Here is a 55599-nt window from a genome sequence, read left to right on the forward strand (position 1 = left end):
GATCACCATGCCGAGAGCAATCGTGACGGGCGCGACGTCGGGGATCGGAGAGGCCATCGCCCGCCGTCTGGCCGCCGAGGGGCTGACCGTGGTCCTGGTCGGGCGGGACGCGGGCCGTCTCGACGGGGCGCGCGGCCGGATCGAGGCGGCGGTCCCGGGCGCGGACCTGCTCGCGGAGCGGGCCGACCTGTCGCTGCTCGCCGAGGTGCGCGACCTCGCCGCGCGGCTGATCGCGCAGCCTGCGCCCGACGTCGTGGTGAGCAACGCCGCGGTGATCGCGCCGGTCGGTGACCGCACTCCGGAGGGGCTGCAGCTCACGCTGGCGACCAACCACCTGGCGCCCTACCTGCTCCTGCGTTCGCTGGCCGAGGTGCCGAACCCGAGCCCGGCCCGGTACGTCATCGTCGGCGCGGACCCGGGCGGGCTGGCGCGCGTGCCGGTCAACCTGGACGACCTCACCGACAGCCGCGGCGGCCCGCTGCGCGACTTCGCCACCTATGCCCGCACCAAGAACATGAACGCGATGTTCGGGTACGCCCTGGCGCGGCGCCTGGCCGGCACCGGCATCACCGTCAACGGCGCGCACCCCGGGATCATCAAGGAGACCCACCTCGGCCTGGAGGCCGGCTGGGCGGTCCGCCTGCTGGGCAGGGCGTTCCGCCCGGTCTCCGGCCGCCCGGACGACGGCGCGGACAACCCCGCCTGGCTGGCCACCGCCCCGGACGTCGCGGGCGTGACCGGCCGGTACTACGTGCGGCGCCGCGCGGTGGCGACCGCCCCGCATACCACCGACGTCGCCCGCTGCGACCGGCTCTGGGACCTCAGCGCGGACCTGGTGGGGCTGGACCGCCGTCCGGCCCGGCCCGTGCGGGGCTGACGCGAGTATCGGAGACCCCGAACCGGACGACCCCGGACGACGAACGACTCCCGAACGACGAACAGCCCTCGGCCGGCATCTCCGCCGACCGAGAGCCGTCCGCTCTACGACGTGCGCTCAGAAGGTCCAGCGCTGCTCCGCCGCGCCCGAGCAGGTGCGGATCTCGAGTCGCTGGCCGTCGTGCAGGGGCAGGCCCCCGACCGCGGTCAGGCACTTGCCCGACTGCGGGTTGACCAGGGCCTGGTTGCCGGACTGGTAGGTCCAGTTCTGCGCACCGGTCCCGTTGCAGGTCCAGAGCTGTACGACGGCGCCGTCGGCGGTGCTGCCGCCCGACACGTCCATGCACCGGCCCAGCGCGCTGAGCGTGGACCCGGACCGCGTCCAGGTCTGGGCAGTGTTGCCGCTGCAGTTCACGATCTGGAGCGGGTTGCCGTCGTACGAGTCGGCCCACGGGACGTCCACGCACATGCCGTTGGCCGCGTGCACGGCGCCCGTGCCCGACGGGAGTGGGCCCGTGCCGCCACCGCCGTCGGACCCGGCGATGGGCGTCGCGGTGCCGGAGAACGGGTCGAGCTGGATGTAGGCAGCGCTCGGGTTGCCGTCGTGCACCAGCGACTCCTGCGCCAGCACGTCGTCGAACGCGAAGCCGTAGGCCTTGCCGTTCGCCATCTGCTGGTGGATGTACTTGGAGTAGTAGTCGGTCACCGACGCCTCGTAGAACCCGGACGTGCTGGTACCCGGCTGGGTGGTGCGGGTTAGCAGCGTCGAGCGGTGGAAGCCCGCGCACAGGGTGCGGGCGATGGCGCCGATGTCGTTGTTGGGCGCGGCGAGGTCGTTGTAGCAGCCGAAGATCGAGTCGCTCGACGGCTTGCGGAACTCGGTCACGTACGCGCCAGAGGCGTTGGTGAACCGCATGACGCCGTTCTGCACTCGGCCGTGGAACACCGCGGCGGGGTCGTAGGAGTAGGGCGCGACGGTCAGGGTCTCGTTCGTGTACTTGGCCCACACCTGGTCCACGTAGGACGACAGGATGTTCGGGTCGAGCTGTCCGGTGCCGATGGCGTGGCTCGGCGCCAGGACGCGGAGCAGCGACCCATCCGGGGCGCGCTGCTCGAGGTTGTTCCACCCGGGCGTGGCCTCGAGGGCGTTGACCACGTTCTGGTAGCCGTTCGGCTTGAGCATGCCGGTGCTGATCACCGTGCCGTCGCCCTTGCGCAGCCCGGTCTGGTAGGGGGCCGAGAGGAAGTCGACCTGGGTGCTGTTGATCCACAGGCCCGCGTCGTTGAGCGTGAACTCGGTCCAGGCGAACAGCTTGTTGCGGTTCGGGTCGCTCGGGTTCTGCACGGCCGGCTGGACCAGGCGGCCGTCGTTGACCACCTTGAACGCCAGCTTGCTGCCGTACGAGAAGTACACGCGGCCGGACATCTTGGGGAGCTGGATGGTCCGCGACTGCCCGTCGGCCGGGCCGGCGATCGAGGCGTCGGGCGCATCGACGGGCGTGCCGCCCACGGTGGGCCAGGGGTGGAAGGTGCCGGACGCGTCCGCCCAGCCCAGCCGGCCCGTGCCCGGGTCGCCGAGCACGTAGACGAACACCTGGTCGCCGCGTCCGGAGTCGTTGGTGATGGTCAGGGGGATCGTCGCCGGGACCGCCCTGGCGGCCGACGGCTGCGCGACGACGAGCGCCGTCGCGGTGAGGGCGAGTACGCCGAACGCGGCGACGGCGTTCAGCAGGGTGCGGAACCTGGACCTTCGAGTTCGTGACATGGGGAGAACTCCTCTTTTCCGTCGAGCACGCCGTTGTGCTTACTGGACTGTCAGTCAGCGAGACGGATATTAGTGAGGAATCCTGCCAATGTCACGAGTCGGGCGGTGGCGCTTTGTGGCGCCACCGCCGGGATCAGCCGCGGAGCAGGGGGACCAGCTCACGTCCCTGGCGCTCGATCTCGGGGAGGTATGGCGTGTCCGAGAGCACGAAGTGGGTCACGCCGAGCCCCTCGTACTTCCGCAGCGCCGCCGCGACCTCCTGCGCCGTCCCGACCAGCCACGTCGTCGCGGCGCCGCCGCCTCCGGCGCGCCCGGGCGCGGTGTACAGGATGTCGTCCAGCACGTCGCCCCGCTCCGCCAGGTCGAGCAGCCGCCGCTGCCCGACGGCGGAGCGCCTGCCCCAGCGCCGGCCGCCCGGCTGCTCGTGGTCGGCCCGTGCGGCGAGCTGCTCGACCTTCGCCTCGGCGTCGGCCCAGGCCTGCTCGGTCGTGTCCCGCACCAACGTCGTGATGCGCAGGCCGAACTCCAGGGGCGGATGCTCGCGCCCGAGCTCGGCCTCCAGGGTGCGCAGGCGGTCGATCCGCTCGGCGATGCCGTCCAGCGGCTCGCCCCAGAAGAGCTGGACGTCCGCCTCCGTGGCGGCGACGCGCTCGGCGGCCGCCGACGCGCCGCCGAAGTAGAGCCGGGGGTGGGGCCGGCCCGGCCGGGCGGCCGGCCGCAGGTCGAGCGTCGAGTCGGTGACCTGAAAGTGCTCGCCGGTGTAGGTGACCGACTCCTGGGTCCACAGCCGGCGCACGATCTGGAGGAACTCCTTGGTGCGGGCGTACCGGTGCGCCTGGTCGCCCTCGGCGTCCCCGTACGCGGCCAGGTCGTCCTGCCCCGAGACGATGTTGATCCGCACGCGCCCGCCCGACAGGTGGTCGAGCGTGGCGGCGGCCGACGCCAGGTGCGCGGGCCGCCAGTACCCCGGCCGGACCGCGATGAGCGGCTCGAACGTCGTGGTGCGCGCGGCCAGCGCCGTGGCGACGGTGAACGTGTCCGGCCGGCCCCAGCTCGTGCCGAGCAGGGCGCCGTCCCAGCCGTGCCGTTCGAGCCGGGTGGCGTGCTCGGTCAGGGTGCCGAGGCTGTTGTGCCCCGCGACGGCGTCGTCGCCGCGGTGGCCGGGGTGGGTCTGGTTGGGGATGTACCAGAGGAGGTCGTCGGCCATGTCAGGCTCCCTTCGGGGTCATGGTGTACCGGAGCTGTCCGGGGCGGTGGGTCATGGGGTGGTGTCCTTCCGGTCCAGGCCGAGCGCGTTCAGCAGCTCGGCACGCAGCGTGCGGTGCGGGTCCCGTCCGACGGCGTCCTGCGCCGCGCCGTCCGGGGTGCGGCGCTCGAGCACGATGTGCCCGGCGTCCAGGACGACGACGCGGTCGGCGAGCACTATCGCCTCGTCCACGTCGTGGGTCACCATGAGGACGGTCGGGTGGTGCCGCCGCAGCAGGTCGCGCAGCAGCTCGTGCATACGCAGCCGGGTCAGGGCGTCGAGCGCGCCGAACGGCTCGTCGGCCAGCAGCAGCTCGGGGCTGCGGGCGAGCGAGCGGGCCAGCGACACGCGCTGCTGCTCGCCGCCCGAGAGCTCGTTCGGCCACGCGCGCTCGCGCCCGGCGAGCCCGACCTCGGCCAGCGCCGCGCGCCCGGCCGCGCGGGCCTCGGCCGGGGACGCCTCGTGGCCCAGCACGACGTTGTCCAGCACGCGCGCCCACGGCAGCAGCCGCGAGTCCTGGAAGACCACGGACACGTTGCGCGGCACCTGGACCCGTCCTGACCCCGTCACGTCGTGGTCCAGGCCGGCGAGCGCCCGCAGCAGCGTGCTCTTGCCGGACCCGGACCGCCCGAGGATGGCGACGAACTCGCCGTCGGCGATCTCCAGGTCGAGGCCGTCGAGCACCCCGGCCGGCGTCCCGTAGGTCCGCACGAGGTCCCGGACGACGACGGCCGGGCGCGCGCCTGCGCCGTCGTCCCGCGGCCCGCCGTGGTCCCGCCGCCGGGCGGCGGTCTCGGTCAGTCCTCCAGCGTGCGGCGCCATGCCAGTGCCTTCCTCTGCAGCAGGCGGACGGACCAGTCGGCGGTGAAGCCGAGGACGCCGTAGACGACGAGGCCCACGAGGATGACCTCGGTCTGCCCGTAGGTGCGCGCGAGCTCCATCATGTAGCCGATCCCCGCGGTGCCGTTGACCTGCTCGACGACGACGAGCGCGAGCAGCGAGCCGGTCACCGCGAAGCGCAGGCCGAGCAGGAACCCGGGCAGGGCGCCCGGCAGCACCACGCGGGTGACGAACTGGCGGCGGCTCAGGCGCAGGGTCTCGGCGAGCTCGACGTACCGCTTGTCGATGGAGCGCAGCCCGTTGTGCGTGTGGATGTAGATCGGGATGAAGACGCCCAGCGCGATGGTGATGACCTTCATCTCCTCGCCGATGCCGAACCACAGGATGAGCAGCGGCAGGAGCGCCAGGTTGGGGATGGCGCGCTTGACCTGGATCGGCCCGTCCAGCAGCGCGTCGCCGAGCCGGCTCAGGCCGGAGGCCAGCGCGAGGGCCAGCCCCGCCGCGACGCCGAAGGCGAGCCCGAGGGCCGCGCGGGTCAGCGAGACCCTGAGGTGGTCCACGAGCTTGCCGTCCACCGCGAGCTCGACGCCGGTGGTCAGCACGGTCCACGGTGCGGTCAGGACGCGCGGGTCGATCAGCCCGGTGGCCGACCCGGCGGCCCAGACCGCCACGAGCAGGCCGATGCCGAGGCCGGCGGCCAGGGGTAGCGGCCTGCGCAGGCCGAGGCGGCGGACCGTCGGGCGTACGTCCGGGGTGTCCGCGGCCCGCTCCGGACGGACGGTGATGCCCACGGCCTGGGCGATCGCGGTCACGAGGCGCTCCAGGCCCGCTCGGCCGCCTCGCCGGCGACCGGGCCGAACCGCTCGTCGAAGAGGTCGGCGGCCCGCAGCGCCGGCCGGTCGAGCTCGGCGGCGAGCAGGTCGATGGTCTCCTGGGTGCGCTCGATCCCGTCGGTCAGGTCCGCGGGGACCTCCGGCCGGGCGGCCGTGTCGATGAGGTACTGCGCGTCCTGCTCGGTCAGCCCCTGGTCCTCGATGTAGTACTTCTCCTTCCAGAGCTCGGGGTGCTCGTAGATCCACACCCGGGCCTGGGCCCACGCGGCGACGTACTGGCGCAGCGCTGCCGCCTTGGCGGGGTCGCGCACCACGTCGGTCGGGCCGTAGAGGTGGCTGGGGTCGTCCCGCAGGCCGTGCCGAATGGACGTCGCGCCGTCGGCCGCGTACTTGTCGAGGTAGCGCAGCAGCGTGGTGCCGCCCACGGGGGCGACGTCGACCTCGCCGGCGGCGAGCGCCGTCGGGTACACGTCGCCGGTGGAGGGCAGCTCGACCAGCTCGACGTCGTCCTGGGTGAGCCCGGCTGCGCGCAGGGACTTCAGGACGAGCGCGCCCTGGGCCTGGCCGGGGCTGAACGCGATCTTCTTGCCGCGCAGGTCGGTCAGGTCGTCCAGCTCGGCGCCGGGGGCGCCCGCGAGCTCGTAGACCGGGTGCTCCTGCCAGTCCTGCCGGTACTGGGAGGCGTAGATCTGCACGTCGAGGCCGGTCCAGGAGGCGTGGATGGGCGGTATCTCGGCCACGGCGCCGAGGTCCAGCACTCCGGCGTTGAAGGCCTCGATGGTCTGCGGGCCGCCGGAGACGTTGGCCCACTCGATCTCGAAGTCGAAGTCCGTGTCGATCTCGTCGCCGGCCAGCTCGAAGGCCTTCTGCGTGGTCGGGTCGCCGACCACCAGGGTCGTGCCGGCCGGGACCTCGGTGGGCAGGGCGGCGTCGAGGGCGAGGCCGCCGTCGTCGTCGGCCCGGGCGCCGGCGGCGCAGCCGGAGGCGAGCAGCGCGACGGCGGCAGCGGCCGCCAGGGCCCTGGTTGTGTGGTGGTGGGTGATGGCGCGGGCCGCGCCGGTGGGTGTTCTGCGGGGCATGGGTCGTCCGATCGTCGGGATCCGGGTACGGCGAGTCAGCCCTGCCCGGTCGGTCCGACGGTCAGGGCTGCCTGTGAGGGGGAGCCGTGCCGGGGAATGTAGGTGCCGCCTTGAGGCCTGGCGAGAGTTTCCCCGAACTTCTCACGATCTGAGACGGGTGGTGCTCGGGACCCCAGCAATGGCCTCGCTGGTCCGGGATGCGAGACGTTTCACCGGACCGTTGACACGTCGGAGACGGCTACGTACGGTCCACTCATCGGGAAATCCGATCAAACTGGTCGGGAATTTCGATCTGTCGAGCCGAAGGGCAGCACAGTGCCAGCTTTCCTCTCCCACCCGCCGACCTTCCGCCCGCTCCACCTCGGCGTCGACCTGACCGGCACCGGGGCCGCGCCCGCGATCGTGGGCGGCCCCCACCGGCGGGCCGCCCGCGCGTTCGACGCGGCGCGCACCGCCGACCTGGTCGCGGCCGCCGAACGCGGGCTCCTCGACCTCGTGACCCTCGACGACGCGTTCGCCGTGCGGCCGACCGGGCGCGAGCTGCGCGGCCACCTGGACTCCGCGGTGATCGCCTCCCGGCTTGCGCGGACCACCTCGCGGCTGGGCGTCGTCGCGTCCCTCGACCCGCTGCGCGTGCCCCACGACCACGTGGTGACCGCGCTGTCCCGCCTCGCGCGGACCAGCGAGAGCCGGATCGGCTGGCAGGTCGAGCCCCCGGGCGCCGTCGCGCCGGAACGGACGCCGGGCACCGCCTCCGTCCCCGACGCGGTCGGCGCCGTGCTCGACGCGCTGCCCGCACAGCAGGCGCCGCCCGTCGTCGTGCGGGCCACCGCGCCCGCCCACCTCGCCGTCGCGGCCCGGCGGGCGGACGTCGTCCGCGTGCGCGCCGCCGACCTCCAGGAGGCCGCCGCGATGCGGCGCCTGGTCGGCGTGCTCGCCGCGGAGGCGGGCCGCGACCCCGGCCGGATCCGCGTGCTGGCCGAGGTCCGGGTGGTGCTCGGCGCCAACGAGGCCACCGCCCGCATGCGCGCGGACCTGGCGGGCGTTGCACCCGGCGCGCTCACCCACGTGGGCACGGCCCACGGCCTGGCCGCGCTCGCCGCCGAGGCCGCCCTCGACGGGCTGGTCGACGGCTTCCACGTGCTGCCGGTGGTCCCGGACACCGACCTCACGGTGCTCGTGCGCCAGGTGGTGCCGATGCTGCGCCGAGCCGGCCTCTTCCGCACCGCCTACCCCGGCACCACCCTGCGCGACACGCTCGGCCTGTCGCGCCACGACCCCACGCCGTCGGCCAGGCCTCCGTCCCGTGCCAGGGCGCGCCGCGCCGAGGGCTCCGTCACCCGGCCCCCGTTGCAGGAGCCCCAGCTGGAGGAGGCACGACCATGACCGCACCGGAACAGACCGCACCCGAACACACGGCCGTCGTCAGCGGCAACCCGCGGCCCGGGTCCCGCACCCTCGCCGCGGCACAGGACGCGGGGCGCAGGCTGGCGGCGCTCGCGGGTACCGACCGGACCGGGGTGCCGGCCGTCATCGACCTCGCGGCCTACGGGCCACGGGTCCTGGAGCACGGCGACCGGGAGGTCGGCGCCGCACGCGACGTCCTCGCCACCGCGCGGGCCGCCGTCGTGGCCACCCCCGTCTACAAGGCGTCCTACACCGGCCTGCTCAAGGCGTTCCTGGACGGGTACGGCCCCGACGCGCTCGCCGGGGTCGTCGTGCTCCCGCTCGTCGTCACGGGCTCGGCCGCGCACGCGCTGGCCGGCGAGGTGCACCTGCGGCCGGTGCTCGCCGAGCTGGGCGCGGTCGTCCCCGCCCCGGCCGTCGTCGTCACCGAGGCGGAGCTGCCGCACCTCGACCGGGTGCTGGACGCCTGGTTCGACCGGTGGGGGCCGGCGCTCGCGGCCGCCGTGGTCCGGCCCCGGGCGGTGGGTGGCCTGCCGGCGACCCGGGCGGTCGCCGCCACCCGAGCGGCGGACGGCCCGTCCGCCACCCGGGCGACGGACGCGACCGACCACCGCCAGCCGGTGGGGGAGGCCGCACGGTGACGGCGGAGCTGGCCGGCCCCGGCCTCGCCGGCGCGCGAGCCGAGCTCACGTCCGACGAGTTCCGCGGGATCTTCCGCAACCACCCCGCCGCCGTCACCGTCGTCGCGCTGCTCGACGGCGGCCGCCCGGTCGGGTTCACGGCCACCTCGGTGATCTCCGTCGCGGCCGCGCCCCCGACGCTGGCCTTCTCGCTGCCGACGTCGTCCTCCTCGTGGGCCGCGCTGTCGCGCGCGGACACCGTGGCGATCAGCTTTCTCGCCGACGACCAGGCCCATGTGTCCGCCCGCTTCGCGACGAGCGGCATCGACCGGTTCGCCGACGGCGGCTGGTCGGTGCTGCCCACCGGTGAGCCGGTGATCGACGGCGCGACGGCCTGGGTGCAGGGACCCGTCACGCAGCGGGTGGCGGTCGGGGAGAGCCGCCTCGTGATCGTCCGGGTGCGCGCCTCCGCCGTCCGGGACGACGCGCGGCCGCTCGTCTACCACGACCGGCGCTACCGCCGGCTCGGCCTCGGCGCGTGAGCGCGGCCGGCCCACCGGCCGCGCCTGCGTCGGCCTACCAGCCGAGCTCGCCGTCGTCCTCCTGGAAGGTGCCCGTGGGCCCGTCGGGGCCGAGGTCGGCCAGCCGGACGATGTTCCGGGCGCTGACCTCGACCGGGCGGCCGTGCGGGTTGTCCTGCCCGCCGAGCCTGGTCGCGGTGTAGCCGGGCTCCACCGCGTTGAACTTCACCTCGGGGACGGCGCGCGCGTACTGCACGGTGAGCATCGACACGGCCGCCTTGCTCGCCCCGTAGACGATCGCGGAGACCTGGGACGCCGGGCGGCTGGGCTCGTGGTTGGCCCAGAACGAGCCGAGCGCGCTGGAGACGTTCACGACCACGGGGTTCGCCGACCGCCGCAGCAGCGGGAGCGCGGCCTCGGTGACCCGGACGACGCCCACCGCGTTGGTGTCGAACACCGCCAGGGCGTCGGGGCCGTTGAGCGCGAGCATGGCGATGCCGGCGTTGTTGACGAGCACGTCGAGCCCGCCGTCGGCCTCGAGCCGGGCGAACGCCGTGGCGACCGAGGCGTCGTCGGTGACGTCGAGCTGCACGAAGCGGGCGCCGAGCTCCGCGGCGACGGCGCGGCCGCTCGTCTCGTCGCGGGCGCCGACGTAGAGCGTGTGCCCGGCGGCGACGAGCTGGCGGGCTGCTTCCTTGCCGAGGCCTCTGGTGGCCCCGGTGATGAGGGTTGTTGTCATGCCTCGACCTTCGGACGCCGGCGGCCGGTCAGGCAGTCGTCCGGTTGTCGTAGGACCGGCAGGGCCACGACAACCGCCGCGCCCCCGGCCAGACTGGGAGCGTGGACACGTGGGAGTTCGGCCGGATGGTGCGGCGCAGGCGCGACGCCGTCGCGCCAGAGGCGGTCGGCGTGCCCAGGGGACCGCGCCGCCGGGCCGTCGGGCTGCGCCGCGAGGAGCTCGCCGGGCTCGCCGGCATCTCGGCCGACTACCTGACCCGGCTGGAGCAGGGCCGCGCCACCTCGCCGTCGGCGCAGGTGGTGGAGGCGCTCGCCCGCGCGCTGCGGCTGCCCTACGGCGACCGCGACCTCCTGTTCCGGCTGGCCGGCCACGCCGCCCCGGGGCTCGACGTCGTCCCGAGGCACATCCCGCCGAGCGTGCAGCGGCTGCTCGACCGGCTCGCGGGGACACCCGTCGCGGTCTACGACGCGACCCAGACGCTCATCGTGGCCAACGCGCCGTACGACGCCCTGATGGGCGCCACGTCCGGCTGGCGCGGCATCGAGCGCACCGCCCTCTGGCGGCACCTGGTCGGCCCGGGCAGCCGGGTGGTCCACACGCCCCGGGAGGAGGACGAGCTCGTGACGCGGCTGGTCGCCGACCTGCGCCTGACCGCGGCCCGGTACCCGGGCGACCCGGCGGTCGACCGGCTCGTGCGCGAGCTGGGCGCGCAGAGCCCGCGGTTCGTCGAGCTCTGGGCGGCCGAGGCCGCCGACCTGCCCCGCGACACGTCCCGGCACAAGACCGTCGAGCACCCGGAGGTCGGCCGGATCACCCTCGACTGCGACGTGCTCGTCGTCGCGGCGGACGACCTGCGCGTCATGGTCTACACCGCCGAGCCCGGCACCGAGGACGCCGAGCGGCTCGCGCTCGCGACGGTCCTCGGCACGCAGACGCTCGTCGACCGGGCCTGACCGCCGTCGGCGGGCCGGGGCGGTGCCCCTGCTGTCGCGCATTCCCGGACCGCGGGCGAAACTGAAAAATGTGGCCACCGAGGACGTGCTCGTCAGGCTGGGCCGACACCTCCGCCGCGGGGAGGTGTCCGAGGATCTGCGCCGGCTCTACCTGGAGGGCGGACGGGCCGGGGACTCGTTCTACCGGGACCGGTGGTCGCACGACAAGGTGGTGCGGTCGACTCACGGTGTGAACTGCACGGGCTCGTGCTCGTGGAAGGTGTACGTCAAGGACGGCATCATCACGTGGGAGACCCAGCAGACCGACTACCCGTCGGTGGGCCCCGACTCACCCGAGTACGAGCCGCGCGGCTGCCCGCGGGGCGCCGCGTTCAGCTGGTACACCTACTCGCCCACGCGGGTGCGCTACCCGTACGTGCGCGGCGTGCTGCTGGAGGCCTACCGCGCGGCGCGGCGCCGGGGGAGCGACCCCGTGGCGGCCTGGGCCGAGCTCACCGCCGACCCCCGTACCGCCGCCGCGTACAAGCAGGCCAGGGGCAAGGGCGGCCTGGTCCGCGCCACCTGGGAGGAGGCCGCGGAGATCGTCGCCGCCGCCCACGTGCACACGATCGCGCGGTACGGCCCCGACCGGATCGCCGGGTTCTCGCCCATCCCCGCGATGTCGATGGTCTCCCACGGGGTCGGCGCGCGGTTCGTGCAGCTGCTGGGCGGCACGATGCTCAGCTTCTACGACTGGTACGCCGACCTGCCCGTGGCCTCCCCGCAGGTGTTCGGCGACCAGACCGACGTGCCGGAGTCCGCCGACTGGTGGAACGCCGCCTACCTGATCATGTGGGGCTCGAACATCCCGGTCACGCGCACGCCGGACGCGCACTTCATGGCCGAGGCCCGCTACCGCGGCCAGAAGGTGGTGGTGGTCTCCCCGGACTACGCCGACAACACGAAGTTCGCCGACGCCTGGCTCGCCCCTCACCCCGGCACGGATGGTGCGCTCGCCCTGGCGATGGGCCACGTCATCCTGCGCGAGTACCTCGTGGACCGCCGCACCGAACGCTTCGCGCGGTACCTCAAGCAGTACAGCGACTCCCCGTTCCTGGTGCGCCTCGAGCCCGCGCCCGACGGCGCCCCGGTCGCCCCCGGCACGTACGTCCCCGGCAAGTTCCTCACGGCGGCGGACCTGTCCGACGACGTCCTGCCCGGGGCCAGTGCCGAGGCGAACCCGCACTTCAAACCCGTGCTCCTGGACGCGGACGGGCGGCCGGTGGTGCCCAACGGGACCCTGGGCCACCGGTACGGCGAGGCCGACGAGGGGCGCTGGAACCTCGACCTGGGCGACGTGGACCCGGCGCTGAGCATCGCCGACCTGGCCCCGGGCGGCCCCGCGGCCGCCCGCCAGGCCGGCTCGCCGGACGCCCGCGGCCCGGCCCGGCCCGACGGGGCCGCCGCCGTCGCCCTGCCGAGGTTCGACGTCGTGCCCGGGGCCTCGACGGGCTCGACCGGGGGAGGCCCGGGCGGTCCGGACGGCGGCGTGGCCGACAGTGGCATGGCCGGCGACCCGCACACCGGCGGCAAGGGCGTCGTCGTCCGCGGCGTGCCCGTCCGCCGTGTCGGCGGGCACCTGGTAACCACGGTGTTCGACCTGATGCTCGCCCAGTACGGCGTGTCCCGCCCCGGCCTGCCCGGCACCTGGCCCACGGGCTACGACGACCCCGCGCCGGGCACCCCGGCCTGGCAGGAGGAGATCACGGGCGTGCCCGCGGCGGCGGCCGCCAGGATCGGGCGGGAGTTCGCGCAGAACGCCGTCGACTCCGGCGGCCGCTCGATGATCGTCATGGGTGCGGGCACCAACCACTGGTTCCACTCGGACACCATCTACCGCGCGTTCCTCGCGCTGACCACCATGACCGGCTGCCAGGGCGTGAACGGCGGCGGCTGGGCGCACTACGTGGGCCAGGAGAAGTGCCGCCCCGTGACCGGGTGGGCCCAGTACGCGGGCGGGCTGGACTGGCTGCGCCCTCCGCGGCAGATGATCGGCACGGCCTTCTGGTACCTGGCCACCGACCAGTGGCGGTACGACGGCCTGCCCGCCGACACCCTCGCCTCCCCGCTGGCCCCCGGCACGTTCGCGGGCCGCACCACCGCCGACACCCTGGTCGAGTCGGCACAGCGCGGCTGGATGCCCAGCTACCCCACGTTCGACCGCAACCCGCTCGACCTCGCCGACGAGGCGCGCGCCGCGGGCAAGGAGCCCGCCCAGCACGTGGTGGACGAGCTCAAGGCCGGGCGCCTGCGGTTCGCCGCCGAGGACCCGGACGACCCCGCCAACTTCCCCCGCGTGCTCACCGTCTGGCGGGCCAACATCCTCGGGTCGAGCGGCAAGGGCAACGAGTACTTCCTGCGGCACCTGCTGGGCACGGACGCGGCGGTGTTCGCGCAGGAGTCCGCACCGGACCGGCGCCCACGCACCATGACCTGGCACGACGAGGCCCCCCGCGGCAAGCTCGACCTGCTGGTCACCCTGGACTTCCGGATGACCAGCACCACGCTGTTCTCCGACGTCGTGCTGCCGGCCGCCACCTGGTACGAGAAGTACGACCTGTCCTCCACGGACATGCACCCGTTCGTGCACGCGTTCAACCCCGCCATCGACCCGCCCTGGCAGACCAAGACCGACTTCGCGGCGTTCCACGCCATCGCCCGCAAGATCTCGGCGCTCGCGGTGGACCACCTGGGCGTGCGGCACGACGTCGTCGCCGCGCCGCTGGCGCACGACACGCCCGACGAGCTGGCCGTGCCGCACGGCACGCTGACCGACGCGGACGTTCCGTTCCGCGAGCGCGACCTGGTGCCGGGCCGGACGATGCCCAAGCTCACCGAGGTGGAGCGTGACTACCCGGCCTTCGCGGCCCGGATGGCCGCGCTCGGCCCCCTGACCGACGGCGCGGGCATGGCCACCAAGGGCGTCGCGTTCTCGCCCGACGCCGAGGTGCGCCGGCTCGGGGAGCTCAACGGGCTCGTGCCCGACGGCCCGGTGGCCGGGCGTCCGCGGCTGGACAAGGACACGCACGTCTGCGAGGCGATCCTCGCGCTGAGCGGCACTACCAACGGCCGCCTGGCGGTCCAGGGGTTCGAGCGCCTGGAACGCCGCACGGGCACGCCGCTGGCCGACCTCGCGCGCGAGGAGGAGGGCCGGCGGGTCACCTTCGCCGACGTGCAGGCGCGGCCGACGCCCGTCATCACGTCGCCCGAGTGGTCCGGCAGCGAGCACGGCGGACGCCGGTACAGCGCGTTCGTCGTCAACGTGGAGCGGCTCAAGCCGTGGCACACCCTGACCGGGCGGCAGCACTTCTACCTGGACCACGACTGGCTCGTGGAGCTGGGCGAGCAGCTCCCGGTGTACCGGCCGCCGCTGGACCTGCACCGCCTGTTCCCGGACTCGCCGGCGCTGTCCGGGCCGCGCCCGCCGGGGGCGGCGACCCGGTCCAGGTCCCGCCCGGCGCGCCCGCCGGAGCCCGAGGCCGAGGTCGTGGTCCGCTACCTCACGCCGCACTCGAAGTGGTCCATCCACTCCGAGTACCAGGACAACCTGTTCATGCTGTCGCTCTCGCGCGGCGGCCCGAACCTCTGGATGTCCCCTGACGACGCCGAGCGCATCGGGGTGGCCGACAACGAGTGGGTCGAGGCCGTGAACCGCAACGGCGTGGTCGTGGCGCGGGCCGTGGTGAGTCACCGCATGCCGCGCGGCACGGTGTACGTGCACCACGCCACCGACCGCACCGTGGACGTGCCGATCGCCGAGGCGTCGGGGCTGCGCGGCGGCATCCACAACTCCCTGACCAGGATCCTGCTCAAGCCGTCGCACCTGGCGGGCGGCTACGGCCAGTTCTCCTACGCCTTCAACTACCTCGGCCCCACGGGCAACCAGCGCGACGAGGTGACCGTGGTCCGCCGTCGGTCCCAGGAGGTGCGCTACCGATGAAGGTCATGGCCCAGATGTCGATGGTGATGAACCTCGACAAGTGCATCGGATGCCACACGTGCTCCGTGACGTGCAAGCAGGCCTGGACCAACCGGTCCGGCACCGAGTACGTGTGGTTCAACAACGTGGAGACCCGGCCCGGCCTCGGCTACCCACGCACCTACCAGGACCAGGACTGGTGGCACGGCGGCTGGGTCCGCACCCGGCGCGGCCGGCTCCGGCTGCGCGCCGGGGGGCGGCTCAAGAAGCTCGCGACCATCTTCGCCAACCCCAAGCTGCCCTCCATCCACGACTACTACGAGCCGTGGACCTACGAGTACGACCTCCTGCTCTCGTCCCCGCAGGGCGCGCACACCCCCGTCGCCCGGCCGAAGTCCCTGCTCACCGGCAAGGACATGGCCATCCAGTGGTCGGCCAACTGGGACGACTCCCTCGCCGGGTCCACCGCCACCATGCAGGACGACCCCGTGCTCAAACACATGAGCGAGCACGTGGCGACCGAGCTCGAACAGACCTTCATGTTCTACCTGCCGCGCATCTGCGAGCACTGCCTCAACCCCTCGTGCGTGGCCTCCTGCCCGTCGGGCGCGATGTACAAGCGCGCCGAGGACGGCATAGTGCTCGTGGACCAGGAGGCCTGCCGCGGCTGGCGCATGTGCGTCACCGGCTGCCCGTACAAGAAGGTCTACTTCAACCACAAGACGGGCAAGGCGGAGAAGTGCACGCTCTGCTACCCGCGCATCGAGGTGGGCCTGCCCACGGTCTGCTCGGAGACCTGCGTGGGCCGCCTGCGCTACCTCGGCCTCGTGCTGTACGACGCCGACCGGGTCACCGAGGCCGCCGCCGTCGAGGACGAGCACGACCTGCTGGCCGCCCAGCGGTCCGTGTTCCTCGACCCGCACGATCCCGAGGTGGTGGCCGCCGCCCGCCGCGACGGCATCGCGGAGGACTGGATCGAGGCCGCGCAGGCCTCCCCGATCTGGCGGCTGATCAGCGACTACGAGGTGGCGCTCCCGCTGCACCCCGAGTACCGCACGCTGCCCATGGTCTGGTACATCCCGCCGCTGTCACCCGTTGTCGACGTCGTGGCGAGCTCCGGGAACGACGGCGAGGACCCGCGCACCCTGTTCGCGGCCATCTCCAAGCTGCGCATCCCGCTGGAGTACCTCGCCGGACTGTTCACCGCGGGCGACACCCGGCCCGTCGAGCGCGTGCTGCGCCGGCTCGCGGCGATGCGGTCCTACATGCGCGACGTCAACCTCGGCAACGAGCGGAACGAGGAGACGGCGAGCGCCGTCGGCATGACCGGGCCCCAGGTCGAGGAGATGTACCGCCTGCTCGCCGTCGCCAAGTACGACGACCGGTACGTCATCCCGACGGCGCACGCCGAGCTGGCCCGCGACCTGGACGAGCTCGCCTGCTCCCTGGACTACGAGGGCGGTCCGGGCATGGGCGGCGCGGGGCCGCTGGGGGAGTCGTCGGGTCCGCCCGTGCCGGTGGCCGTGGAGAACTTCCACGCGCTGGCGTCGCGGCAGACCGCCGACTCGCCGTACGGGCCCTCGACGCCCGGCCGGGTGAACCTCCTGAACTGGGACGGGAACGGGCGGCCAGCGGGGCTGTTCCCGCCGTCGGGCGGCCGGGGCTCCGGACGACCGGACGCGGCGGACGGGGGTGTGCCGTGACCCTCTCCTTTCTGCCCTGGCCAGGGCTGCGTGCCCGGCGGTCCGCCGAACCGCTCCCACCCCTCGCCCCGGTCTCCCTGTCCGACGGCGACCGCCGGCTCGCCCACATGGCCGCGTCCCTCCTGCTCGCCTACCCCGACCCGGAGACGGTGACGGCCGCGCGCGAGGTGCGCTCCGCCGTCGGACGGCTGCCGGAGCCCGTGGCGCGCCGGCTCACCGGCCTCGCCACCGCCCTGACCGACGGCGACCTACCCGGTCTCCAGGCCGCCTACGTCGCCACGTTCGACCTCAAGCGGCGCTGCACGCTCTACCTGTCGTACTACGCGGCCGGCGACACGCGCCGTCGCGGCGCCGCCCTGCTGCGGTTCGCCGAGGCCTACCGCGCCGCCGGCTGGGAGCTCACCGGCGGCGAGCTGCCCGACCACCTGGCGAGCCTGCTGGAGCTGTCCGCGCGGGCCGACGGCGACGGCGCGCGCATCGCCGGCGCGCTCCTGGCCGCGCACCGCGACGGCATCGAGGTGCTGCGCACGGCCATGGCTGCGGAGGGCTCGCCGTGGCTCGCGGCCGTCGAGGCGGTCTGCCTCACGCTCCCGCGCATCGACGCGCGGACGCTCCGGCGCGTGGCCGCGCTCGTTGCGGAGGGGCCGCCCGCGGAACTGGTCGGCTTGTCGGGCCTGCCTCGTCTCCCGGGCTTCGGGGACGACGGCGGAGGGGGCGACCCGCGATGGACGTGATGCTCTGGGTGGTGCTGCCGTACGTGACCTTCGCCGTGCTGGTGGTGGGGTCGGTGTGGCGGTACCGGTACGACCGGTTCGGCTGGACCACCCGGTCCTCGCAGCTGTACGAGAAGCGGCTGCTGCGCCTCGGGTCGCCGCTGTTCCACCTGGGGCTGCTCGTGGTGATCCTCGGGCACGTCGCGGGGCTCGTGGTCCCGGCGACGTGGACCGCGGCCATCGGCATCCCCGAGGAGGTGTACCACCTGGTCGCGGCCCTGGCCGGGGCGGCGGCGTCGGCCGTGCTGGTGCTGGGGCTGCTCATCCTGATCTACCGCCGCCGGGTCACGAGCGCCGTGTTCCTGGCGACCACCGTGATGGACAAGGTCATGTACGCGATGCTCGCGGTGTCGGTGCTGTCCGGGGCGTGGGCCACCGCGGCCACGCAGCTCGTGACCGCTGACGGGTACGACTACCGGCAGACCATCTCGCCCTGGTTCCGGTCGCTGTGGTACCTGCAGCCGCAGCCCGAGCTGATGGCCGGCGTGCCGCTCGCGTTCCAGGTGCACGTGGTCGCGGCCATGCTGCTGTTCGCGCTGTGGCCGTTCACGCGGCTCGTGCACGCGTTCTCCGCGCCGGTGGGCTACCTGTTCCGGCCGTACATCGTCTACCGGTCGCGGGACGAGGCCCGGTCGGGCGCCGCACCCGGCGGGTCGGGCGCGCACCGCCCGCGGCCCGGCTGGGAGCCGTCCACGGGACCCCGGGAGAGGGGCTGACATGACACAGGCACCACCGACCAGGGCAGCCCGGCGGGCCGCGGCGAGCGGGACGTCGTCGGGCGTGCAGCTTGCGCTGGCGACCGTGGGCTTCGCCGCGAACTTCTGGGCCTGGGCGCTGATCAGCCCGCTGGGCGGGGCCTACGGGATCGACTACGACCTGTCGGCGGTCGAGCAGTCGGTGCTCGTGGCGGTGCCGGTGATCGTCGGGTCCGTCGGCCGCATCCCCGTGGGCGCGCTCACCGACCGGCTCGGGGCGCGGGTGATGTTCCCGCTGGTGAGCGCGCTGACGATCATCCCGGTGCTGTTCGTGGGGCTCGTCGCCGACTCGTACGCCGCGCTGATCGTGGGCGGGTTCCTGCTGGGGCTCGGCGGTACGGCCTTCGCGGTGGGCGTCCCCTTCGTCAACGCCTGGTTCGCGCCCGAGCGGCGCGGCACGGCGCTGGGCATCTTCGGGGTCGGCATGGGCGGCACGGCAGTCTCGTCGTTCACCACGGTCCCGCTCGCCGACGCCGTCGGACGCTGGGCGCCGTTCGTGCTGGTCGCGGCGGTCCTCGCGGTCTTCGCCGTCGTCTCGTGGTTCCTGCTGCGGGACGCGCCCGGGTGGACGGCGGGCGCCGCCGGCGGGATGTGGGCGCGCACCTGGTCCATCCTCAAGCTGCCCGCGACCCTGCAGCTCTCCTGGCTGTACGCGGTCGGGTTCGGCGGGTTCGTGGCCTTCAGCGTGTACCTGCCGACGTTCCTGGCCAACGCCTACGACCTCACCGCCACCGACGCCGCCGCCCGCACCGCCGGGTTCGTGGTGCTCGCCGTGGTGATGCGCCCGGTGGGCGGCACGCTGTCCGACCGGCTCGGGGCCGTGAACGTGTCCCTCTGGTGCTTCGCCGTCGTGACGCTGCTGGCCGCCGTCGTCGCGTTCAAGCCGGGGCTCGTGCCGGTGGGCACCATCGCGTTCCTCGGTCTCGCGGCCGCGCTCGGGGCGTCGTCGGGGGCCACGTTCGCGCTGGTGGCCAAGGTCGCGCCCGCCGACAAGGTCGGTGCCGTGACCGGGGTCGTGGGCGCGGCCGGTGGGCTCGGCGGGTTCGTGCCGCCGCTCATCATGGGCGCGGTGTACCAGCTCAACGGCGACTACGGCATCGGGTTCGCGCTGCTCGCCGCGACCGGGCTGGCGACGCTGCTGTTCACGCTGGGGCCGGTGCGGCGGAGTGCGCGGGGGTAGCGGGTCCGCTCAGCGGTGTGACGTGCGGGTCCCGTCGTCGCGGTGCGCGAGGGTGGCGAGCGCGTCCTTCCAGTGGCCTTCCGCAGCGGCGGCGTGCTGGTCGGTGTCGATGTTCTCCTGGACCACGGTGACGCGCGTGCCGCCGTCGTCGGGCTCCAGCATGATGCGGATCTCGTGGTAGTTCTCGGGGACGTCCCGCTGGCCGTTCAGCGGCGCGAAGTGCGTGAAGTGCAGCAGCCGCGGCCGCTCGACGGCGATGACGACGCCCTTGTCGGCGAACGTGCGGCCGAAGAAGTGGCCCTCGAACGTGATCGGGCTGCCCGGCTGGAAGTCGGTCTCGATGTTGGCCCCCAGCACCCACCGCGCCCCCGGGTGCATGAGCTCGGCCCAGACCCGCTCGGGCGGCTCGGCGATGTGCGTGGTCGCGGTGGCGGTATGGCGCGGGGTGTCGGTGCTCATCGCTGCCCTCCGTGGTGCTCTCGCACACGACCGTACCGCGCCGGCCGCGGATAGGCAGGGCATGCAAAAGCCCCCTGATCGGTGTTTTCGCCGATCAGGGGGCCTTGTCTCGCGGGTGGGCGATACTGGGTTCGAACCAGTGACCTCTTCGGTGTGAACGAAGCGCGCTACCACTGCGCCAATCGCCCGCGGCATCCGTCCCGGTCAGAACCGGTCCGGTGTGCGTGGACGATGCTAGTACGAACTCGGCCGGTTGTGAAAACCGAAACGCGCGGTGAACGTCACACGGGTCAGGTCAGGGATCGACCCGCTCGCGCATGAACCGCTCGAACACGTCGTGCGCCGCGCTGGAGAGCTCACCGACCGGCAGGTCCACGCCGTCCAGCCACACCGTCGGCTGCACGTTCCGCACCGACCCGGTCAGCAGCATCCGGGCCTCACCGGCGGACACCTGGTCGAGCACCGAGAACGGCAGCTCGCCGTCCTTCGCCTCGCGGACCGGCAGCCCCTCCTCTGCGCCCCACTCGAGCAGCAGCTCGCGCGTGATCCCGGCGAGGCAGCCCGAGCTGAGCGGGGGAGTGACCAGTTCCCCGCCGATCTCGATGAACACGTTCGAGCCGGTGCCCTCGCACAGGTCGCCCTGTGTGTTCGCGAACACCGACTCGTCGGCGCCCTTCCTGATCGCGTCCGCGAGGGCTACGACGTTCTCCGCGTAGGACGTCGTCTTCAGCCCGGCCACGGCGCTGTTCTCGTTGCGGGTCCAGGGGGAGCGGGCGGCGCGCCCGGTCGGCACGATGGCGGCCTCGGACGCCGCGACGATCACCGTCTGGGGGCCGTCCGAGCGCCCGGACGCCAGCGGCCCGACGCCGTCGGTCACGGTGATCCGCAGGCGTCCGGCGTCGGGGGCGGCGGCGAGGACGGCGGCCACGCCGTCGCGCACCTTCTGCAGGTCGGGGGCCGCCATGCCCATGCCGGACGCCGAGCGCCCGAGCCGCGCGAGGTGCCGGGTCAGGGCGAACGCCTGCCCGTCGAGGACGGCGCAGGTCTCGAAGACGCCGTCGCCTACCGTGATGCCGTGGTCGACCGCGCTGAGCGCGGCCTCGCCGGGCGCGACCATGCGCCCCTCTGTCCAGATGACCGTCATGGCGCCCAGTGTGTCACCGGCGCAGGGTGATGTGGGTGACCTCCGGTGTGTGCCGTACGGAGGTGGAGGAGAACTCGATGGGCGGGACGCCGTCGAACACGCGGGTGCCCGAGCCGAGCGTGAAGGGCACGACGTGCAGGCGCAGCTCGTCGACGTATCCGGCGGCGAGGTACTCGTTGAGCGTCGTGGCCCCGCCGGTGATGGAGATGTCGCCGTCGCCGGCGGCCGCCTTGGCCTGCTTCATCGCGCTCTCCAGGCCGTCGGTGACGAAGTGGAACGTGGTGCCGCCCTCCATCGGGATGGGCTCGCGCGCGTAGTGCGTGAGGACGAAGACGGGCCCGTGGTACGGCGGGTTGTCGCCCCACCAGCCCTTCCAGTCCGGGTCCAACGGCCCGCGGCCGGCGGTGAACATGTTGCGGCCCATGATGTACGCGCCGGCGCCCACGATGGCGTCCACCTCGGCCTTGTGCGCGTCCCCGTGCTCGAACATCCAGGTGTGCAGGCGCTCGCCCGCGAGCGGCCCGAACGGGTACTCGAGGCTCTGGTCGTGCCCGGCGGAGTAGCCGTCGAGCGAAACTGCCATGTCTGCTTTGACGATTCCCATGCCTCGGTGGACGGCGGCAGGCGGTGGAACTCATCGGCGCCGGTCAGATGGCCCGGCGATCAGCTCTCGCCCCGGTAGCTCCCGAAGCTCCACAGGTTGCCCTCGGGGTCGCGCACCACGCAGGACCGGCCGCCGTAGTCCTCGTCGGCGGGCTCCCTGAGGCTGGACGCCCCTGCGGCGAGAGCGGCCGCGTAGGTGCCGTCGACGTCGTCGGTCACCGCGTAGGCCGAGCCCGTCCCGGCCTGGTCGGGCCATCCGGGTCGTGGCCGGTGCGTGCCGAGCATGACGCCGCCGCCGTCCGGCCAGCTCAGCTCGGCGTGGTGGACGACGGCGGGGTCGGCGTCGTCCCGGTAGACGGCGCGCTCGGTGAAGCCGACGGCCTTCAGCCAGGCCAGGCCGGCGTCGGCGTCGTGGTAGCTCAGGGTCACCCACAGTCCGGTGCTCATCGTGCTCCTCCTCGGTCGGGTGTCTCCCACGATGCCGGGGCCGGGTCGGCGATGTCTTGAACGAACGGGAGCTCCTCGCGGATCCAGGTGGTCGGCGTGCACCCGCCCAGGGTCACCCACTCGCGGGTCATGTGGGCGTGGTCGGCGTATCCCGCGGACGCCGCGACGTCGGCCAGGCCGACGCGTCCCGACCGGGCGGCCACCACGAGCGCGCGGCGCGCGCGGGCGAGGCGGGCCACGCGCCGCAGGTCGCGGGCCGTGAGCCCGCACTCGGCGCGGACGAGGTCCTGCAGATGGCGACGGCTCCAGCCCTGCTCGGCCGCGACCTCGCGGACCTGACCGCCGCCCGCGATACGGGCCAGTGCCCGCCCGACGTCGGCCCGCGGTCGGGGCTCCCCGGCCCGGGCGAGCCGTTCCACCAGGGCGCGCATGACCGTCGCGCCGTCGGGCGACTCGTAGAGCATCTCGGGCAGGTGCGCGAGGTGCGGCGCGACCTCCGGCAGGCTCAGCAGCTCGCCGGAGAGCTCGCCCGCCGGCACGCCGAGCAGCACCCGGGCGCCGCGCAGCGTGAGGGAGATGCTGACGCCGCGCTGCCGGCCGCCGTGGTGGATCGCGGCGGGCCGCGTGTGCAGCCCGGACACGCACGACCAGGCCCGGCGCCGGGAGCCGTCCTGGCCGGCCCACGAGACGTCGATCGGCTCGCCGAGCGGCAGCTCGAACGTCAGCCCGGTGCTCGGCATGCCTCGGTGCACGCCGGGTGCCCCCACGTCGACGTCGTACGGCACGACGGCGGTGACATAGGGGGCGAGGACCTCCGGGACCCCGGAGACCGGGCGGCGATTCACGTGTCCACGGTAGTCCCCGGCTCTGACACGCGGCCGGGCGGGGCGGTCCATGGCGCTTGTCCGGGGCGGGGCGGCCCGTGGTGTTCAGCCGGGTGCCGGGCCCTGCCCGGCTGGCGTTCCGGACGCTAGCGCCACCAGCCGCTCCGCCTTGAGCTCGGTCTCGTGCCATTCGGCGGTCGGGTCGGAGCCCCAGGTGATGCCGGCTCCGGTGCCGAACCGCAGCACGCCGTCGGCCCACCAGAAGGTGCGGATGCCGACGGCGAGCGACGCGCGGCCGCCGTCGACCCAGCCGACGGCCCCGCAGTACGGGCCGCGGGGTGCGGTCTCCAGCTCGGCGATGATGCGCAGCGCGCTCGACTTCGGGGCGCCCGAGACCGAGCCGGGCGGGAAGGTCCCGGCGAGCAGGCGGCGCCACAGCTCGCCGGAGCGGACGACGTCGTCGGACAGGACGCCGCGCACGCGCGAGACGAGGTGCACCAGGCCGGGGTGCTCCTCGACCTCCAGCAGCGCGGTGACCTCGACCGTGCCGGGGCGGCAGACGGTCTGCAGGTCGTTGCGCACGAGGTCGGTGATCATCACGTTCTCGGCGCGGTCCTTCTCGGTGAGGCCGTCGGGCGTGCGGGCGGTGCCCTTGATGGGGCCGGACTCCACGACCGGTCCGGCCGCTCCGGGTTGGTCGGTGAGGGAGAGGTACAGCTCGGGTGACGCGCTCACCACCCAGACCGGGTCCAGGCCGGTCGCGGCGGGGACGTGGACGGCGGCCGCGTGGGGGGCAGGGTTGCCGGCGGCCAGGCGGGCGGCTAGGGCGCGGGCGTTGGGTTCGGTGGTGGGGGGCGCGGTGAGCGGCGCCGACAGGACCCGGCAGATGTTGGCCTGATAGACCTCGCCGTCGCGCACGTAGGCGCGCACGCGCTCGACGGCGGCCTCGTAGGTGGCCTGGTCCATCGAGGAGGTCCATGAGTCGGGTGCAGGTCCGTGCCAGGCGGGCGGCGCTCCGGCGTCGGACACCTGGGACGCGGCTTGCACCCGGGCGAACCGCCAGGCGCGGGCCCGGCCCTCGAAGTCGGCGACCAGGAACCACGTGCCCGTGGCGAGCCGTTCCGGCTCGGCCAGGACGTCGATGCACTCGACCGCGCCGGTCGCGACACGCCCGGCGAAACTTGTCCAGCCGGTGTCTCCCGTCACGTCCGACGGCGTGGTGGAAGCGCCGCGCCGGGAGGGAACCGGTGGGATCGTGTGGGTTGCGGGCGGATGGTCCAGGCTGGGTGACACGGGACAACCGTACGGCGGCGTGTGCGATTGGACGGTTCGCCGCCCGTTCGACTAATGTTCAGAACGCCGGAACACCGGGGGAGACCCCCAGGATGCCCGGCTTCGCGGATGTAGCTCAGTGGTAGAGCATCACCTTGCCAAGGTGAGGGTCGCGGGTTCAAGTCCCGTCATCCGCTCGGAACGTCGCTCTCGTGATCCCTTCGGCTGAAGAGAGCACCCAGGGTTGTTGGTTGGCCGAGCGGTGGGTTGGCCGAGAGGCGAGGCAGCGGCCTGCAAAGCCGTACACACGGGTTCGAATCCCGTACCCACCTCGCAGTAACGAGGGCGATTGGCGCAGCGGTAGCGCGCTTCCCTGACACGGAAGAGGTCACTGGTTCGATCCCAGTATCGCCCACCGGAAGCAAGACCCTCTGATCGCGGAGACGCGGATCAGGGGGTCTTTTGCGTGTCTGGTGCTGGTCGACAGGCTCCGCGATTCATCTGACACGGCCTAGTGTTCGGTCTCATGGGTGGCAGGAGGACCTCACGCGAGGTCGAGGGGCACGAGGTCCCGGGTATGACGCGACTTGCGTTTATCAAGAACGGCGGGACGTACTTCCTGACTGAGCTGGTGATCTACGCGGACGGAATGGTCGACTGCTGGGACCTGGTCGACCTCGACGAGTTCGAGCAAAGGGTTCGCTCGGGTCGGGTTGCTACGTCGTTCGAGGACGGCGCACAGGCGTCTGCCCACCATCTCGCAGCCTGGAGGATGTCATCGTCGCAGCCGTGGGTGAGCGCTGACGAGTTGATCGGCGAGGTGCGGGACACTGCCGACAATCTCGCAGGCCGCCCGGACTCGACGGAGCGGTGCCTTGGCGCTCTCGGGTCGTTTCTCGACAATCCGACGGAGGTGAACCGGCGAGCGTTGCTCGATGCGTACCTAGCCGTCCCCGGCCACCTACGGACCTACATGCTCGGTGACATGGATCACCGCGACTGGCCGGTTCAAGTCGTTGCCGCTGGAGTCGGAGGCAACCGTTCAGACGGTATGAAGGTTTCCAGGGAGATGCATTCACACGCGCTTGAGTACTTCGCGAAGCGGCGTGCGTCGCAGCCAGGATGGCCCCAGATGAAGCGTCGTCCCCGCGATGGCGCGGTCCGTCCCGCGGTCCGCGTGCCACAAGCCGTGTACCCGCATGGTGTGGAGACGGCTCCACCGATCCACGGGCTGCGCAACTCCTACCCGTGCAGACTCGATGTGTTTGATTCGGAGTTCCCAGACGTCGAAACCGCCTGGCATGCAATGTCCGTCCAGGACGACGATCTGCGCGCGACGATCGCCGCTGCGCCGCGCCCATACGACGCGATGAAGCTGGCCGAGGATGCGCCGAAGCGGCCAGGATGGGACGCCTTGCGAGAGTCGATCATGCTGACGCTGTTACGGGCGAAGTACAGCCAGAACCCTCTACTCGCCGAGGTGCTGCTGGGAACGGGTGACCTGGAGATCCACTACGACGAGTTCACCAGCAGCCACTGGGGTACGAGGGGCCGCAACTGGATGGGGCGCCTCCTTGAGCTTGTCCGGTCCGAGCTCCACGCCGACGGGGCCGGGTTGGCCCACGACTGGCCGACGCACTAGGCGTGAACAAAGCCGTCGCTCTCGAAGCAGTGCGTGTCCACCGGAAGGCGCTCGCGGACCCAAGCCAGCAGGTGCCACTGTGAGCCGGTGAGCCAAACCGTTGTACGTTCCGCAGTCCTCGACGACGCCGAGGCGATTGCTGTCGTGCACCACACCGCATGGGTGCAGACGTACTCTGACTTGCTCCCAGCGGGGCACTGGGAGAACGACACCGTTGAGCGGAGGACGCGGCGATGGCGCGACCGGCTGTCCGAGGATGTTTCTGGGCGCCCGATGGTCGCTGTCGTCGACGAGCGGGTTGTGGGCCTCGCTAAGGCCGCAGCCGCCCGGGCCAAGAACGGCATCCCGCCGGTCCGGTCCGATGAGCTGTGGTCGCTCTATGTTCTCCGCGAGAATCACGGGACCGGGATCGGTGCCCTCTTGCTCGACGCCGTCCTGCCCTCCGTACGGCCCGCGGAGCTCTGGGTGGCGGACGCCAACCCGCGTGCTCGCAGGTTCTACGAGAAGCACGGGTTCAGGCCGGACGGCGCGCGCCTCACTGACGATCTCAACTTCGTTCTGATCCGCATGGTTCGCTGACCGGCAAGCGATCCATAGGAAGGCGACGCCTTCGGCACCGACCCTTCACGTGGAGCGCACGTCGAGGAAGTAGGGACTTGAGGCCGTGCGGGTCGACGGCAACACGCCAGTGGCCTTGCCACTCGACCGGCAACGGCGAATCACACCATGTCCCCATGACGGGACCGAAACGGCTGGCTATGCTCACCAGCATGACTCTCCGGCGATGCTGGTGGTGGCTGCCCACGCAGCCGTGACCCGACGCGCCCACCGCCGTCCCGAGCTGCCTGCCGCAGCCCGGGACGTCTTGGTTTCCAGAGTCTTGGGCAGTGGCAGGCCGAACCCCATCAAGGAGCCGCCATGACTACGCCCACCGCCATCACCGAGACCCCCTCGGACGACCGCGTGTACTCCACCGAGTCGGTCCGCATCGCCCAGCAACGCTCCACCATCCTGGAGCAGCAGATCACCACCGACCCCTCGCGGTTCCGCGTCCTGACGGGAGAGCGGCCCACGGGTGCTCTGCACCTGGGTCATCTGATCGGCACCCTCGACAACCGCGTGCGTCTCCAGGGACAGGGCGTCGAGATCTTCCTGATCATCGCCGACTACCAGGTCATCACCGACCGTGACGTCGCGGGCGACCTGCCCGCCGTCGTCCGTGGGGTGGTCCTGGACTATCTCGCCGCGGGGATCGACCCGGAGGCCACGACGATCTTCACGCACTCCGCCGTGCCGGCCCTGAACCAGTTACTCCTGCCGTTCCTCTCCCTGGTCACCGTGGCCGAGCTGGAGCGCAACCCCACGGTCAAGGCCGAGACCGTCGCGGCGGAGAGGCGTGGGCGACGCGGCATGTCCGGGCTGATGTTCACCTACCCCGTGCATCAGGCCGCCGACATCTTGTTCTGCCACGCCAACCTCGTTCCGGTCGGCCAGGACCAGCTACCGCACCTGGAGATCTCGCGGACGATCGCGCGCCGGTTCAACAGCCGCTATGCGGCCGACCGACCCTACTTCCCCGAGCCGGATGCACTGATTGTCCCCACCCCAACCGTCCTGGGGAACGACGGCGCGAAGATGTCCAAGTCTGCGGGCAACGCCCTGGAGATCCGGGCGAGCGAGGACGCCACGGTCGGGTTCGTGAAGAAGGCGAAGACCGACTCCGAGCGGCACATCACGTACGAGCCCGACCGTCGTCCCGAGATCGCCAACCTCCTGACCATCGGCGCGCATTTCGCCGGGACGACGCCGGAGGCGTTAGCCGAAGAGGTCGGCGCAGCCGGTGCCGGGCGACTCAAGCAGATCGTCACCGAGGCGCTCGTAGAAGGCCTGCGCCCGATGCGCGCCCGCCGTACAGAAGCATCTGCACGAGGACCGGAGTACCTCACCGGGATACTCGCGAGGGGCAACACCCGCGCGAACGAGATCGCCGACCGCACCCTGGACGACGTCCGCGGACTCATGCAGATGCGGTACTGACCCGGAGAGGCGACCGTCGACGGTGCCTGCCGCGACGCGATTCCCCAGGTCCAGGTCTGGTGGGCCTGGGGGATCGCTTCTGGCCGAAGCCAGCGACGCGCCCGCCGGGGCCCTGGCGCGGTGTTCGTCACGTAGCCACCTCCGTCACGGTTGATGCCGGCGACGTCGACTGGCCGTACCAAATACTGCGCAGCACCTGTGAGTACATCGGCGCCGATCCAACCGAGGCAGACCTATCTGATCCCTGGCGTCACGTCGACGTCGAACTTGAGGTGCACCGGGCGCCCGTTGGTCATCCCCAGACAGACCGGTCGCCCCCGTGGCACCCGGCCCTGCGCCCAGACGGCGTCGAGTACTTCCTGCTCGACGGCGGGGTCGGTCTTGCCGTCGGCGAAGCGCGCCATGATCCGGCGGGCCTCGTCGCGCCCGTCAACGCGGATCTCGATGCGAACAAGCGGCATACCCCGACCGTAGCGACCGATCCGTCAAGAACCGAGGTCTTTCCCTACTGCCGGCCGCCCCGTCGCACTGCTCTGACGGCACTCTGCGCCTGCCCTCGTGTTGTCTACCGAAGTCAATCGTGGCGGCCGGTTACCGCGACGGACAGGCCGAGTCCGATCATGGACGCCCCGCCCGTCCGGCCCAGCGCGACCATGCGGCGCGGGGACCGGGACAGCCACTCCCGGGTACGCCCGGCCAACAGTGCCCATGCGGTATCGGTGACCAGCCCGATCGCGATCGGGCACGCGGCCAGGACCAGCATCTGCACCGGCACCGCCCCGGCGGAGCGATCCACGAACTGCGGCAGGATCGCGCTGAACAGGATGAATGCCTTCGGGTTGGTCACCCCGACCAGCATCCCCGTGCGCACCGACTGCCACGGCCGGTGCACCGGCACGGTGCTCGGCTGCGCCCCGGCGGTGCCGTCACCGGCGTGCCGCCACGCCTGCACGCCGAGCCAGACCAGGTAGGCGGCCCCGAGCAGCTTGATGACCTGAAAGAGCAGCTCCGACCGCTCGAGCAGCGAGCCGAGGCCTACTGACACGCACACAGCCGCCAGATAGCTGCCGATGCTGTTGCCGACGATGCTGTACAGGGCCGTGCGTCGGCCGTAGCTCAGCGCTCTCCCCACCACGAACAGCACGCTGGGGCCCGGCACGACGATGATCACGACACTGGCCACGGCCAGGCCGGCGAGCTGCTCCCATGAGATCACCCCTGGATGTTATCCACGGGCGCTGGCGAGATCACCGACCACGTCGAGCAGCCGTAGCTGCTCCGCCGCATCGCTGCCGGGTGGTGGCGCGAACCAGAGCAGGCGCTGCGTCCCGTCGTCGCTGGTGAGGGTCAGGCAGTCGAGTTCGAGCTCACCGAGCATGGGGTGGCGGAGCCGCTTGCGGTCCAGCCGTCGGACGGCGACGTCCTGCCGGGCCCACAGGTCCGCGAACTCCTGGCTCTCCCGGCGGAGCGTGTCGATCAGGACCGAGCTCGGTCCGTCGCTTCCGCGGCGGGCCGCGACCGCGCGGAGGTCCGCGACGAACACCCGTGACTGGTGGTCGTGCTCGTCCGGGTGGTACAGGTCCCGTGATCCGGGGTCGGTGAACCACTGGTAGATGGCGCTGGCCTGCGGTCCGCTCGTGAACTTGGGCTTGCCCAGCAGCGCGGTGGCGAGGCGGTTCTGGACCAGCGTGACGCTGAGGTCCGTCATGATCTGCGCCGGCGTGGTCGTGAGGCGGTCGAGCAGGTCCCGCATCCCGGGGTTGATGTGGGCATTGATGCTGCCGACGGGCGGGACCGGGCGTCCGGCGAGGTGGTAGATGTGGTCGTGCTCGTCCACCGTGAGCCGTAGCGCGCGAGCGAGCGCGGCGAGCATCTGCTCCGAGGGTTGCGCGCCTCGGCCCTGTTCGAGCTGGGTGTAGTAGTCGGGCGACGCACCGGCAAGGGTCGCCACCTCATCGCGCCGTAGGCCGGGCACGCGGCGCCGGGGCCCTTCGTTCAGGCCGACGTCTCGTGGCGTCAGTCGGGCACGACGGGACTTGAGGAAAGCGCCCAGCTTGGCCAGATCCACACGGCCAGTATCAAGCCTGCGCGCTCGCCGTTTCCAGGTGCTGCTGACACCAGCATCGCGGCCGTGGGCGGAGAACCGCCCGGGTTCACGCCCCAGGCAGGTGCTGCCGTCACCGGTGTCAGCGGCGTCTGGCCGGGCGGTCGAGGGGACCGCAGTATCGGTCGGGCATCCGTCGACACAGGCAGTGAGGGGTATCGCCATGCAGGCCCAGGGCAGTCCGGCAGCCAGTACGAAGGCGACCAGTACGAAGGCAACCAGTACCAGCCAGATCACCGGCGCCGGGGCGGTCCGGTGAAGGCGACCAGGTTCTGGGAGTACGGCGGTTCGCCGGCGCTCAGCGAGGTGGACGACCCGACCCCCGGCCGGAACGAGGTGCTCGTCCGGGTGGCCGGCGCGGCGGTGAACCCGCTCGACCTCAAGATCGTCGCCGGGCACGTGCAGCACATCCTCCCGCTGGAGCCTCCCTACACGCTCGGGACCGACATCGCGGGGACGGTCGTCGAGCTGGGGGCCGACGTCGGCGGCTGGGCGGTCGGAGATCTCGTCGTCGCCCGCCTCGATCCGTCGTCCGGCGGTGGCTTTGCCGAGCTGGCGGCCGTCCCGGCCGACCAGGTCGTCGCGGCGCCGGCCACGATCCCGCTCGCCCTGTCCGCCGGGGCGGTGACGGCCGCGGCCACGGCCCTCCAGGCTCTCACCGAGGTCGCCGACGTCCAGCCCGGCCACCGCGTCCTCGTCCACGGCGGCGCCGGCGGGGTCGGGGGCTTCGCCGTGCAGCTCGCCCGGCGGCTGGGCGCCGAGGTCGTCACCACCGTCTCCCGAGCCGGGGCCGACCTCGCCACGGAGCTCGGGGCCCACCGCGTCATCGACTACCGCGATCGTGACTTCGGGTCCGAGGTCGCCGACGTCGACGTCGTCATCGACACCATCGGGGGCGCCGTCGAGACGCGCTCGCTGGACGTGCTCCGTCCGGGCGGGCTGCTCGTCGCCGTGCCGCAGCCACCCGACGCCGAGCGCGCTGCGGCGCGAGGGCGGCGCGCGGCGTTCGTCTTCCACACCTCGGACGCCGCGCGCCTCGCCCGGGTGATGTCCGCGATCGACGACGGGCTGCGTGTCGTCGTCGACAGCCAGTACCCCCTGGACGACGCACCCGGGGCGCTGAAGCACCTCGCCGACGGCCACGCCAAGGGAAAGGTCATCCTGGCGTCCGACCCCGTGCCCGGCACACGCTGACCGGCAGCCGGTGTGAGCAGCCCTATCCGGCCGCCCCGTCGCGCTCCCTCCGTCGGGCGACGCTCTCGGCCTGCCCCTCGTGGATGTAGCTCACCCACTCCCAGCCGGGCTTGGCCGCCGGGCCGATCCGCGGGTCGTCGGGGGCGCGACCGTCGCTCAGGGCGTGCAGGTACGCGCGATCCAGCTCGATCCGTGCGCGCACCTGGTCGGCTCCACTGACGGCGGACCCGTGCCCCGGCACGAGCACCTCTACGCCGTCCGCCACGTCCTCCAGCCGCCGCAGCCCGACGAGGTACTCCTCGACCGGGTCGTTGGTGTCGGTGAAGTCGTCGAGCATCGGGACGAAGACGTCGGAGAGCATGTCCCCGGCGACGAGCACGCCGCGATCCTCGACCAACAGCGCCGCGTGGCCGGGGGAGTGCGCCGGATGCTCGATGATCCGTACGCCGGGACCGTCCCAGGGGACCCGTGCGGTCCCCGCGGGCAGACCGGTGATGAGGCCGAACCGGTCCAGCGGTACGTCCTCGGCGATCTCGGGCGGCAGCCCCTCGACGACGTGGGCGTGCCACGCGTCGTCCGACCGCAGGTCCTGCATCGTGGCGGCGCCGAGTGCCGTGCCGTAGCGAGGCGCCTCGCCGAGCTCGGTGTGCCAGAGCACGTGGTCCCAGTCGGGGTGCGTCGAGAAGCCCGCCACGACGGGCAGGCCCAGCTCGCGCAGGTCGTTCGCGAGGCAGGTCATCTCGTCGCCGGTGATCCCGGCGTCGACGAGCAGTGCGCCGGCCCGGCCCTGCACGACCACCGTGTTGTTCTGGAGTAGCTCGCTCTGGTGGACCAGCACACCGTCCGCGACCTGCGTCAGCATGGGGCGTCCTTCCGTTCGTGGCGTGACCGGGCGGCGTGCCGGTCCTCAGTGACCGGCTCCGGGTGCCGTGCCAGTAGTGACCGCGGCAGCGGCGGGAACTCATCGGCCGCAGTTCACCTGGGTGAAGACGGCGCCGGGAACTGTGCCCGCCGTCGGGCGCGGCGTAGCCTCAAATCCAGGCAAGGCGGTTCTGTGCGCAGAAGCGGGGGAGTAGTACTCAGCGACGTTGCTGACCGAGGGGGACCGGATCGATGGCACTCCAGAACGGGCGCCTGCCGGCGTCGAGCCTCACTCGCATCCTGTTCGACGAGGGGCAGCAGGCGCAGAAGGACGCCGCCCGCGGGATGGCTGCACTGTCGGCCCGGTACCGGCGCGAGTTCGGGGACGACGTCTCGATCACCGACGCCTACCGGACCTTCGAAGAGCAGGTCGCCCTGAAGCTCAGCAAGCCGCTCCTCGCGGCCGTGCCCGGCACGTCGAACCACGGGTGGGGCCTCGCCTTCGACCTCGGCGCCGGCATCAACGTGCGCTCGTCCGAGCAGCACCAGTGGATGCAGCGCGAGGCGCGGCACTTCGGCTTCGACAACCCCAACTGGGCGACGCCGGGTGCGTCGGGCTTCGAGAAGGACGAGCCCTGGCACTGGGAGCATGTCAGCAACGCGACCGACGGCTCACGCGCCGTCGTCGACCTGCAGCGCAAGCTGCGGAAGGCGCGCCTGCTCACCGGCGTCGTCGACGCGTACTGGGGCGTCGCCACGGAGAAGGCGTGGGACCGGCTGATGGACAACATCCGGGAGAAGAAGGCGAGCAAGGCGCGCATCAAGTGGTTCCAGACCATCCTGGCCCGCTCGTACGCCGGGCGCCTGTACACCGACCGGATCGACGGCGTGTGGGGCGAGAACTCCAACGCGGCGGCCGCCGCCTTCCACACCCGGTTCGCGGGGGTGAGGTAGGCCATGTTCTCCGACGACGTGATCCCGCCCCGGGTGCGCACGGTGGCCTACGTGGTCCTCGCGGTGGCCGGTGTGGTGCTCGTCATCGGGTGGGACCTCCTGGCGGACGGGACCGGCGCCGCCGTCCTGGGCCGGATCGCGGCGGTGGTCATGCTCGTCGTCGGCGCGCTCGCCTTCGCCTACCGCCCGACCAGGCCCGAGCCGGGAGTGTTCCAGGCCGGGGAGGCGGGCGGCGTGCGGTTCGACCCGGGCGACGCGCAGGCCGCGCAGGCGGCGCTGGCCGAGATGGAGCGCGGCGAGGGCGTCGACGAGGCGACGAAGAACTGATCCGCTCCCCGGGGCGTCACGCCAGCACGCCGTCACGACGGCCGGCCAGACGCCGCCACGGCGGGTGAAGACGGCGGTACGGCGCCGCTCGGCGGGGTGAAACGTTACGAAATCGGCTAATTTCGTTTCCAGTCAGTAACATCCTCTTTGAACCCTTGTGGGCGAAATGTGAGGCGCAATACGCTCGGCGCGCGATACGGCGAGCGACGACGCTCCGTCCTCGCCGAGCTGGGCTCGCCACCAGCGAGTCCTCACCCCAGGAGGATGCAATGAGATCCATTCGCACCACTCTCCACCCCGACCCCGCAACGAAGCGGGGCCGGCTGATCGCCATCGCAGCAGGGCTCGGGCTCGCGCTGTCCACCCTCGTCGGCCCCGCGGCCACCGCGGCTCCCGACAAGCCGACCGCCGCGGAGCTCGCCACCGTGCGCGCAGCGGTGGCCGCCACCGACGTCACCGGCGTGGCCTGGTACACGGACCAGGCTACCGGGACGGTCGTCGTCACCGCCGACTCGACCGTCTCCACCGCGGAGCTGAGCACGCTCCGTAAGGCCGCAGGCGCCGACGCGGACGCCCTGACCATCAAGCGCGCGCCGGGCGAGTTCAAGCCGCTCCTCGGCTCGGGCGACGCCATCTACGGGTCGGGGTACCGGTGCTCGGCGGGCTTCAACGTCCGCAGCGGCAGCACCTACTACCTCATCACCGCGGGCCACTGCGGCAACGAGGTGCCCACCTGGTACACCAACTCGTCCCAGAGCACGCTGGTGGGGCCGACCGTCGGGTCCAGCTTCCCCGGCAACGACTACGCCCTCGTCCGGTACGACAACCCCTCGGTGAGCCACCCCGGCGGCTACACCGCCGGGAACGCGTACGTGGGCCAGCGGGTCACCAGGGACGGCTCGACCACCGGCGTGCACTCCGGCACGGTCACCGCGCTGAACGTCACCGTCCGCTACGCGGAGGGCGCGGTCGGCGGGATGATCCAGACCAACGTGTGCGCCGAGCCGGGCGACTCGGGCGGCGCGCTGTACAGCGGCTCGGTGGCCCTCGGCATCACCTCCGGCGGGAGCGGCAACTGCCGCACGGGGGGCACCACGTTCTTCCAGCCCGTCACCGAGGCGCTCAGCGCGTACGGCGTCTCGATCTACTGACGCCCGACCGCCTCTGACCTGCGCGGGCGGTGTCGCCGGACGGTTCCGGCGGCGCCGTCCGCGCTTGTGCGACGTCGTGGGTCGCGCTCGTTCGACGGCGTTGGGTGCGTGGCGCGCGACACGGCCATTTCGATTGGACCGGCACACCGTTCGTGAACTACTCTTCCGGAGCGTCACCACACCGGACCTCTCCAGGTCCGTGTGGTCATAGCGCGGATGTAGCTCAGTGGTAGAGCATCACCTTGCCAAGGTGAGGGTCGCGGGTTCAAGTCCCGTCATCCGCTCGACACCCGCTTTGGTGGGGTGCACGGTGGGTTGGCCGAGAGGCGAGGCAGCGGCCTGCAAAGCCGTACACACGGGTTCGAATCCCGTACCCACCTCGGGCGATTGGCGCAGCGGTAGCGCGCTTCCCTGACACGGAAGAGGTCACTGGTTCGATCCCAGTATCGCCCACCAGCAAGGCCCCGGACCACGGTCCGGGGCCTTCGTCGTGCCCGGGTTTCGTCGCACGGGCTTCGTCGTGTTCGACGGCGATGAGGTGCCCGACGGCGGTCGCCATGCTGCCGTCGCCGAACCGCAAGTTGGCGGTCTCCGACGGCGTCGAACCGCAGCGTGCACGTCGATACGGACCCTCGGTGACGTGTACTTTGCGGCTCGAGCTCGGTGGTGACGATTAACTTGCGGTTGGGCCCGAGCGGTGACGATCAAGTTGCGGTTCGGCCCCGGCGGTCACGATCAACTTGCGGTTCGGCCCCAGACCCCGGGCCGGATCGACTCGTAGCCTGCGGCTCGGCGCCTCCTCGCGCCGCTTCAGCCGACCGGCCAAGCTTCAGCCGACCAGCCGGGCCCGCAGGGTCCGCACGTGCCCCGGCGTCAGGCCACCGCCCGTGAGGTATCCCTCGACCGAGCCGTGCCGCGTGCGCAGGTGCTCCAGTGCCCCGAGGATGACCTCCCGGGTCGGTGGCACCAGACGCCCGGGCCGGTCCCGGTCGTGGGCGTCGGTGAGCTCGGCGTAGCGGGGCGCGAGCCGTTCGTTGGTGAGCTCGTAGTCGGCGGCCAGGGCGTCCGGGTCGGCGCCGACGAGGCTGAGCGCGAGCGCCACCACCAGGCCCGTGCGGTCCTTCCCGGCGGCGCAGTGCACCAGGACGGGCCCCTCGGGCGCGTCCGCCACGGCGGCGACGGCCCGCGCGAACAGCTCGGGACGCCGGTCCAGCAGCCCGGCGTACAGGTGGACCCACGGGCCCTCCTCCGGGTCGTCCGGGTCCTGCACCGGCAGGTGCACGTGGGCCGGCAGGGCGGACAGCCTGCTCGGCCACCGGTCGGTCTCGGACGGGCGGCGCAGGTCGATGATCCGGGACAGCCCGTAGCCGGTGGCGGCGGTGACGCCGTCGTCGGTCAGGTAGCTGGGGCAGTCGGAGCGCACCAGGGCGCGCTCGCGGATCGCGCCGCCGCCGGTGAGCGGGAGCCCGCCCAGGTCACGCACGTTGAGACAGCCCGGCCAGTCGAGGTGGAGCGGTATGTAGTCCGTCACGCCCGGAGGCTAGCGCTCCGGCGGCTCCTCCTGCAGCGAGATCTTGCCCTTGCGCATCTCGACGGTGATCTGGTCGGCGTCGAGCAGGTCGAGGGCGCGGCCGAGCTGGGCGGAGTCGTACGTGCCGGCCGCGCGGTGGGAGAGGAGCTCGGCGCGCTGGGCGGCGATGGTGGCCAGCCGCAGCTCCCGGTACTGGACGAACCGGTCCCGGCTCAGGGCGGCGTCGGCGTCCTGCGTCTCGCGCTCGCGCAGGGTGTCGCCGCGCACGTGGGCGACCACCTCGTCGTCGTACGGCGTGCCGTCGGGGCGGCGGGCGTCGGAGAGGAACGCGCGCGCCGCCTGCTCCATCTCGCGGCGCAGGGCCGGCACGTCGGCGGACGCCTCCTGGTCCGTCAGGCCGAGCCGCTTCACCACCCAGGGCAGCGTGCTGCCCTGGACCAGCAGCGTGCCGAACGCGACCCCGAACGCCACCAGGATCAGGAAGGACCGGTGCGGTGTCTCGGTCGGCAGCGTCTGCGCGGCGCCGAGCGTCACCACGCCGCGCATGCCCGCCCACACCAGCAGCGTGCCCTCGCGCCACCCGAGCGGCTTGGCCAGCAGGTAGTCGATGTCCGCGGTCCGACGGCGCAGCGCGCCCTGGATCCGCTCCACCCGCGAGGCGGGATCCCGGCGGCCGCCCGCCGTCCGGGACGTCGGCACGCCCTGCGCCGACACGCTCTGCTCCGACGCCGCAACCCGTTGGGCCAGCCGCACCTGGATGTCCCCGAGCGTGCCGCGCATGGCCTCGGCACGCCGCGACCGGCGCGCCTGCAGCACCACGAGCGGCGCCACGAACGCTGTCCGCACCACGAGCACCCCGACGCTCGCGAGCGCCGCGATGCCGATGGCGTGCCACACCGAGCCGGAGCCCGTGCCGGCGTCCTCGATGAGGTCGAAGAGCTGGATGCCCATCGCGAGGAACACGCCGCCCTCCAGCAGCAGCTCCACGGTCTGCCAGTTGGACCGTTCGGCCATCCGGTCCTGCGGCCGGAGGGTCCGCGCGGCGCCGTTGCCCGTCACCAGTCCTGCCGCGACCACCGCGACCAGGCCCGACGCGCCCAGCTCCTCCGCCGGCACGTAGGCGACGAACGGCACCACGAACGACATCGCCGTGCTCAGGGCGGCGTTGGGCAGCCGCCGCCGCACCCGCAGCCCGAGCCAGCCGACGGGCACCCCGATCGCCACGGCCACGACGGCGGCGTAGGCGAAGTCGCCCACGACCTCCCACAGGCTGACGGTCGCCGCCGTCGCCGCGATCGCCGAGCGGAGCAGCACGAGCGCCGACGCGTCGTTGAGCAGCGACTCGCCCTCCAGCACCGTGACGCTGCGCGGCGAGGCCCCGAGCCGTTTGACGATCGAGGTGGCGACGGCGTCGGTCGGGCTCACGATGGCGCCGAGCGCGATGCCCGTGGCCAGGTCGATGCCGGGGACCATCCACCGGAACAGCAGCCCGAGCAGCACCGAGCTGAGCACCACGAGCGTGACCGACAGGCCGCCGATGGCCGCGAAGTCGCGCCGGAAGTCCATGGTGGGCAGGCTCACCGCCGACGAGTACAGCAGCGGCGGCAGCACGCCACCGAGGATCAGCTCCGGCGGCACCGCGATGGCGGGCACCCACGGCAGCAGGCTCACCCCGGCGCCGAGCACCACCAGGACCAGGGGCGAGGCGACTCCGGCCCGGGGCGCGAGCGCCGTCACGCCGATGATCGCGACCGCTGCGGCGAGGGCGATGGTCAGGTACTCCACGTACTCCACGGACTGACGTTACGAGACGCGGGCGGGGTTCGCCGACGTCGTCCGCGGAACTGCCCGCCGCGCCCGAGCCCGGCGTTCCGGTAGGAGCCGAATGTCGTGTTCGGAATGCGGGATCTGTACCTCGTGGGTAGGTTCGCCCCGGCGCCGCACCCGCGTTGCTGTGCGCACCCCGCCGTGGGCGCGTACTTTCGAGAAGGCGGCGGAACCCCGCCGTCGCAGGGGGCGCACGCTGTGTGCCTGTGTCGAGAGGAGACGGACATGGGACTCTTTGACGAGGCCAAGAAGTTCGTGACCGACCCGGACAACATCGAGAAGGCGAAGGAGCAGCTCACCGACGAGAACGTCGACGCTGCCACCGACAAGCTCAAGGAGCTTGCGCCCGACCAGGCGGACGGCGCCATCGACGCGCTGGGCGAGAAGGCCAAGGACTTCGGCCAGAGCTGAGCGGCGGTCCCTCCCGCGGTGCGGTCCGCGGGTACGGGACCGGCACTGTATCGGTACGATCGAGGGGCGCCGTCCGCGTGGACGGTCGCCCCTCGATCAGTGTCTTTCCCCAAGGAGCATTCCTGTGTCCGACGTCGTATCGCCGCCCAGCCCCACCGAGGTCGCTGGTGACGGGTCCCCGGCCGAGACCACCACGGAGGCGACGACGACCACGGCCACGACCACCGGCGCCGAGCTGTACGGCGACCGCCGTGACGTCGTCGTGGTGCGGGTGGACGGCGAGCTGTGGGACCTCGACCGGGAGATCCCGGCCGGGCACAAGGTCGAGCCCGTCACGATCGGCGAGCCGGACGGCCTGGCCGTGCTGCGGCACAGCGCCGCGCACGTGCTGGCGCAGGCGGTGCAGCAGGTCAACCCGGACGCCAAGCTCGGCATCGGCCCGCCGGTGACGGACGGGTTCTACTACGACTTCGACGTGGCCACGCCGTTCACGCCCGAGGACCTCAAGGCCCTCGACAAGGCGATGGCCCGCATCATCAAGGAGGGCCAGACCTTCCGCCGCCGCGTCGTCACCGAGGACGAGGCGCGCGCGGAGCTGGCCGACGAGCCGTACAAGCTGGAGCTGATCGGCCTCAAGGGCGGCTCGGCCGACGGCGACAGCGGCGAAAGTGTCGAGGTGGGCGGCGGCGAGCTGACCATCTACGACAACGTGCGCGGCGCCGGCCGGGAGAGCGAGACCGTGGTCTGGAAGGACCTGTGCCGCGGCCCGCACCTGCCGAACACCCGCCTGATCGGCAACGGCGTGCAGCTCATGCGGAGCGCCGCGGCCTACTGGCGCGGCAGCGAGAAGAACCCGATGCTGCAGCGCGTCTACGGCACGGCGTGGCCGTCGAAGGACGAGCTGAAGGCGTACCTGGACCGGCTCGCGGAGGCCGAGCGGCGCGACCACCGGCGCATCGGCGCCGAGATGGACCTGTTCAGCTTCTCCGACGAGGTGGGCTCGGGCCTGCCGCTGTTCCACCCCCGGGGCGGCGTGATCAAGCGGGTCATGGAGGACTACGTCCGCCAGCGGCACATCGAGGAGGGCTTCTCCTACGTCGGCACGCCGCACATCACCAAGGACGGGCTGTTCCACACCTCGGGCCACCTCCCGTACTACGCGGACACCATGTTCCCGGAGATGGACCTGGAGGGGTCCAAGTACCGGCTCAAGGCCATGAACTGCCCGATGCACAACCTGATCTTCGCCTCGCGCGGCCGCTCGTACCGCGAGCTGCCGCTGCGCCTGTTCGAGTTCGGGTCGGTGTACCGGTACGAGAAGTCGGGCGTGGTGCAGGGCCTGACCCGGGTGCGCGGCCTGACGCAGGACGACTCGCACTCCTACGTGACGCCGGAGCAGGCGCCGGCCGAGGTCAAGCACCTGCTGGACTTCATGCTCAGCGTGCTGCGCGACTTCGGCCTTGACGACTTCTACCTGGAGCTGTCCACGCGGGACGACTCCAAGCCGGACAAGTTCGTGGGCTCCGACGAGGACTGGGCCGCCGCCACGGCGATCCTGGAGCAGGTCGGCCGCGAGACCGGCCTGGAGCTCGTGGCCGACCCGGGCGGCGCCGCGTTCTACGGCCCCAAGATCTCCGTGCAGGCCAAGGACGCCATCGGCCGCACCTGGCAGATGGGCACCGTGCAGTACGACTTCAACCAGCCCAAGGGCTTCGGGCTGGAGTACACCGCGGCCGACGGCACGCGCCAGCAGCCGGTGATGATCCACTCCGCCAAGTTCGGCTCGATCGAGCGGTTCATGGGCGTGCTCATCGAGCACTACGCCGGCGCGTTCCCGGTGTGGCTGGCGCCGGTGCAGGTCAAGCTGGTGCCCGTCGCCGAGGCGTTCGACGACTACGTGAAGGACGTCGCCCGGCAGCTCGAGGCCAGGGGCGTGCGCGTCGAGATCGACCTGTCCGACGACCGGTTCGGCAAGAAGATCCGCAACGCGTCCAAGGAGAAGGTGCCGTACGTGCTCATCGCGGGCGGCGAGGACGTCGACGCGGGCGCCGTGTCGTTCCGCTTCCGCGACGGCAGCCAGGAGAACGGGGTGCCCGTTGCGGACGCCGTCGAGCGGATCGTCGCGGCCGTCCGTGACCGTGCGCAGGTCTGACGGGGACTCGATGGGCACTGAGCCCACCGTCGAACCGCCGTCGGCGTTCGGCCCGCCCGAGGACCACCTGCAGCGGCTCTGGACGCCGCACCGCATGGTCTACATCGGCGGGCAGAACAAGCCGACCGACGCCACCACCGGGCAGTGCCCGTTCTGCCGGATCCCGCAGGGCGACGACGAGGAGGGCCTCGTCGTCGCCCGCGGCGAGCTGTGCTACGTGGTGCTGAACCTCTACCCGTACAACTCGGGGCACATGATGGTGCTCCCGTACCGGCACGTGTCGGACTACCCGGACCTGGACGCCGCCGAGACGGTCGAGCTGGCCGAGATGACCCAGCAGGCCATGCGCGTGTCGCGCGCCGTTCACGCGCCGGCAGGTTTCAATCTAGGTATCAACCAGGGCGAGGTCGCCGGGGCTGGCATCGCGGCACACCTGCACCAGCACGTGGTACCCCGCTGGCTGGGCGACGCGAACTACCTGCCCGTCGTGGGCCAGACCAAGGCGCTGCCCGAGCTGCTGGCGGACACCCGCCGTCGGCTCGCGGAGGCGTGGGCGACCGTGGGGGGCGGTGGCAGAGAGGAGAACTGATGTTCCGGGGCCTGCGCTCCTTCATGACGAGGCTGTTCACGCCCCTGGCCCGGCTCCTGCTCGCGCTACGGATCTCACCCGACGCCGTGACCATCGCCGGCACGCTCGTGGTCACCACGCTGGCCCTGACGCTGCTGCCCGCCGGGCACACGCTGCTCGGCGGCTTCCTCATCGGCTTCTTCGCCCTCTTCGACTCGCTCGACGGCGTGATGGCGCGCCACGCCGGGCGCTCCGGCCCGTGGGGCGCGTTCCTCGACTCCACGATGGACCGCCTGGCCGACGGCGCGGTGTTCGCAGGGATCACGCTCTGGTTCGTGCTGCACCCCGAGGAGCACCACGGCCTGTGGGGCACCGCCGCCGCGCTCGCCTGCCTCGTGCTGGGCAGCGTGGTCCCGTACGCCCGGGCGCGGGCCGAGAGCGTCGGCGCCACCGCCCAGGTCGGCATCGCCGAGCGCACCGACCGGCTGGTGCTCGCGCTGGTCCCGTTCACGTTCCTGCAGGCGGGTCTGCCGGTCGTGGTGCTGGAGGTGGTGCTCACCCTGCTGGCGCTCGCGAGCCTGGTGACCGTGTTCCAGCGCATCGCCGCCGTCCGGGCCCAGCTCACGCGACCACGCAGCGACCGGCACGAGGGCCCGCTGGCCGGCCAGGAGGCCTGATGAACATCGTGCCGGTGTACACGTTCGCGTGGCGGAACGCCACGAGGATCCCCGAGCCCGTGCTCCGCGGCCTGTTCACACTGGTCGCGGACCTCACCTGGCTGCGGCACGGCAAGAGCGTGCGCCGCATGGAGGCCAACTACGCGCGGGTCCGGCCGGACCTGTCCGCCACGGCGGTCCGCCGGCTGTCCCGGGCCGGCATGCGCAGCTACATGCGCTACTTCCGCGAGGCGTTCACGCTGCAGGGCGTCAGCCCGGCGCGGCTGCGCGCCCGCGTGCGCCTGGAGGGTTACGACGAGCACGTGCGTCCCGTGATCGCCGACGGCGGCGCCGTCTCGCTCGCCCTGGGCCACCTCGGCAACTGGGACCTGGCGGGGGCGTACGCCTCCCAGCACCTCGCGGGCGTGCTCACCGTGGCCGAACGGCTCAAGCCCGACGAGCTGTTCGAGGAGTTCGTGCGGTTCCGCGGCTCGCTCGGCATCGACGTGCTGCCGCTGGGCAACGGCGACGTGCTGGGCACCCTGGTCCGGGGCGCGAAGGAGGGCGACCGGCTCATCCCGCTGCTCAGCGACCGCGACCTCACCGCGACCGGCATCGAGGTGGACCTCGCCGGGCACCGCGCCCGGGTCGCGGCCGGCCCCGCGCTGCTCGGCCTGGAGGCCGACGTCCCCGTGCACGCCGTCGGCATCACGTACGAGCGGCTGCGCGGCGCGCGCCGCCGGGCGGCCGGGACGCCGTGGGGGCTCGTCATCCGGTTCTACCCGCCCCTGCCCGTGCCGGACGCCGGGCTGCCGCGCGACGAGCGGGCGCGCCTGCTGACCCAGGGCTGGGTGGACCAGCTCGCGGGGACGATCGTCGAGCACACGCAGGACTGGCACATGCTGCAGCGGGTGTTCGTCGCGGACCTGGGGCCGGCGCGGCAGCGGTCTTCCGAGAGGCGGGGTGCCGAAGGCGGGGCTGCCGAGGGGCGGACGGTCGCGGACGGGCTCGCGAGCGGGGACGGGCGGGCGACCGAGTGAGAGGCGTCCGCCGCCGCGGCCACCGCGCCCTGCGCGTCGGCATCGTCTGCCCGTACTCGTTCGACGCGCCGGGAGGCGTCCAGTTCCACGTGCGCGACCTCGCCCAGGCGCTGCAGGCCGCCGGCCACGAGGTCTCGGTGCTGGCCCCCTCCAGCGACGACACCGAGCTGCCCGACGTCGTCACCCCCGCCGGCCGGGCGGTGCCCGTGCCGTACAACGGGTCGGTCGCGCGGCTCACCTTCGGGCCGCTGACCGCCACGCGCGTGCGCCGCTGGCTGGAGGGCGGCATCGGCGGGCGCCCGTTCGACCTGGTCCACCTGCACGAACCGATGGTGCCGTCCCTGTCGATGCTCGCGCTGTGGCAGGCCACCGAGCCCGTCGTCGCCACGTTCCACACCTCGCAGGTGCGCTCGCGGGCGCTGCAGGTCGCCTACCCGCTGGTGCGGCAGTCGCTGGAGAAGATCGCCGCGCGCATCGCCGTCTCCGAGGACGCGCGCCGCACGCTGGTGGACCACCTCGGCGGCGACGCCGTGGTGATCCCCAACGGCGTCTACACGGACGTGTTCGCGAGCAGTCCCCGGCGGCCCGAGTGGACCGGGACGCCCACCGCGCCGACGGTCGCGTTCCTGGGCCGGCTCGACGAGCCCCGCAAGGGCCTGGACGTCCTGGTCCGGGCCGTCCCCGCGATCCTCGACCGCGTGCCCGGCACGCGGTTCCTCGTGGCGGGGCGCGGGGACGACGCCGTCGCGCAGAGTCGCGAGCTGCTCGGACCGCAGGCGTCCTCCGTCGAGTTCCTGGGCGCGGTGTCCGACGCCGACAAGGCCGCGCTGCTGGCGTCGGCCGACCTGTACGTCGCGCCGCAGACCGGCGGGGAGAGCTTCGGCATCGTGCTCGTGGAGGCCATGAGCGCGGGGTCCGTAGTCGTGGCCAGCGACCTGGGCGCGTTCCAGCGCGTCCTGGACGACGGCGCGGCCGGCGCACTGTTCCGCACCGGCGACCCGGCCGACCTCGCCGCGACCGTGCTCGACCTGCTCGCTGACCCGGCGCGCCGGGACGCCTACCGCGCCCACGCCGCGCAGTGGGTCCAGCGGTTCGACTGGGCCGGCGTGACCGAGCAGGTGCTCGCCGTGTACGAGATGACGGTCGCGGCGGACCACGCCATCGGCGGCAACGTGGTGGGGCGCGTCATGGGGCTGTTCCCGCGGCGGGTCGGGGGCGACTCATGAACTGGTCCGAGATCGCGCTGATCGCGGTGGGGGCCGCCGCCGTCGGCCTGCTGTTCGCGTGGCAGGGGGCGACGCGCCTGGACCGGCTGCACCGCAAGGTCGCCGCGTCACGGATCGCGCTCGACGCGCAGCTCGTGCGGCGCGCGTCGGCGGCCGTGGAGCTGGCGGCGTCGGGCGCGCTGGACCCGGCCAGCTCGGTGCTGGTGGCCGACGCCGCGTACACGACGGCGGACACCGCGCCTGTCACCTCGCCGGCCGCCGCGCTGAAGACGGACGGGCTGGGCGCGGACCGCGAGCGGGCCGAGTCCGGGCTCACGGCGACGCTGCGCGAGGCGCTCGGCGGGCCGGAGGCGGTCCGGGAGCTGCGGGCCGGGCCGGCGGGGGAGGTCGTGGCGGGGCTCGCGGCCGCGTGGTACCGGGTGACGCTGGCCCGCCGCTTCCACAACGAGGCCGTCGCCCAGGCCCGGCGGGTGCGTCGTCTGTGGTACGTGCGGCTCTTCCACCTGGCCGGCCGGGCGCCGATGCCGCGGACGGTGGAGCTGGACGACGCGCTGCCGAAGGAGCTGGAGCCGAACGGGGGGTGACGGCTGGGCGTGGGTGGCCGGTGGGCGGGGGACCGCTGGGCGTGGGTGACCATCGGGTACGGGCGGCTACCGGCCGGGGGTGACGACCGGGCATGGGCGACCACCGGACCCGGGTGACCGCTGGGCGAACGGGCGACGAGGACCGTCGGGGGCGGGCGATAAGATCGAGGCAGGGCGCCGACCGCGCCCGGAACGACCGGCGTCGATCCCACCGGCGAGAACTATGCGAGGTAACCGTGACTGAATCCGTGACCGGCGAGAACACCGTGGGCACGGTCGGCACCGCACGCGTGAAGCGCGGTATGGCCGAGATGCTCAAGGGCGGCGTCATCATGGACGTCGTCACGCCCGAGCAGGCGAAGATCGCCGAGGACGCGGGTGCGGTGGCCGTCATGGCGCTGGAACGGGTGCCCGCGGACATCCGCGCGCAGGGCGGCGTGTCGCGCATGAGCGACCCCGACATGATCGACGGCATCATCGAGGCCGTCTCGATCCCGGTGATGGCGAAGGCGCGCATCGGGCACTTCGTCGAGGCCCAGGTGCTGCAGTCGCTCGGCGTCGACTACATCGACGAGTCCGAGGTGCTGACGCCGGCGGACTACACGAACCACATCGAAAAGTGGAACTTCACCGTGCCGTTCGTGTGCGGCGCGACCAACCTGGGCGAGGCGCTGCGCCGCATCACCGAGGGTGCGGCGATGATCCGCTCGAAGGGCGAGGCCGGCACCGGCGACGTCTCGAACGCGACCACGCACATGCGCAAGATCCGCCAGGAGATCCGCCGCCTGACGTCGCTGCCCGAGGACGAGCTGTTCGTCGCGGCCAAGGAGCTGCAGGCGCCGTACGAGCTGGTGGCGGAGGTGGCCCGCGAGGGCAAGCTGCCGGTCGTGCTGTTCACCGCGGGCGGCATCGCCACCCCGGCCGACGCCGCGATGATGATGCAGCTCGGCGCCGAGGGTGTGTTCGTCGGCTCGGGCATCTTCAAGTCGGGCAACCCCGCGCAGCGCGCCAAGGCGATCGTCCAGGCGACGACGTTCTTCGACGACGCGGACGTGATCGCAAAGGTCTCGCGCGGTCTGGGCGAGGCGATGGTGGGCATCAACGTCGAGGAGGAGCCGGCGCCGGTGCGTCTGGCGGAGCGGGGCTGGTGAGGTAACCCTCGTCGGAGGGGCCCCGCGGACGTCGAGTCCGCGGGGCCCTTCTGCTTTGAATCAGCAGGGCCAAGGGACCGCTGGCTGATTCGCGTTCAGCAGGCCCAGCGGAGCCATAACTCGGTCGATTGTGGTCCGCCAAAGCCCGCTAGATTGAGGTCGGGGTCGGCCCTACGGCGGCCTTCCGCATCGTGCGAAATCAGCGACCTCGGTGTTGCAGAACAGCGACTTGAGTTCTGCAGAACAGCGACGTTGGCCTGTCCGGGGCCGGGAGAGGGATGCAGCTCGTTGCTCTACACCCGTGAAGAGGTCCGGCTGATCCGGCGGCTGGTTCGGCCGTTCTACCTGAGGATGTACCTGGTGGAGGCGCCGACCGAAGTTGATCCGCGCGCCGCGCGCCGGTTCCGGCGCAAGCTGATCAGAGCGGGTAGGCGACTGACCTGCGAGCAGGTGGAATGGCTGCTCTTGAGCAGGGTGTGGCGTGAACAGACCATGGGTGCGTGGTTCGCCCTTGCAGTACCCGCCGACAGAGTTCGCGAGGCGGTTGCCGCTGCGTGGATCGACGGGTCCTCGCATGCTGCAGCTCCCTTGGCCGTTGTCAGCGCGTTGATCACCGGGCCGGACGTCGTCGCGGGAATGCAGTCCTTCGTCGCACGTTGCGATGGCCGTGATGACCTCGGAACCGCGGGGTATGTGTCGGCAGCCATCGCCCACCTTGGTGGTTCTCCGCCCTTTGATCCCGATCCCGTAGTCCTTGCCTCGTTCCAGGACTCACTGAAGGTTGCTACCGATCTTCAGAGCGACTTCCGAACGGCGCGTCGTTCATCGTGGCGCTCACCTCTCTGGCGGAGCGGTAGAAAAAGTTATACCGTTGATCCATGAAGACAGCGATCAGCCTCCCGGACCACGCGGCGGAACGCTTCGACCACATCGCGCAGAAGCACGGCATGACGCGGTCGGAGTTCTACCGGCGTGCCGCTGAGCACTACGCCGACGAGTTGACCGGCGCGGACCTGACCGCACAGATCGACGACGCGATCGACGCCATCGGGCAGCCCGGCGACGACATCGCCGAGTTCCGCCGGACCGCGAACGCGCGCCTGGTCGAGGCCTCGGACGAGTGGTGATCCGGCGCGCAGAAGTGTGCTGGGTCGACTTCGGGGAACCTCGGGGCAGCGCTCCGGCCAAGCGGCGACCGGCCGTCGTCGTGCAGTCCGACCAGTACAACAAGTCCCGTATCGCGACCGTCGTCGTTCTGCCGGTCACCTCGAACACGGCCCTTGCGCGGCACCCCGGCAACGTGTTCCTCCCGGCCCTGGCGTCCGGGCTGCCGAAGGACTCGGTCGTCAACGTGTCCCAGCCGATGACCGTGGATCGCGCTGACATCGACCCCACCGGGGTCACGCTTCCCGAGAACCTGATGGACGCCGTCGACGCCGGCCTTCGACGAGTCGTGGACCTGTAAGTGGTCGACCTCGTGCGAGAGCCCACGGACATTGTGTCCGCGGACACAATGCCCGGGCATAAAAAGGACCTGCGAGGCGATTTCCCTTCGCCGGCATTGTCCGGATCAGGTTGTGGGGGTCGCCAGCTGGTCTTTCAACCTTCTGGCCTCTCAGCCTCTCGGCTCCCTCGCCTGTCTCGCAGGCCACTTACTACGTTGCCACTGCCCGGGCTGATTGGCAAGGGGGCTTCGGTCCCCGGTTTCGAGCCTCACTGACGTCGCCTCGCGGCCAAGTCAGCCCAGCGGCACGATCCCCGTCCGTCCCTCCCAGGTGCCGTGCTCCGCGAGCGGGCGGAAGCGGAACGTCGCGAACTCGTGGTGGAAGTCCCGGCGCCGGCGTTCGACCATGGCGTCCGCGTGCCGCCGGTCCGCGGGAACGCCGGAGCGGCCGTGCACCATCGCCTCCATCTCGCGCACGGTGCGCCACACGGAGAACGTGGAGATCGTGCGCGGCGGCCGGAAGGCGGCCAGGGCGAGCGTCGTGCCGGGGTGGTCGCGCACCTGACGCTCGACGGGTTTGCCCCACCGCAGGAACCGGGGCACCTCGGGCAGGCGCATCCGCGCGACGGTCACCGCGACCACGGGTTCCTCCTGGTCCCAGGAGCCGGTCCGAGCGGGCAATCCGGGCAGCGCCGCCAGGTGGGACCAGCGCCGCAGGTACTCCAGGCGGACGTGCCAGCCGGCCGCCAGGTGGCGGCCGAGCGCGTCGTCGGACAGGAAACGGTCCAGGGCCTCCTCGTCGCGCCACTGCGCGAAGACCGCGATCCGTCGTAGCTGCAGCCGGTCCGGGGACACGGTGGGCGCCCCCAGGCGCATGAGGGCCAGGCATTCGGCATGGTCCAGCCCGGGCGTGGTGCTGCCCGACGGCGGTCGCAGCAGGGCGCGTGCCGTCACGGCGGCCGGCAGCTCGGCGAGGTGGAAGGTGTGGATCATCGGGCGCGCTCCAGCTTGTAGTGCAGGCGCATCATCCAGGTCCGCCTGATCCGTAGCTCGTGGTCGGTGCGGAGCACGTCGTACGGGTCGAGGTACAGGCGGAAGGTCTCGTGGAGCGGGATGCGCGCCGCGAAGTCCCGTCCGCCATCGTGCACGACGACGTACGCGCCGTCCTGCCCGAACCGTCCCGGGGGCGACTCCAGGACCAGCCCGCTCCCGTCACTGACGACCGGGCGCAGGAACACCTGGACGTTGCCGGACTCGAGCGGGAACGCGACGTGGACGCTCGGCCGCTCCGCGCCGGGCAGGCGGCGCGCCGAGTAGCAGCCGCTGAACACGTAGCGGCCCGACGGCCGGAGCGTCCGCAGCCATGCGGCGCCCACCTGCTCACCGTCCCGGTCGCGGATCACGCGGACCCGGCTGTCCATTCCGTGCGCGACGTCGAGCGGGCGCATCGGGAGGGCGAGCTGTTCCACCCGGCGGCCGAAGAACCGCGCGATCAGCTCGCCGGCCGGCCAGAACAGCGGCGACCAGCCGCTCCACACGTCCATGTGCCAGGCGGCGGTGTGCTCGTAGAAGTCGCGGATCCGCGGGTCCAGGCGGGAGGCGTCGAACCCGGGACCGTCGAGGGCCGCCATCGCCGGAAGCAGGCCGGGAGCCCGGTCCGCTGACAGATCCGTGGTCGCCACGTCGTCGTCGACCGTGCCGCCGTGGCGCGCCGCCTCGGCGGCGAGCCAGCCGTCCCCGACCGTGGAGGAACGGCTCACCGGGGCGCGCAACCAGGAGTGGTCCGCGGCGAGGTCGACGGGCCTGCCGACCAGGCGCCAGAACTTCCGGGACCCGAGGTCCAGCAGATGGTTCACGACAGCGCATTCTCGCAGGTGGTTCCACCGGCCTGCCGCCGGTGGCCGGTCACGGACGAACACGCGTGCCCTCGCGCGGGCGGTGCGCCTGCGACAGGCGCCATATTGATGCCGTCGAGGCCACCCCTGCACTACGTTTTGTCCGACGGCGGCCAACGGCGCGGCCGACGGTGTGCCGAACGGAGATGCACGTGGTGAACGCAGCTGAACCGTGGCTTCGCATCCTGGAGGATGCCCGCTGCTACCCGTCCCCGCACAACTCGCAGCCCATCAAGGTCCGGCCCGTCGACTCCCACACCGCCGAGGTCTTCTACGACCTCGACCTGGGCCTGCCCGCCGAGTCCTTCGGCATCCCCTTCGGGCACGTCTGCGCCGGGGTCTTCCTGGAGTCGCTCAGCACGGTGGCGCGCGGGCTCGGCTACGACGTGGCCGAGGACCTCGACCCCAGCGAGATGGACTTCGGGAGCACGGACCGCCTGCACTCCCTGGGCACCGTGGCCCTCACCCCTCGGACGGCGACCGAGGAGGACCTCGCCCGGCTGGAGCTGTTCCGGGTCCGCCGCACGTCCCGTCGTCCCTATGACGCGCGGCCGGTTCCGGCCGAGGTCGTGGCGGCCGCGTCCGCCGTGGCGGACGCCGGCGGGCACACGTTCCGCACCACCTCCGACCGTTCGACCGTCCGCAGGCTGGTGCACATCAACCAGGCGACGCTGTTCTCCGACCTGCGCAACGACGCGGTGTACGACGAGATCATGACCTGGCTGCGCTTCAGCAAGCAGGACGCCCGCGAGAGGGCCGACGGGCTGAGCGCCGAGGCGATGCTCATGCCGGGCGGTCTGCTCAGGTTCGCGATGACGCACCGCGGTCTGTGGGACGCGCCGGTCGTCGGCGGGGCGATCCGCACCATGTACCTGAACACCATGCGCGGCGTGCGTCAGCTCGGCTGGCTGGAGGGCCCGTTCGCGGGCCCGTCCGACTACATCGAGGCGGGCCGCACCTTCATGCGGCTCTGGCTCGAGCTCACGGCCCACGGCGTCCGGCTGCACCCGTTCGGGACCGTCATCACCAACCCCGGCTCGCACCGCGCCTTCGCCGAGGCGGTGGCCGCCGACGAGGGTGGTAGCCGGATGGCCTGGATGCTCTTTCGGTTCGGGTACAGCAAGACCCCGCCGGTGGCGCACCGCCGTCCTGCCGCATCGATGCTGATCGGAGCCGGCGCATGAAGCGTCTCCTCGCCTTCTCGCTCGTGGCTGTGGTCGACGGCGTGGTCCGCCCGCTGACGCACAGCGTGCACACGCACAAGCTGCTCCTCGGTCCGGGGATCGAGCCCTTGCGCTGGTGGCTGGGCCGGCTCCGGGCCTGGCGGACGTTCGAGTTCGCCGCGCGGCAGGTACCCGCATACCGCGCCTTCCTCGCGGAGCACGGCCGCCAGGGCCGCCTGGTCGTCAAGGGCTCGCTGACCGAGGCGCTCCGGGAGGTCCCGGAGATGGACAAGGAGTCGTACATCAAGCGGTGGAGCGTCACCGAACGGTGTGTCGGGGGCAGGCTGCCGCGCCGTGGCGTCGTCGTCGACGAGTCCTCCGGGAGCTCCGGGACGCCAACGAGCTGGGTCCGAGGGCGTGAGGAGCGGGCCGCTACCCGCCAGCTCCTCCAGGTGGGCTTCGCCCGGACGGCGTCCACGCTGCGCAAGCAGCCCTTCCTGCTCAACGCGTTCTCGCTCGGTGCGTGGGCGACCGGCATGAACGTCACGACCTCGCTGGCCGAGATCACGATGATCAAGTCGTGCGGTCCGGACAAGGACAAGATCATCAACACGATGAGGGAGTTCGGGACCGACTACACCTACATCATCACCAGCTACCCGCCGTTCCTGAAGTCGCTGTTCGAGGACGACCGGCTGAACTGGGCGGACTACGACATCGTTGCCGCGTTCGGCGGCGAGGGCATCAGCGAGAACATGCGCTCCCACATCCTGCGCTACGCCCACAGCGTCTTCGGTTCCTACGGAGCCAGCGACCTCGAGATCAACCTCAGCATCGAGACTGACTTCACGGTTGCCCTGCGGCGTGCGATCAGCGAGGACCAGCGCCTGTCCGACCGCCTGACCAGGACCCGCGAGTACGGCGTGCTGCCGATGATCTTCCAGTTCAACCCGTTCGACTATCTGCTGGAGACCAACGACGTCGGCGAGCTGGTCGTCACGATCGTCCGCGACCGGAACATCAACCCGCGCATCCGGTACAACATCCACGACCGCGGTCACGTGCTGCGCATGCGCGACCTCCTGCCGGTCCTGCGGGAGCTCGGCCACGAGAAGGTGATCGAGGAGAAGTTTCTCGACCTTCCGCTGCTGTTCCACTACGGGCGCTCGGACATGTCCGTCGACTACAACGGTGCAGTCGTCGGTCCAGACGCCCTCCGCGACGTGATCTACAGCGACCCGGAGCTGCTGGAAGCGGTCGAGAACCACCGCCTCATCAGCTACGAGGACGGCAACGGTGACCGGCAGCTCCACATCGCGATCCAGCTCACCGCGAGCGCGACGTCGTCCGCCTCCCTGGACGAGGCGCGGTTCCGGACGTTCGTGGCGGACGAACTGCGCCGCCGGAACGGCGACTTTCACAACGGGATCCGTACCGCGCCGGAGGGGACGCTCCCCACCGTCGCGTTCTACGGGTACCACACCGGGCCGTTCGCCGAGGACGGCGGTAAGCTCAAGAACGAGTACGTCTGGCAGCTCCCGCAGGGCGGCCTGGACCGGTGGGAGGTCGACCTCTCGCACGTGGTCACGCGGGAGTGACCGCGGGAGGCACTGCCTCTCGAACGACCACATCACCGTGACGACGGTCTTGCCGGCGACCCGCTCGGACGGGCTAACGGCCTCGACGGCCTGGGAGAGGTACTACTGCAGCAACCCGATGGCGAGGGCCATGCCGAGGAACAGCACGAGCTGGTACGCGCTGTTGAGCACGGTGAGCCGCGTCGGCTTCTGCTCGAAGGCGTTGTGCTGCGCCAGGGTCGTCAGAGAGAACCCCAACCAGGTGGCGAGTCCGACGGCCAGATCCAGCCAGAGCGAGTCGCTGTCGAAGAAGCCCGAGACGACGGAGCAGCCGGCGGCGAGCACCAGTGCCGTGACGATGATGGACGCCAGGAGGACCACGAGCGGGCGCCTGCCGGCGCGCTTCGAGTCCTCCTCGGTGACTCCGGTCAGTTCCCGCCAGACTCCGGCGAAGCCCCAGCCGCCGTACCAGACTCCGGCTATCGCCATCCCGACGATGGTGGCCACCACGACGGCCAGCCAGCCGACACTCATCTCCATGCTGATCCCCCTGCTCGACGCCGATCCGTGCGGTCAATCATGGTGGACGGAGTCAAGCAGGACACGACGAGCCGTCGTCGGGCGGTCGAGACCGGGCGGGACGGTACGTTGTGGGTGACACCGGGGCGTCCGTGCGCGGCACCCGGACGCCCACCCCCCCAGGCACGAGGAGGCCATCGCATGACGGGGTACCCGCCCGACACGGCAGACCAGCCGAGCCCGCCCGCGCCGTCGGCAGGCGGCCCCGGCACCACGTCCCTCGGCGACGACTGGGTGCCCGGGCCGGACGGCGTCCGCGAGCGCTCCGCGGCGCGCGTCATCCTGGTGGACGACGCCGGACGGGTGCTGGTGATGCGCGGGCACGACGTGAACCAGCCGGAGCGCTCCTGGTGGTTCACGATCGGCGGCGGCATCGACGCGGGGGAGACCCCGGTGCAGGCGGCGCTGCGCGAGACCCGCGAGGAGGCGGGCATCGCACTGGCGCCGGACGACCTGGTGGGGCCGGTGCTCACGCGCACGGGCATCTTCGACTTCTTCGCGGAGACGTGCCGGCAGCACGAGGTCTTCTACCTCGCGCGGACGGCGGACGCCGTGGAGGTGACCGCCGACGGCTGGACCGATGCCGAGCGCGAGCTGCTCGACGAGATGGCCTGGCTGACCCCCGCGCAGCTCCGGGAGCAGCCCTTGGAGGTGTTCCCGCCGGAGCTGCCGGACGTCGTCGAGCACCTGGTGGCGGGATGGGACGGCGCGGTCCGCCACCTGGGCGTGCAGCTCGACGACTGAGTATTGTGCTCGCCGTGACCGGGGAGCGCCGGTGAGGCCGCTCGGCAGGTCTCGGATGGCACTCGTGGCGACGTAAGATGGACGGTTGTGAACACCCCGACCGTCGGAGTCCTCGCCCTGCAGGGCGACGTCCGTGAGCACCTGGCCGCCCTCGAGTCCGTGGGCGCGCGCGGCGTCAGCGTGCGCCGTCCGGCCGAGCTGGCGGCGGTGGACGGGCTCGTGATTCCCGGCGGGGAGTCGACGACGATGGACAAGTTGCTGCGGATCTTCGAGCTGAACGACCCGCTGCAGGCCCGGATCAAGGAGGGGCTGCCGGTCTACGGCTCGTGCGCGGGGATGATCCTGCTCGCGGACCGCATCCTCGGCGGCACCGACGACCAGCGCACGCTCGGCGGCATGGACGTCGTGGTCCGGCGCAACGCGTTCGGTCGGCAGGTCGACTCCTTCGAGACCGACCTCGACTTCGCGGGGATCTCCGACGTCGGCGACGGCGGCCCGGTGCGCACCGCGTTCATCCGCGCCCCCTGGATCGAGGAGGCGGGGCCGGACGTCGAGGTGCTGTCCCGCATCCCGGCTGTGGATACGCAAGGCCGACCCGTGGCGGCCGCCGGTAAGATCGTTGCAGCACGGCAGGGGCCGCTGCTCGCCACCGCATTCCACCCCGAGATCACGGGGGACGCGCGCGTGCACGGGCTGTTCGTCAGCATGGTCGCGGGCGGCTGAGCGGTTCCCCGCCACCGTTCCAGCACCATTGATAGAGCCATCGGAAATGCAAGGAGTCAGGTAGAGGCATGTCAGGTCACTCCAAGTGGGCCACGACCAAGCACAAGAAGGCCGCGATCGACGCCAAGCGCGGCAAGCTCTTCGCGAAGCTGATCAAGAACATCGAGGTTGCGGCCCGTACGGGCGGCGGCGATCTGGCCGGTAACCCGACGCTGTTCGACGCGGTCCAGAAGGCGAAGAAGTCGTCGGTCCCCAACGACAACATCGATCGTGCGGTCAAGCGCGGCTCCGGCGAGGGCGCCGACGCCGTCGACTACCAGACGATCATGTACGAGGGTTACGGCACCAACGGCATCGCCGTCCTGGTGGAGTGCCTCACCGACAACAAGAACCGCGCGGCCTCCGAGGTGCGCCTGGCGTTCACCCGCAACGGCGGCAACCTGGCGGACCCGGGCTCGGTGTCGTACCTGTTCTCCCGCAAGGGCCTGGTCGTCGTGCCCAAGACCGACGGCGTCACCGAGGACGATGTCATGCTGGCCGCGCTGGAGGCCGGCGCGGAGGAGGTCACCGATCAGGGTGAGGTCATCGAGGTGCTCAGCGAGGCGACGGACCTGGTGCCGGTGCGTACCGCCATCCAGGAGGCCGGCATCGAGTACGACTCGGCCGACGTGATCTTCCACCCCTCGATGGAGGTCGAGGTCGACGTCGAGGGCGCCCGCAAGATCATGCGGCTCATCGACGCGCTCGAGGACAGCGACGACGTGCAGAACGTCTACGCGAACTTCGACGCGAGCGACGAGGTCATGGCGGCCCTCGACGACGAGGACTAGGACGCGGCCGCCGAGCCTGCCGGGGGAGCGGAACCGCACGTGAGAAGGTTCTCGCGTGCGCGTTCTCGGTGTTGATCCCGGCCTGACCCGGTGCGGCGTCGGCGTCGTCGACTCGCTGCCGGGGCGGCGGGCCCGGATGGTCGCGGTCGGGGTGATCCGCTCGGACGCGGACCTGTCCACGGACCAGCGCCTGCTGAAGATCGCGGACGGCCTGGATTGCTGGCTGGACGAGCACGTGCCGGACGTCGTGGCGGTCGAGCGGGTCTTCGCGCAGCACAACGTCGGCACGGTGATGGGCACCGCCCAGGCGGCCGGCCTGGCCATGGTGGCGGCGGCCCGCCGCGGCGTGCCCGTCGCGCTGCACACGCCGTCGGAGGTGAAGGCGGCGGTGACCGGGTCGGGGCGCGCCGACAAGGCGCAGGTGACGACCATGATCACCCGCATCCTCGACCTGGACGACGCGCCGCGCCCGGCCGACGCCGCCGACGCGCTCGCCCTCGCGCTCACCCACCTGTGGCGCCCGGCTGGCGCCTTGCAGGGCGGTGAGCGGCACGAGCTCACGCCCGCACAGCGGGCCTGGGCCGCCGCCGAGCAGGCCGCCAAGCTGCGGCCGCGGCGCTGACCGGCCACCAGGTTGCGGCCGTGGCGCTGCCGGACGGCGGCCGCCGGGGTCGACGGCCACTCGGGCCCGAGCCCGTCCGCGCCGGACGATGCCCGCGGGGGACGGCGTGGCCTGCGCGGGCGTGTGGGTGGCCCTTGTTAGTCTCGTCGCACGGACGTTCGAGCCCGGTGCGCCGGGCTCGACCGCGGCAGGACGCCAAGCATGCCAGGACGCAAGGAGGGGGAGCCCGTGATCGCCTCGCTGACGGGGACCGTGGCCCACGTGGGCCTGGACCGCGCGGTGGTCGACGTCGGCGGCGTCGGCTACCTGGTGCACGCGACGCCGACCACGCTGGCCGGGCTGCGCGTCGGCGAGAGCGCCGGCGTCGCCACGAGCATGGTGGTCCGCGAGGACTCGATGACGCTGTACGGGTTCAGCGACCCCGACGAACGCGACGTGTTCGAGGTGGTGCAGACCGTCTCCGGCGTCGGGCCGCGCCTGGCGCTCGCGATGCTCGCCGTGCACACCCCGGACGCCCTGCGCCGCGCCGTCGCGGGCGAGGACCTCGCCGCGCTGACCCGCGTGCCCGGCATCGGGAAGAAGGGCGCCCAGCGCATAGTCCTGGAGCTC

At 72.3% G+C, this 55599-nt stretch carries 56 protein-coding genes and 7 tRNA genes (1 of these 63 running past the window's edge); 41 read left to right on the top strand and 22 right to left on the bottom strand.

The window, feature by feature from the left end; translation table 11 throughout:
- The first annotated feature begins 7 nt into the window (after nt 1–7).
- Nucleotides 8–877, top strand: coding sequence for an SDR family NAD(P)-dependent oxidoreductase (locus AC0QU1_RS10000; protein WP_483576238.1), 870 nt, complete (start codon nt 8–10; stop codon nt 875–877).
- Nucleotides 878–994: 117 nt separating this feature from the next.
- Here the strand turns inward: AC0QU1_RS10000 and AC0QU1_RS10005 are convergent, their stop codons facing one another.
- The 5 genes from AC0QU1_RS10005 to AC0QU1_RS10025 all read right to left on the bottom strand — a co-directional run bounded on the left by AC0QU1_RS10005 (nt 995) and on the right by AC0QU1_RS10025 (nt 6639).
- Nucleotides 995–2641: a beta-1,3-glucanase family protein gene (locus tag AC0QU1_RS10005; RefSeq protein WP_483576239.1), complete on the bottom strand. Its 1647-nt coding sequence runs from the start codon at nt 2639–2641 to the stop codon at nt 995–997.
- A gap of 133 nt (nt 2642–2774) precedes the next feature.
- Entirely contained in the window at nt 2775–3848 is a 1074-nt protein-coding gene (locus AC0QU1_RS10010; RefSeq protein WP_483576240.1) for an LLM class flavin-dependent oxidoreductase, read from the bottom strand.
- A gap of 51 nt (nt 3849–3899) precedes the next feature.
- The gene (locus tag AC0QU1_RS10015) at nt 3900–4709 is read right to left on the bottom strand and encodes an ABC transporter ATP-binding protein (protein WP_483576241.1); all 810 of its coding nucleotides are present in this window, start codon (nt 4707–4709) and stop codon (nt 3900–3902) included.
- Nucleotides 4685–5539 (bottom strand): ABC transporter permease, encoded by an 855-nt coding sequence (locus AC0QU1_RS10020; RefSeq protein WP_483576242.1) that lies wholly within the window; start codon nt 5537–5539, stop codon nt 4685–4687. Before AC0QU1_RS10020 ends, AC0QU1_RS10015 begins: the two co-directional genes overlap by 25 nt.
- Entirely contained in the window at nt 5536–6639 is a 1104-nt protein-coding gene (locus tag AC0QU1_RS10025; RefSeq protein WP_483576243.1) for an ABC transporter substrate-binding protein, read from the bottom strand. The genes AC0QU1_RS10020 and AC0QU1_RS10025 overlap by 4 nt, the downstream gene beginning before the upstream one ends.
- A 315-nt stretch (nt 6640–6954) precedes the next feature.
- On the opposite strand from AC0QU1_RS10025, the gene AC0QU1_RS10030 reads away from it, so the two are divergent.
- From AC0QU1_RS10030 to AC0QU1_RS10040, 3 genes are read left to right on the top strand one after another with little or no spacing between them, the layout of a single operon-like run.
- Complete coding sequence (locus AC0QU1_RS10030; RefSeq protein WP_483576244.1) at nt 6955–8025, top strand: LLM class flavin-dependent oxidoreductase; 1071 nt, start codon at nt 6955–6957, stop codon at nt 8023–8025.
- The gene (locus AC0QU1_RS10035; protein WP_483576245.1) at nt 8022–8687 is read left to right on the top strand and encodes an NADPH-dependent FMN reductase; all 666 of its coding nucleotides are present in this window, start codon (nt 8022–8024) and stop codon (nt 8685–8687) included. The genes AC0QU1_RS10030 and AC0QU1_RS10035 overlap by 4 nt, the downstream gene beginning before the upstream one ends.
- On the top strand, nt 8684–9208 hold the full coding sequence (locus tag AC0QU1_RS10040) for a flavin reductase family protein (protein WP_483576246.1): 525 nt from the start codon (nt 8684–8686) through the stop codon (nt 9206–9208). Before AC0QU1_RS10035 ends, AC0QU1_RS10040 begins: the two co-directional genes overlap by 4 nt.
- A gap of 34 nt (nt 9209–9242) precedes the next feature.
- On the opposite strand, the gene AC0QU1_RS10045 is transcribed toward AC0QU1_RS10040, so the two are convergent.
- Nucleotides 9243–9926, bottom strand: coding sequence for an SDR family NAD(P)-dependent oxidoreductase (locus AC0QU1_RS10045; protein ID WP_483576247.1), 684 nt, complete (start codon nt 9924–9926; stop codon nt 9243–9245).
- 101 nt (nt 9927–10027) lie between these two features.
- Between AC0QU1_RS10045 and AC0QU1_RS10050 the strand changes: the two genes are divergently transcribed.
- The 6 genes from AC0QU1_RS10050 to AC0QU1_RS10075 all read left to right on the top strand — a co-directional run bounded on the left by AC0QU1_RS10050 (nt 10028) and on the right by AC0QU1_RS10075 (nt 19248).
- The gene (locus AC0QU1_RS10050; RefSeq protein ID WP_483576248.1) at nt 10028–10879 is read left to right on the top strand and encodes a helix-turn-helix domain-containing protein; all 852 of its coding nucleotides are present in this window, start codon (nt 10028–10030) and stop codon (nt 10877–10879) included.
- A gap of 70 nt (nt 10880–10949) precedes the next feature.
- Nucleotides 10950–14858 carry a nitrate reductase subunit alpha gene (locus AC0QU1_RS10055; protein ID WP_483576249.1) on the top strand — a complete coding sequence of 1303 codons (3909 nt, stop codon included), beginning with the start codon at nt 10950–10952 and terminating at the stop codon, nt 14856–14858.
- On the top strand, nt 14855–16540 hold the full coding sequence (gene narH / locus AC0QU1_RS10060) for a nitrate reductase subunit beta (protein WP_483576250.1): 1686 nt from the start codon (nt 14855–14857) through the stop codon (nt 16538–16540). Before AC0QU1_RS10055 ends, narH begins: the two co-directional genes overlap by 4 nt.
- On the top strand, nt 16537–17274 hold the full coding sequence (gene narJ, locus AC0QU1_RS10065) for a nitrate reductase molybdenum cofactor assembly chaperone (protein WP_483576251.1): 738 nt from the start codon (nt 16537–16539) through the stop codon (nt 17272–17274). The genes narH and narJ overlap by 4 nt, the downstream gene beginning before the upstream one ends.
- Nucleotides 17265–18029: a respiratory nitrate reductase subunit gamma gene (gene narI / locus AC0QU1_RS10070; protein WP_483576252.1), complete on the top strand. Its 765-nt coding sequence runs from the start codon at nt 17265–17267 to the stop codon at nt 18027–18029. The genes narJ and narI overlap by 10 nt, the downstream gene beginning before the upstream one ends.
- Nucleotide 18030: 1 nt before the next feature.
- A complete protein-coding gene (locus tag AC0QU1_RS10075) occupies nt 18031–19248 on the top strand; it encodes an MFS transporter (protein ID WP_483576253.1) in 1218 nt (405 codons plus the stop codon).
- Nucleotides 19249–19257: 9 nt separating this feature from the next.
- Here AC0QU1_RS10075 and AC0QU1_RS10080 read toward each other — a convergent pair whose 3' ends face one another.
- The 7 genes from AC0QU1_RS10080 to AC0QU1_RS10110 all read right to left on the bottom strand — a co-directional run bounded on the left by AC0QU1_RS10080 (nt 19258) and on the right by AC0QU1_RS10110 (nt 23931).
- Nucleotides 19258–19707 carry an SRPBCC family protein gene (locus tag AC0QU1_RS10080; RefSeq protein ID WP_483576254.1) on the bottom strand — a complete coding sequence of 150 codons (450 nt, stop codon included), beginning with the start codon at nt 19705–19707 and terminating at the stop codon, nt 19258–19260.
- A 116-nt stretch (nt 19708–19823) separates the two neighbouring features.
- Nucleotides 19824–19895: transfer RNA gene (locus tag AC0QU1_RS10085), tRNA-Val, on the bottom strand.
- Nucleotides 19896–20002: 107 nt separating this feature from the next.
- A complete protein-coding gene (locus AC0QU1_RS10090) occupies nt 20003–20851 on the bottom strand; it encodes an aminotransferase class IV (protein ID WP_483576255.1) in 849 nt (282 codons plus the stop codon).
- Between the two features lie 13 nt (nt 20852–20864).
- Nucleotides 20865–21455, bottom strand: coding sequence for a dihydrofolate reductase family protein (locus AC0QU1_RS10095; RefSeq protein ID WP_483576256.1), 591 nt, complete (start codon nt 21453–21455; stop codon nt 20865–20867).
- Nucleotides 21456–21514: 59 nt separating this feature from the next.
- Entirely contained in the window at nt 21515–21901 is a 387-nt protein-coding gene (locus AC0QU1_RS10100) for a VOC family protein (protein WP_483576257.1), read from the bottom strand.
- On the bottom strand, nt 21898–22746 hold the full coding sequence (locus AC0QU1_RS10105; protein WP_483576258.1) for a helix-turn-helix domain-containing protein: 849 nt from the start codon (nt 22744–22746) through the stop codon (nt 21898–21900). Before AC0QU1_RS10105 ends, AC0QU1_RS10100 begins: the two co-directional genes overlap by 4 nt.
- Before the next feature lie 84 nt (nt 22747–22830).
- Entirely contained in the window at nt 22831–23931 is a 1101-nt protein-coding gene (locus AC0QU1_RS10110; RefSeq protein WP_483576661.1) for a chorismate-binding protein, read from the bottom strand.
- A 191-nt stretch (nt 23932–24122) separates the two neighbouring features.
- Between AC0QU1_RS10110 and AC0QU1_RS10115 the strand changes: the two genes are divergently transcribed.
- From AC0QU1_RS10115 to trpS, 6 genes are all read left to right on the top strand, one after another.
- Nucleotides 24123–24194, top strand: a tRNA-Gly gene (locus tag AC0QU1_RS10115).
- 64 nt (nt 24195–24258) lie between these two features.
- Nucleotides 24259–24329, top strand: a tRNA-Cys gene (locus AC0QU1_RS10120).
- Nucleotides 24330–24340: 11 nt separating this feature from the next.
- A tRNA-Val gene (locus tag AC0QU1_RS10125) sits at nt 24341–24412 on the top strand.
- Between the two features lie 162 nt (nt 24413–24574).
- Nucleotides 24575–25639 (top strand): NADAR family protein, encoded by a 1065-nt coding sequence (locus AC0QU1_RS10130; RefSeq protein WP_483616498.1) that lies wholly within the window; start codon nt 24575–24577, stop codon nt 25637–25639.
- Nucleotides 25640–25726: 87 nt separating this feature from the next.
- On the top strand, nt 25727–26218 hold the full coding sequence (locus AC0QU1_RS10135) for a GNAT family N-acetyltransferase (RefSeq protein WP_483576260.1): 492 nt from the start codon (nt 25727–25729) through the stop codon (nt 26216–26218).
- 339 nt (nt 26219–26557) lie between these two features.
- Nucleotides 26558–27676 (top strand): tryptophan--tRNA ligase, encoded by a 1119-nt coding sequence (gene trpS / locus AC0QU1_RS10140; RefSeq protein ID WP_483576261.1) that lies wholly within the window; start codon nt 26558–26560, stop codon nt 27674–27676.
- 233 nt (nt 27677–27909) lie between these two features.
- Here trpS and AC0QU1_RS10145 read toward each other — a convergent pair whose 3' ends face one another.
- From AC0QU1_RS10145 to AC0QU1_RS10155, 3 genes are all read right to left on the bottom strand, one after another.
- A complete protein-coding gene (locus AC0QU1_RS10145) occupies nt 27910–28137 on the bottom strand; it encodes a hypothetical protein (RefSeq protein ID WP_483576262.1) in 228 nt (75 codons plus the stop codon).
- A gap of 113 nt (nt 28138–28250) precedes the next feature.
- On the bottom strand, nt 28251–28892 hold the full coding sequence (locus AC0QU1_RS10150; protein WP_483576263.1) for a LysE family translocator: 642 nt from the start codon (nt 28890–28892) through the stop codon (nt 28251–28253).
- Between the two features lie 9 nt (nt 28893–28901).
- Nucleotides 28902–29744 carry a helix-turn-helix transcriptional regulator gene (locus tag AC0QU1_RS10155; RefSeq protein WP_483576264.1) on the bottom strand — a complete coding sequence of 281 codons (843 nt, stop codon included), beginning with the start codon at nt 29742–29744 and terminating at the stop codon, nt 28902–28904.
- A gap of 291 nt (nt 29745–30035) precedes the next feature.
- Here AC0QU1_RS10155 and AC0QU1_RS10160 point away from each other — a divergent pair, with 291 nt between their 5' ends.
- Complete coding sequence (locus AC0QU1_RS10160) at nt 30036–30974, top strand: NADP-dependent oxidoreductase (protein WP_483576265.1); 939 nt, start codon at nt 30036–30038, stop codon at nt 30972–30974.
- A gap of 22 nt (nt 30975–30996) precedes the next feature.
- Here the strand turns inward: AC0QU1_RS10160 and AC0QU1_RS10165 are convergent, their stop codons facing one another.
- Nucleotides 30997–31836 (bottom strand): MBL fold metallo-hydrolase, encoded by an 840-nt coding sequence (locus AC0QU1_RS10165; RefSeq protein WP_483576266.1) that lies wholly within the window; start codon nt 31834–31836, stop codon nt 30997–30999.
- Between the two features lie 251 nt (nt 31837–32087).
- Here AC0QU1_RS10165 and AC0QU1_RS10170 point away from each other — a divergent pair, with 251 nt between their 5' ends.
- From AC0QU1_RS10170 to AC0QU1_RS10195, 6 genes are all read left to right on the top strand, one after another.
- Nucleotides 32088–32789, top strand: a complete 702-nt coding sequence (locus AC0QU1_RS10170; protein ID WP_483576267.1) for a M15 family metallopeptidase — start codon at nt 32088–32090, stop codon at nt 32787–32789.
- Nucleotides 32790–32792: 3 nt separating this feature from the next.
- Entirely contained in the window at nt 32793–33116 is a 324-nt protein-coding gene (locus AC0QU1_RS10175; protein WP_483576268.1) for a hypothetical protein, read from the top strand.
- A gap of 269 nt (nt 33117–33385) precedes the next feature.
- Nucleotides 33386–34267 (top strand): S1 family peptidase, encoded by an 882-nt coding sequence (locus AC0QU1_RS10180; protein ID WP_483576269.1) that lies wholly within the window; start codon nt 33386–33388, stop codon nt 34265–34267.
- A 212-nt stretch (nt 34268–34479) separates the two neighbouring features.
- Nucleotides 34480–34551: transfer RNA gene (locus AC0QU1_RS10185), tRNA-Gly, on the top strand.
- Between the two features lie 25 nt (nt 34552–34576).
- A tRNA-Cys gene (locus tag AC0QU1_RS10190) sits at nt 34577–34647 on the top strand.
- Between the two features lies 1 nt (nt 34648).
- A tRNA-Val gene (locus AC0QU1_RS10195) sits at nt 34649–34723 on the top strand.
- Between the two features lie 373 nt (nt 34724–35096).
- On the opposite strand, the gene AC0QU1_RS10200 is transcribed toward AC0QU1_RS10195, so the two are convergent.
- Nucleotides 35097–35798: a tyrosine-protein phosphatase gene (locus tag AC0QU1_RS10200; protein WP_483576270.1), complete on the bottom strand. Its 702-nt coding sequence runs from the start codon at nt 35796–35798 to the stop codon at nt 35097–35099.
- Nucleotides 35799–35807: 9 nt separating this feature from the next.
- Nucleotides 35808–37592 carry a cation:proton antiporter gene (locus AC0QU1_RS10205; RefSeq protein WP_483576271.1) on the bottom strand — a complete coding sequence of 595 codons (1785 nt, stop codon included), beginning with the start codon at nt 37590–37592 and terminating at the stop codon, nt 35808–35810.
- Nucleotides 37593–37850: 258 nt separating this feature from the next.
- Between AC0QU1_RS10205 and AC0QU1_RS10210 the strand changes: the two genes are divergently transcribed.
- The 11 genes from AC0QU1_RS10210 (at nt 37851) to AC0QU1_RS10260 (ending at nt 46878) form a co-directional block, all read left to right on the top strand.
- Nucleotides 37851–38036, top strand: coding sequence for a hypothetical protein (locus AC0QU1_RS10210; RefSeq protein WP_483576272.1), 186 nt, complete (start codon nt 37851–37853; stop codon nt 38034–38036).
- Nucleotides 38037–38160: 124 nt separating this feature from the next.
- Entirely contained in the window at nt 38161–40188 is a 2028-nt protein-coding gene (gene thrS, locus AC0QU1_RS10215; RefSeq protein WP_483576273.1) for a threonine--tRNA ligase, read from the top strand.
- Between the two features lie 10 nt (nt 40189–40198).
- Nucleotides 40199–40777, top strand: a complete 579-nt coding sequence (locus tag AC0QU1_RS10220) for an HIT family protein (protein ID WP_483576274.1) — start codon at nt 40199–40201, stop codon at nt 40775–40777.
- Entirely contained in the window at nt 40777–41433 is a 657-nt protein-coding gene (gene pgsA / locus AC0QU1_RS10225) for a phosphatidylinositol phosphate synthase (RefSeq protein ID WP_483576275.1), read from the top strand. The genes AC0QU1_RS10220 and pgsA overlap by 1 nt, the downstream gene beginning before the upstream one ends.
- Nucleotides 41433–42452 (top strand): phosphatidylinositol mannoside acyltransferase, encoded by a 1020-nt coding sequence (locus AC0QU1_RS10230; RefSeq protein WP_483576276.1) that lies wholly within the window; start codon nt 41433–41435, stop codon nt 42450–42452. The genes pgsA and AC0QU1_RS10230 overlap by 1 nt, the downstream gene beginning before the upstream one ends.
- 29 nt (nt 42453–42481) lie before the next feature.
- Nucleotides 42482–43678 carry a glycosyltransferase family 4 protein gene (locus tag AC0QU1_RS10235; protein WP_483576662.1) on the top strand — a complete coding sequence of 399 codons (1197 nt, stop codon included), beginning with the start codon at nt 42482–42484 and terminating at the stop codon, nt 43676–43678.
- Nucleotides 43675–44262 carry a hypothetical protein gene (locus tag AC0QU1_RS10240; RefSeq protein WP_483576277.1) on the top strand — a complete coding sequence of 196 codons (588 nt, stop codon included), beginning with the start codon at nt 43675–43677 and terminating at the stop codon, nt 44260–44262. Before AC0QU1_RS10235 ends, AC0QU1_RS10240 begins: the two co-directional genes overlap by 4 nt.
- Before the next feature lie 248 nt (nt 44263–44510).
- Complete coding sequence (gene pdxS, locus AC0QU1_RS10245; protein ID WP_483576663.1) at nt 44511–45413, top strand: pyridoxal 5'-phosphate synthase lyase subunit PdxS; 903 nt, start codon at nt 44511–44513, stop codon at nt 45411–45413.
- 288 nt (nt 45414–45701) lie between these two features.
- Nucleotides 45702–46295: a DUF6000 family protein gene (locus AC0QU1_RS10250; protein ID WP_483576278.1), complete on the top strand. Its 594-nt coding sequence runs from the start codon at nt 45702–45704 to the stop codon at nt 46293–46295.
- Entirely contained in the window at nt 46292–46540 is a 249-nt protein-coding gene (locus AC0QU1_RS10255) for a ribbon-helix-helix protein, CopG family (protein ID WP_483576279.1), read from the top strand. Before AC0QU1_RS10250 ends, AC0QU1_RS10255 begins: the two co-directional genes overlap by 4 nt.
- Nucleotides 46537–46878 (top strand): type II toxin-antitoxin system PemK/MazF family toxin, encoded by a 342-nt coding sequence (locus AC0QU1_RS10260; RefSeq protein WP_483576280.1) that lies wholly within the window; start codon nt 46537–46539, stop codon nt 46876–46878. The genes AC0QU1_RS10255 and AC0QU1_RS10260 overlap by 4 nt, the downstream gene beginning before the upstream one ends.
- Nucleotides 46879–47151: 273 nt before the next feature.
- Here AC0QU1_RS10260 and AC0QU1_RS10265 read toward each other — a convergent pair whose 3' ends face one another.
- Together AC0QU1_RS10265 and AC0QU1_RS10270 are read right to left on the bottom strand one after the other, a co-directional pair.
- Nucleotides 47152–47850 carry a hypothetical protein gene (locus AC0QU1_RS10265; RefSeq protein WP_483576281.1) on the bottom strand — a complete coding sequence of 233 codons (699 nt, stop codon included), beginning with the start codon at nt 47848–47850 and terminating at the stop codon, nt 47152–47154.
- The gene (locus AC0QU1_RS10270; protein WP_483576282.1) at nt 47847–48713 is read right to left on the bottom strand and encodes a hypothetical protein; all 867 of its coding nucleotides are present in this window, start codon (nt 48711–48713) and stop codon (nt 47847–47849) included. The genes AC0QU1_RS10265 and AC0QU1_RS10270 overlap by 4 nt, the downstream gene beginning before the upstream one ends.
- A gap of 191 nt (nt 48714–48904) precedes the next feature.
- Between AC0QU1_RS10270 and AC0QU1_RS10275 the strand changes: the two genes are divergently transcribed.
- Nucleotides 48905–49936, top strand: a complete 1032-nt coding sequence (locus AC0QU1_RS10275) for a hypothetical protein (RefSeq protein WP_483576283.1) — start codon at nt 48905–48907, stop codon at nt 49934–49936.
- Nucleotides 49933–51513 carry a phenylacetate--CoA ligase family protein gene (locus tag AC0QU1_RS10280; RefSeq protein WP_483576284.1) on the top strand — a complete coding sequence of 527 codons (1581 nt, stop codon included), beginning with the start codon at nt 49933–49935 and terminating at the stop codon, nt 51511–51513. The genes AC0QU1_RS10275 and AC0QU1_RS10280 overlap by 4 nt, the downstream gene beginning before the upstream one ends.
- A 102-nt stretch (nt 51514–51615) precedes the next feature.
- Here AC0QU1_RS10280 and AC0QU1_RS10285 read toward each other — a convergent pair whose 3' ends face one another.
- Nucleotides 51616–52032, bottom strand: a complete 417-nt coding sequence (locus AC0QU1_RS10285; protein ID WP_483576285.1) for a DUF1761 domain-containing protein — start codon at nt 52030–52032, stop codon at nt 51616–51618.
- Nucleotides 52033–52212: 180 nt separating this feature from the next.
- On the opposite strand from AC0QU1_RS10285, the gene AC0QU1_RS10290 reads away from it, so the two are divergent.
- The 5 genes from AC0QU1_RS10290 to ruvA form a co-directional block, all read left to right on the top strand.
- On the top strand, nt 52213–52815 hold the full coding sequence (locus AC0QU1_RS10290; RefSeq protein ID WP_483576286.1) for an NUDIX hydrolase: 603 nt from the start codon (nt 52213–52215) through the stop codon (nt 52813–52815).
- A gap of 87 nt (nt 52816–52902) precedes the next feature.
- A complete protein-coding gene (gene pdxT / locus AC0QU1_RS10295; protein WP_483576287.1) occupies nt 52903–53538 on the top strand; it encodes a pyridoxal 5'-phosphate synthase glutaminase subunit PdxT in 636 nt (211 codons plus the stop codon).
- A 68-nt stretch (nt 53539–53606) separates the two neighbouring features.
- Complete coding sequence (locus AC0QU1_RS10300; protein ID WP_483576288.1) at nt 53607–54368, top strand: YebC/PmpR family DNA-binding transcriptional regulator; 762 nt, start codon at nt 53607–53609, stop codon at nt 54366–54368.
- Nucleotides 54369–54423: 55 nt separating this feature from the next.
- Complete coding sequence (gene ruvC / locus AC0QU1_RS10305) at nt 54424–54990, top strand: crossover junction endodeoxyribonuclease RuvC (RefSeq protein WP_483576289.1); 567 nt, start codon at nt 54424–54426, stop codon at nt 54988–54990.
- 228 nt (nt 54991–55218) lie between these two features.
- Nucleotides 55219–55599 carry the 5' portion of a Holliday junction branch migration protein RuvA gene (gene ruvA, locus AC0QU1_RS10310; RefSeq protein ID WP_483576664.1) on the top strand. The gene runs 246 nt beyond the window's last position, so the window shows 381 of its 627 coding nt (coding positions 1–381); the start codon lies at nt 55219–55221; its stop codon lies off the right edge, out of view.

The organism is Promicromonospora noduliphila (assembly GCF_056951025.1).

Coding starts and splice junctions, on each gene's coding strand:
- AC0QU1_RS10015 (WP_483576241.1), bottom strand. CDS start 4,709: ATGGCGCCGCACGCTGGAGGACTGACCGAGACCGCCGCCCGGCGGCGG.
- AC0QU1_RS10000 (WP_483576238.1), top strand. CDS start 8: ATGCCGAGAGCAATCGTGACGGGCGCGACGTCGGGGATCGGAGAGGCC.
- AC0QU1_RS10005 (WP_483576239.1), bottom strand. CDS start 2,641: ATGTCACGAACTCGAAGGTCCAGGTTCCGCACCCTGCTGAACGCCGTC.
- AC0QU1_RS10300 (WP_483576288.1), top strand. CDS start 53,607: ATGTCAGGTCACTCCAAGTGGGCCACGACCAAGCACAAGAAGGCCGCG.
- AC0QU1_RS10095 (WP_483576256.1), bottom strand. CDS start 21,455: ATGGGAATCGTCAAAGCAGACATGGCAGTTTCGCTCGACGGCTACTCC.
- AC0QU1_RS10100 (WP_483576257.1), bottom strand. CDS start 21,901: ATGAGCACCGGACTGTGGGTGACCCTGAGCTACCACGACGCCGACGCC.
- AC0QU1_RS10265 (WP_483576281.1), bottom strand. CDS start 47,850: ATGATCCACACCTTCCACCTCGCCGAGCTGCCGGCCGCCGTGACGGCA.
- AC0QU1_RS10025 (WP_483576243.1), bottom strand. CDS start 6,639: ATGCCCCGCAGAACACCCACCGGCGCGGCCCGCGCCATCACCCACCAC.
- AC0QU1_RS10080 (WP_483576254.1), bottom strand. CDS start 19,707: ATGAGCACCGACACCCCGCGCCATACCGCCACCGCGACCACGCACATC.
- AC0QU1_RS10165 (WP_483576266.1), bottom strand. CDS start 31,836: ATGCTGACGCAGGTCGCGGACGGTGTGCTGGTCCACCAGAGCGAGCTA.
- narH (WP_483576250.1), top strand. CDS start 14,855: ATGAAGGTCATGGCCCAGATGTCGATGGTGATGAACCTCGACAAGTGC.
- AC0QU1_RS10210 (WP_483576272.1), top strand. CDS start 37,851: ATGGGACTCTTTGACGAGGCCAAGAAGTTCGTGACCGACCCGGACAAC.
- trpS (WP_483576261.1), top strand. CDS start 26,558: ATGACTACGCCCACCGCCATCACCGAGACCCCCTCGGACGACCGCGTG.
- AC0QU1_RS10280 (WP_483576284.1), top strand. CDS start 49,933: ATGAAGCGTCTCCTCGCCTTCTCGCTCGTGGCTGTGGTCGACGGCGTG.
- AC0QU1_RS10130 (WP_483616498.1), top strand. CDS start 24,575: ATGACGCGACTTGCGTTTATCAAGAACGGCGGGACGTACTTCCTGACT.
- AC0QU1_RS10090 (WP_483576255.1), bottom strand. CDS start 20,851: ATGACGGTCATCTGGACAGAGGGGCGCATGGTCGCGCCCGGCGAGGCC.
- AC0QU1_RS10255 (WP_483576279.1), top strand. CDS start 46,292: ATGAAGACAGCGATCAGCCTCCCGGACCACGCGGCGGAACGCTTCGAC.
- AC0QU1_RS10170 (WP_483576267.1), top strand. CDS start 32,088: ATGGCACTCCAGAACGGGCGCCTGCCGGCGTCGAGCCTCACTCGCATC.
- AC0QU1_RS10220 (WP_483576274.1), top strand. CDS start 40,199: ATGGGCACTGAGCCCACCGTCGAACCGCCGTCGGCGTTCGGCCCGCCC.
- AC0QU1_RS10290 (WP_483576286.1), top strand. CDS start 52,213: ATGACGGGGTACCCGCCCGACACGGCAGACCAGCCGAGCCCGCCCGCG.
- AC0QU1_RS10035 (WP_483576245.1), top strand. CDS start 8,022: ATGACCGCACCGGAACAGACCGCACCCGAACACACGGCCGTCGTCAGC.
- AC0QU1_RS10230 (WP_483576276.1), top strand. CDS start 41,433: ATGAACATCGTGCCGGTGTACACGTTCGCGTGGCGGAACGCCACGAGG.
- AC0QU1_RS10010 (WP_483576240.1), bottom strand. CDS start 3,848: ATGGCCGACGACCTCCTCTGGTACATCCCCAACCAGACCCACCCCGGC.
- narI (WP_483576252.1), top strand. CDS start 17,265: ATGGACGTGATGCTCTGGGTGGTGCTGCCGTACGTGACCTTCGCCGTG.
- AC0QU1_RS10175 (WP_483576268.1), top strand. CDS start 32,793: ATGTTCTCCGACGACGTGATCCCGCCCCGGGTGCGCACGGTGGCCTAC.
- AC0QU1_RS10180 (WP_483576269.1), top strand. CDS start 33,386: ATGAGATCCATTCGCACCACTCTCCACCCCGACCCCGCAACGAAGCGG.
- AC0QU1_RS10240 (WP_483576277.1), top strand. CDS start 43,675: ATGAACTGGTCCGAGATCGCGCTGATCGCGGTGGGGGCCGCCGCCGTC.
- AC0QU1_RS10075 (WP_483576253.1), top strand. CDS start 18,031: ATGACACAGGCACCACCGACCAGGGCAGCCCGGCGGGCCGCGGCGAGC.
- AC0QU1_RS10285 (WP_483576285.1), bottom strand. CDS start 52,032: ATGGAGATGAGTGTCGGCTGGCTGGCCGTCGTGGTGGCCACCATCGTC.
- AC0QU1_RS10045 (WP_483576247.1), bottom strand. CDS start 9,926: ATGACAACAACCCTCATCACCGGGGCCACCAGAGGCCTCGGCAAGGAA.
- pgsA (WP_483576275.1), top strand. CDS start 40,777: ATGTTCCGGGGCCTGCGCTCCTTCATGACGAGGCTGTTCACGCCCCTG.
- AC0QU1_RS10145 (WP_483576262.1), bottom strand. CDS start 28,137: ATGCCGCTTGTTCGCATCGAGATCCGCGTTGACGGGCGCGACGAGGCC.